60 protein-coding genes, 1 tRNA gene and 2 pseudogenes (2 of these 63 only partly in view) are annotated in these 54686 nt (G+C 61.3%); 31 read left to right on the plus strand and 32 right to left on the minus strand.

The features are described from left to right. Both R6G97_RS14730 and R6G97_RS14735 read left to right on the plus strand, forming a co-directional pair. Window positions 1–639: the 3' portion of a copper resistance protein B gene (locus R6G97_RS14730; protein WP_102081489.1), read on the plus strand. The gene continues 306 nt to the left of window position 1, outside the view; only the last 639 of its 945 coding nucleotides appear in the window; the start codon falls outside the window, past its left edge; its stop codon occupies window positions 637–639. Window positions 640–647: 8 nt separating this feature from the next. Continuing rightward, window positions 648–1379, plus strand: a complete 732-nt coding sequence (locus R6G97_RS14735) for a c-type cytochrome (RefSeq protein ID WP_090344651.1) — start codon at window positions 648–650, stop codon at window positions 1377–1379. A gap of 50 nt (window positions 1380–1429) precedes the next feature. Here the strand turns inward: R6G97_RS14735 and R6G97_RS14740 are convergent, their stop codons facing one another. Next, a complete protein-coding gene (locus tag R6G97_RS14740) occupies window positions 1430–2533 on the minus strand; it encodes a GlxA family transcriptional regulator (RefSeq protein ID WP_043208990.1) in 1104 nt (367 codons plus the stop codon). A 608-nt stretch (window positions 2534–3141) separates the two neighbouring features. Next, window positions 3142–3218, minus strand: a tRNA-Val gene (locus R6G97_RS14745). Window positions 3219–3476: 258 nt separating this feature from the next. Here R6G97_RS14745 and R6G97_RS14750 point away from each other — a divergent pair. The 3 genes from R6G97_RS14750 to R6G97_RS14760 all read left to right on the plus strand — a co-directional run bounded on the left by R6G97_RS14750 (window position 3477) and on the right by R6G97_RS14760 (window position 7415). Further along, on the plus strand, window positions 3477–4640 hold the full coding sequence (locus tag R6G97_RS14750) for an aromatic ring-hydroxylating oxygenase subunit alpha (protein ID WP_090344645.1): 1164 nt from the start codon (window positions 3477–3479) through the stop codon (window positions 4638–4640). Between the two features lie 18 nt (window positions 4641–4658). Next, window positions 4659–6320 carry a choline dehydrogenase gene (locus R6G97_RS14755; RefSeq protein WP_043208993.1) on the plus strand — a complete coding sequence of 554 codons (1662 nt, stop codon included), beginning with the start codon at window positions 4659–4661 and terminating at the stop codon, window positions 6318–6320. Between the two features lie 111 nt (window positions 6321–6431). Beyond that, complete coding sequence (locus R6G97_RS14760; protein WP_317847158.1) at window positions 6432–7415, plus strand: GlxA family transcriptional regulator; 984 nt, start codon at window positions 6432–6434, stop codon at window positions 7413–7415. Here the strand turns inward: R6G97_RS14760 and R6G97_RS14765 are convergent. Together R6G97_RS14765 and R6G97_RS14770 are read right to left on the minus strand one after the other, a co-directional pair. After that, window positions 7412–8359 (minus strand): choline ABC transporter substrate-binding protein, encoded by a 948-nt coding sequence (locus R6G97_RS14765; RefSeq protein WP_102081485.1) that lies wholly within the window; start codon window positions 8357–8359, stop codon window positions 7412–7414. The two genes, R6G97_RS14760 and R6G97_RS14765, sit on opposite strands and share 4 nt — an antisense overlap. A 51-nt stretch (window positions 8360–8410) precedes the next feature. Further along, window positions 8411–9160, minus strand: a complete 750-nt coding sequence (locus R6G97_RS14770) for a class II aldolase and adducin N-terminal domain-containing protein (protein ID WP_090344640.1) — start codon at window positions 9158–9160, stop codon at window positions 8411–8413. Window positions 9161–9363: 203 nt separating this feature from the next. Between R6G97_RS14770 and R6G97_RS14775 the strand changes: the two genes are divergently transcribed. Next, window positions 9364–10833 carry an aldehyde dehydrogenase family protein gene (locus tag R6G97_RS14775; RefSeq protein ID WP_043208998.1) on the plus strand — a complete coding sequence of 490 codons (1470 nt, stop codon included), beginning with the start codon at window positions 9364–9366 and terminating at the stop codon, window positions 10831–10833. 8 nt (window positions 10834–10841) lie between these two features. On the opposite strand, the gene R6G97_RS14780 is transcribed toward R6G97_RS14775, so the two are convergent. From R6G97_RS14780 to R6G97_RS14795, 4 genes are all read right to left on the minus strand, one after another. Next, the gene (locus R6G97_RS14780; RefSeq protein ID WP_043208999.1) at window positions 10842–11666 is read right to left on the minus strand and encodes a substrate-binding periplasmic protein; all 825 of its coding nucleotides are present in this window, start codon (window positions 11664–11666) and stop codon (window positions 10842–10844) included. A 135-nt stretch (window positions 11667–11801) separates the two neighbouring features. After that, window positions 11802–11954, minus strand: a complete 153-nt coding sequence (locus R6G97_RS14785; protein WP_167358083.1) for a hypothetical protein — start codon at window positions 11952–11954, stop codon at window positions 11802–11804. 6 nt (window positions 11955–11960) lie between these two features. Then, the gene (locus tag R6G97_RS14790) at window positions 11961–12194 is read right to left on the minus strand and encodes a PLD nuclease N-terminal domain-containing protein (protein ID WP_043209000.1); all 234 of its coding nucleotides are present in this window, start codon (window positions 12192–12194) and stop codon (window positions 11961–11963) included. A gap of 110 nt (window positions 12195–12304) precedes the next feature. Next, a complete protein-coding gene (locus tag R6G97_RS14795; RefSeq protein WP_317847159.1) occupies window positions 12305–12703 on the minus strand; it encodes an NUDIX domain-containing protein in 399 nt (132 codons plus the stop codon). Window positions 12704–13058: 355 nt separating this feature from the next. On the opposite strand from R6G97_RS14795, the gene R6G97_RS14800 reads away from it, so the two are divergent. Both R6G97_RS14800 and R6G97_RS14805 read left to right on the plus strand, forming a co-directional pair. Continuing rightward, entirely contained in the window at window positions 13059–13478 is a 420-nt protein-coding gene (locus tag R6G97_RS14800) for a general stress protein (RefSeq protein ID WP_043209003.1), read from the plus strand. A gap of 60 nt (window positions 13479–13538) precedes the next feature. After that, entirely contained in the window at window positions 13539–14414 is an 876-nt protein-coding gene (locus R6G97_RS14805; RefSeq protein ID WP_043209006.1) for a manganese catalase family protein, read from the plus strand. A gap of 45 nt (window positions 14415–14459) precedes the next feature. Here R6G97_RS14805 and R6G97_RS14810 read toward each other — a convergent pair whose 3' ends face one another. The 7 genes from R6G97_RS14810 to R6G97_RS14840 all read right to left on the minus strand — a co-directional run bounded on the left by R6G97_RS14810 (window position 14460) and on the right by R6G97_RS14840 (window position 18605). Beyond that, the gene (locus tag R6G97_RS14810) at window positions 14460–14969 is read right to left on the minus strand and encodes a ferritin-like domain-containing protein (protein ID WP_043209008.1); all 510 of its coding nucleotides are present in this window, start codon (window positions 14967–14969) and stop codon (window positions 14460–14462) included. A gap of 139 nt (window positions 14970–15108) precedes the next feature. Continuing rightward, window positions 15109–15633: a hypothetical protein gene (locus tag R6G97_RS14815; protein ID WP_090344633.1), complete on the minus strand. Its 525-nt coding sequence runs from the start codon at window positions 15631–15633 to the stop codon at window positions 15109–15111. Window positions 15634–15654: 21 nt separating this feature from the next. Next, a complete protein-coding gene (locus R6G97_RS14820) occupies window positions 15655–16731 on the minus strand; it encodes a M28 family peptidase (RefSeq protein WP_102081473.1) in 1077 nt (358 codons plus the stop codon). Window positions 16732–16748: 17 nt separating this feature from the next. Further along, window positions 16749–17030 carry a DUF6555 family protein gene (locus R6G97_RS14825; RefSeq protein WP_043209012.1) on the minus strand — a complete coding sequence of 94 codons (282 nt, stop codon included), beginning with the start codon at window positions 17028–17030 and terminating at the stop codon, window positions 16749–16751. Between the two features lie 423 nt (window positions 17031–17453). Beyond that, window positions 17454–17672 (minus strand): hypothetical protein, encoded by a 219-nt coding sequence (locus R6G97_RS14830; RefSeq protein WP_043209014.1) that lies wholly within the window; start codon window positions 17670–17672, stop codon window positions 17454–17456. A 58-nt stretch (window positions 17673–17730) separates the two neighbouring features. Then, window positions 17731–18195, minus strand: a complete 465-nt coding sequence (locus tag R6G97_RS14835) for a hemerythrin domain-containing protein (protein WP_043209016.1) — start codon at window positions 18193–18195, stop codon at window positions 17731–17733. Between the two features lie 119 nt (window positions 18196–18314). After that, window positions 18315–18605: a hypothetical protein gene (locus R6G97_RS14840; RefSeq protein ID WP_090344628.1), complete on the minus strand. Its 291-nt coding sequence runs from the start codon at window positions 18603–18605 to the stop codon at window positions 18315–18317. Between the two features lie 249 nt (window positions 18606–18854). On the opposite strand from R6G97_RS14840, the gene R6G97_RS14845 reads away from it, so the two are divergent. The 7 genes from R6G97_RS14845 (at window position 18855) to arsJ (ending at window position 26517) form a co-directional block, all read left to right on the plus strand. Beyond that, window positions 18855–19310 (plus strand): (2Fe-2S)-binding protein, encoded by a 456-nt coding sequence (locus R6G97_RS14845; RefSeq protein WP_317847160.1) that lies wholly within the window; start codon window positions 18855–18857, stop codon window positions 19308–19310. Continuing rightward, a complete protein-coding gene (locus R6G97_RS14850) occupies window positions 19310–21559 on the plus strand; it encodes a xanthine dehydrogenase family protein molybdopterin-binding subunit (protein WP_317847161.1) in 2250 nt (749 codons plus the stop codon). The genes R6G97_RS14845 and R6G97_RS14850 overlap by 1 nt, the downstream gene beginning before the upstream one ends. Before the next feature lie 16 nt (window positions 21560–21575). Beyond that, a complete protein-coding gene (locus tag R6G97_RS14855) occupies window positions 21576–22913 on the plus strand; it encodes a c-type cytochrome (protein ID WP_317847162.1) in 1338 nt (445 codons plus the stop codon). A 166-nt stretch (window positions 22914–23079) separates the two neighbouring features. After that, on the plus strand, window positions 23080–23436 hold the full coding sequence (locus tag R6G97_RS14860) for a metalloregulator ArsR/SmtB family transcription factor (RefSeq protein ID WP_043209026.1): 357 nt from the start codon (window positions 23080–23082) through the stop codon (window positions 23434–23436). A gap of 55 nt (window positions 23437–23491) precedes the next feature. Then, window positions 23492–24208, plus strand: a complete 717-nt coding sequence (arsH, locus tag R6G97_RS14865; RefSeq protein ID WP_102081469.1) for an arsenical resistance protein ArsH — start codon at window positions 23492–23494, stop codon at window positions 24206–24208. Between the two features lie 62 nt (window positions 24209–24270). Next, window positions 24271–25275 (plus strand): ArsJ-associated glyceraldehyde-3-phosphate dehydrogenase, encoded by a 1005-nt coding sequence (locus R6G97_RS14870; protein ID WP_182815457.1) that lies wholly within the window; start codon window positions 24271–24273, stop codon window positions 25273–25275. A 9-nt stretch (window positions 25276–25284) separates the two neighbouring features. Further along, window positions 25285–26517, plus strand: a complete 1233-nt coding sequence (arsJ, locus tag R6G97_RS14875; protein ID WP_317847163.1) for an organoarsenical effux MFS transporter ArsJ — start codon at window positions 25285–25287, stop codon at window positions 26515–26517. Window positions 26518–26646: 129 nt separating this feature from the next. Here the strand turns inward: arsJ and R6G97_RS14880 are convergent, their stop codons facing one another. Next, window positions 26647–26901, minus strand: coding sequence for a universal stress protein (locus R6G97_RS14880; protein WP_317847164.1), 255 nt, complete (start codon window positions 26899–26901; stop codon window positions 26647–26649). Further along, a complete protein-coding gene (locus tag R6G97_RS14885) occupies window positions 26902–27540 on the minus strand; it encodes a universal stress protein (RefSeq protein WP_317847165.1) in 639 nt (212 codons plus the stop codon). Window positions 27541–27702: 162 nt separating this feature from the next. Between R6G97_RS14885 and R6G97_RS14890 the strand changes: the two genes are divergently transcribed. Then, window positions 27703–28599: a universal stress protein gene (locus R6G97_RS14890; protein WP_070571233.1), complete on the plus strand. Its 897-nt coding sequence runs from the start codon at window positions 27703–27705 to the stop codon at window positions 28597–28599. Window positions 28600–28634: 35 nt separating this feature from the next. Further along, window positions 28635–28742 (plus strand): annotated as a pseudogene (locus R6G97_RS14895) (ribose-phosphate diphosphokinase); the annotation flags it as partial. A gap of 39 nt (window positions 28743–28781) precedes the next feature. On the opposite strand, the gene R6G97_RS14900 reads toward R6G97_RS14895, so the two are convergent. Together R6G97_RS14900 and R6G97_RS14905 are read right to left on the minus strand one after the other, a co-directional pair. Then, window positions 28782–31064: a heavy metal translocating P-type ATPase gene (locus R6G97_RS14900; RefSeq protein ID WP_317847166.1), complete on the minus strand. Its 2283-nt coding sequence runs from the start codon at window positions 31062–31064 to the stop codon at window positions 28782–28784. A 5-nt stretch (window positions 31065–31069) separates the two neighbouring features. Next, entirely contained in the window at window positions 31070–31321 is a 252-nt protein-coding gene (locus R6G97_RS14905; protein ID WP_043209082.1) for an Lpp/OprI family alanine-zipper lipoprotein, read from the minus strand. A gap of 292 nt (window positions 31322–31613) precedes the next feature. Between R6G97_RS14905 and ftsH the strand changes: the two genes are divergently transcribed. Genes ftsH through R6G97_RS14920 form a run of 3 tightly spaced genes read left to right on the plus strand, consistent with a single transcriptional unit; the run spans window position 31614 to window position 34758 of the window. Next, on the plus strand, window positions 31614–33455 hold the full coding sequence (gene ftsH / locus R6G97_RS14910) for an ATP-dependent zinc metalloprotease FtsH (protein ID WP_317847167.1): 1842 nt from the start codon (window positions 31614–31616) through the stop codon (window positions 33453–33455). A 28-nt stretch (window positions 33456–33483) separates the two neighbouring features. Beyond that, window positions 33484–33909 carry a potassium channel family protein gene (locus tag R6G97_RS14915; protein WP_043209039.1) on the plus strand — a complete coding sequence of 142 codons (426 nt, stop codon included), beginning with the start codon at window positions 33484–33486 and terminating at the stop codon, window positions 33907–33909. A 39-nt stretch (window positions 33910–33948) separates the two neighbouring features. Further along, on the plus strand, window positions 33949–34758 hold the full coding sequence (locus R6G97_RS14920) for a hypothetical protein (RefSeq protein ID WP_317847168.1): 810 nt from the start codon (window positions 33949–33951) through the stop codon (window positions 34756–34758). On the opposite strand, the gene fnr is transcribed toward R6G97_RS14920, so the two are convergent. Next, window positions 34733–35464, minus strand: coding sequence for a fumarate/nitrate reduction transcriptional regulator Fnr (fnr, locus tag R6G97_RS14925; protein WP_317847169.1), 732 nt, complete (start codon window positions 35462–35464; stop codon window positions 34733–34735). The genes R6G97_RS14920 and fnr overlap by 26 nt on opposite strands. 320 nt (window positions 35465–35784) lie before the next feature. On the opposite strand from fnr, the gene R6G97_RS14930 reads away from it, so the two are divergent. Then, window positions 35785–36354, plus strand: coding sequence for a GNAT family N-acetyltransferase (locus tag R6G97_RS14930; protein ID WP_253132316.1), 570 nt, complete (start codon window positions 35785–35787; stop codon window positions 36352–36354). Window positions 36355–36464: 110 nt separating this feature from the next. Here the strand turns inward: R6G97_RS14930 and R6G97_RS14935 are convergent, their stop codons facing one another. The 4 genes from R6G97_RS14935 to R6G97_RS14950 are packed head-to-tail and all read right to left on the minus strand — an operon-like array spanning window position 36465 to window position 40142. Then, on the minus strand, window positions 36465–37139 hold the full coding sequence (locus R6G97_RS14935) for a phosphoribosyltransferase (RefSeq protein ID WP_253132230.1): 675 nt from the start codon (window positions 37137–37139) through the stop codon (window positions 36465–36467). 54 nt (window positions 37140–37193) lie between these two features. Then, a complete protein-coding gene (locus R6G97_RS14940; protein ID WP_232095256.1) occupies window positions 37194–37802 on the minus strand; it encodes a hypothetical protein in 609 nt (202 codons plus the stop codon). A gap of 55 nt (window positions 37803–37857) precedes the next feature. Continuing rightward, window positions 37858–39225 carry an MBL fold metallo-hydrolase gene (locus R6G97_RS14945; protein WP_317847170.1) on the minus strand — a complete coding sequence of 456 codons (1368 nt, stop codon included), beginning with the start codon at window positions 39223–39225 and terminating at the stop codon, window positions 37858–37860. Next, window positions 39216–40142 carry a universal stress protein gene (locus tag R6G97_RS14950; RefSeq protein WP_317847171.1) on the minus strand — a complete coding sequence of 309 codons (927 nt, stop codon included), beginning with the start codon at window positions 40140–40142 and terminating at the stop codon, window positions 39216–39218. Before R6G97_RS14950 ends, R6G97_RS14945 begins: the two co-directional genes overlap by 10 nt. Before the next feature lie 184 nt (window positions 40143–40326). Between R6G97_RS14950 and R6G97_RS14955 the strand changes: the two genes are divergently transcribed. After that, the gene (locus R6G97_RS14955; protein WP_090344855.1) at window positions 40327–40875 is read left to right on the plus strand and encodes a GNAT family N-acetyltransferase; all 549 of its coding nucleotides are present in this window, start codon (window positions 40327–40329) and stop codon (window positions 40873–40875) included. A 26-nt stretch (window positions 40876–40901) separates the two neighbouring features. On the opposite strand, the gene R6G97_RS14960 is transcribed toward R6G97_RS14955, so the two are convergent. Further along, window positions 40902–41825, minus strand: a complete 924-nt coding sequence (locus R6G97_RS14960) for a universal stress protein (RefSeq protein ID WP_090344605.1) — start codon at window positions 41823–41825, stop codon at window positions 40902–40904. A 276-nt stretch (window positions 41826–42101) separates the two neighbouring features. On the opposite strand from R6G97_RS14960, the gene R6G97_RS14965 reads away from it, so the two are divergent. Together R6G97_RS14965 and R6G97_RS14970 are read left to right on the plus strand one after the other, a co-directional pair. Further along, entirely contained in the window at window positions 42102–42350 is a 249-nt protein-coding gene (locus tag R6G97_RS14965) for a hypothetical protein (RefSeq protein WP_070571247.1), read from the plus strand. A gap of 1 nt (window position 42351) precedes the next feature. After that, window positions 42352–43152, plus strand: a complete 801-nt coding sequence (locus R6G97_RS14970) for a helix-turn-helix domain-containing protein (protein WP_102081460.1) — start codon at window positions 42352–42354, stop codon at window positions 43150–43152. A gap of 103 nt (window positions 43153–43255) precedes the next feature. Here the strand turns inward: R6G97_RS14970 and R6G97_RS14975 are convergent, their stop codons facing one another. Both R6G97_RS14975 and R6G97_RS14980 read right to left on the minus strand, forming a co-directional pair. After that, window positions 43256–43675, minus strand: coding sequence for a DUF6691 family protein (locus tag R6G97_RS14975; protein ID WP_090344601.1), 420 nt, complete (start codon window positions 43673–43675; stop codon window positions 43256–43258). Between the two features lies 1 nt (window position 43676). After that, window positions 43677–44114 (minus strand): YeeE/YedE family protein, encoded by a 438-nt coding sequence (locus R6G97_RS14980; RefSeq protein ID WP_090344599.1) that lies wholly within the window; start codon window positions 44112–44114, stop codon window positions 43677–43679. Window positions 44115–44206: 92 nt separating this feature from the next. Here R6G97_RS14980 and R6G97_RS14985 point away from each other — a divergent pair, with 92 nt between their 5' ends. Continuing rightward, entirely contained in the window at window positions 44207–45037 is an 831-nt protein-coding gene (locus R6G97_RS14985; protein ID WP_090344597.1) for an alpha/beta fold hydrolase, read from the plus strand. Window positions 45038–45187: 150 nt separating this feature from the next. Here the strand turns inward: R6G97_RS14985 and R6G97_RS14990 are convergent, their stop codons facing one another. After that, complete coding sequence (locus R6G97_RS14990) at window positions 45188–45901, minus strand: DUF72 domain-containing protein (protein ID WP_317847172.1); 714 nt, start codon at window positions 45899–45901, stop codon at window positions 45188–45190. 2 nt (window positions 45902–45903) lie between these two features. Beyond that, window positions 45904–46224 carry a hypothetical protein gene (locus tag R6G97_RS14995; RefSeq protein ID WP_317847173.1) on the minus strand — a complete coding sequence of 107 codons (321 nt, stop codon included), beginning with the start codon at window positions 46222–46224 and terminating at the stop codon, window positions 45904–45906. A 174-nt stretch (window positions 46225–46398) separates the two neighbouring features. Here R6G97_RS14995 and hutC point away from each other — a divergent pair, with 174 nt between their 5' ends. From hutC to gmtX, 3 genes and pseudogenes are all read left to right on the plus strand, one after another. Continuing rightward, window positions 46399–47151: a histidine utilization repressor gene (gene hutC, locus R6G97_RS15000; protein ID WP_043209069.1), complete on the plus strand. Its 753-nt coding sequence runs from the start codon at window positions 46399–46401 to the stop codon at window positions 47149–47151. A 302-nt stretch (window positions 47152–47453) separates the two neighbouring features. Beyond that, window positions 47454–47606 (plus strand): annotated as a pseudogene (locus R6G97_RS15005) (hypothetical protein); the annotation flags it as partial. Window positions 47607–47736: 130 nt separating this feature from the next. Next, complete coding sequence (gmtX, locus tag R6G97_RS15010) at window positions 47737–48333, plus strand: gamma-mobile-trio protein GmtX (protein WP_317847174.1); 597 nt, start codon at window positions 47737–47739, stop codon at window positions 48331–48333. A 70-nt stretch (window positions 48334–48403) separates the two neighbouring features. On the opposite strand, the gene R6G97_RS15015 is transcribed toward gmtX, so the two are convergent. Further along, window positions 48404–48880 (minus strand): hypothetical protein, encoded by a 477-nt coding sequence (locus R6G97_RS15015; protein ID WP_232109049.1) that lies wholly within the window; start codon window positions 48878–48880, stop codon window positions 48404–48406. After that, window positions 48877–49149 (minus strand): ECs_2282 family putative zinc-binding protein, encoded by a 273-nt coding sequence (locus R6G97_RS15020; RefSeq protein WP_120125342.1) that lies wholly within the window; start codon window positions 49147–49149, stop codon window positions 48877–48879. Before R6G97_RS15020 ends, R6G97_RS15015 begins: the two co-directional genes overlap by 4 nt. A 933-nt stretch (window positions 49150–50082) precedes the next feature. Between R6G97_RS15020 and R6G97_RS15025 the strand changes: the two genes are divergently transcribed. Further along, window positions 50083–50463, plus strand: coding sequence for a hypothetical protein (locus tag R6G97_RS15025; protein ID WP_232109048.1), 381 nt, complete (start codon window positions 50083–50085; stop codon window positions 50461–50463). Between the two features lie 241 nt (window positions 50464–50704). On the opposite strand, the gene R6G97_RS15030 is transcribed toward R6G97_RS15025, so the two are convergent. Further along, window positions 50705–51595: a LysR family transcriptional regulator gene (locus R6G97_RS15030; RefSeq protein WP_182374841.1), complete on the minus strand. Its 891-nt coding sequence runs from the start codon at window positions 51593–51595 to the stop codon at window positions 50705–50707. A gap of 245 nt (window positions 51596–51840) precedes the next feature. On the opposite strand from R6G97_RS15030, the gene R6G97_RS15035 reads away from it, so the two are divergent. Both R6G97_RS15035 and R6G97_RS15040 read left to right on the plus strand, forming a co-directional pair. Beyond that, window positions 51841–52713 (plus strand): TauD/TfdA dioxygenase family protein, encoded by an 873-nt coding sequence (locus tag R6G97_RS15035; protein ID WP_317847175.1) that lies wholly within the window; start codon window positions 51841–51843, stop codon window positions 52711–52713. Window positions 52714–53426: 713 nt separating this feature from the next. Next, window positions 53427–54686 carry the 5' portion of an OprD family porin gene (locus R6G97_RS15040; RefSeq protein ID WP_317847176.1) on the plus strand. Its footprint extends 93 nt past the window's final position, so 1260 of the gene's 1353 nt are visible here — the first part of the coding sequence; it begins with the start codon at window positions 53427–53429; the stop codon falls past the right edge of the window.

The raw sequence follows: 54686 nt of genomic DNA on the forward strand, positions 1-54686 counted from the left end.
ATGCATGACAGCGCGATCAACAGCTTCTTCTTGCTCGATCAGCTGGAATATCAGGACGCGGACGAAGGCAGTGCGCTGGCCTGGGATGCCTCGGGATGGGTGGGGGGCGATATCAATCGGTTGTGGATCCGCTCCGAAGGCGAACGGACCAACGGGGTGACCGAGGATGCCGAGTTGCAATTGCTCTATGGCCGCGCCCTCGGCCCTTGGTGGGACGTGGTGGCCGGGGTTCGCCAGGACTTCAAGCCCGAATCACCGCAGACCTGGGCAGCGTTTGGTGTGCAGGGCATGGCGCTTTACGACTTCGAAGCCGAAGCCACTGCGTTCATTGGCGAGAATGGTCAGACAGCCGCGCGTCTTGAGGGCGAGTACGACATTCTGTTGACCAATCGCCTGATCCTACAGCCCATCGCCGAGGCCAACTTCTATGGCAAGAACGATCCTGCGCGCGGCGTCGGTTCGGGCCTTGCCAACACCGAAGTCGGCCTACGTCTTCGTTATGAAATCGTTCGTCAATTCGCGCCGTACATCGGCGTTACCTGGAGCCGCTCCTACGGCAAGACCGCTGACCTGATTCGCGACGAAGACGGGGATGTGGAAGAGGCGCGCTTCGTTGCCGGGATTCGGATGTGGTTCTGAGACCTTGAATGAAAAGAACAATGACAACGCTCGTGGTCGCAGGCGCGGTAGCGAGTGCCGCCGTGTTGGGCGCCGCCTACTCGGGCCTGGTCAACGTGGGCGCCGATGATCCCCACTTCCCCGCCGTGCATGCCTTCCTGGTCATGGCCCGGGAGCGCTCCATCGAAGTGCGCGCCAGGGATATCGAGGTGCCGAACCTCAAGGATGAAGCACTGATCCGCACGGGAGCGGGCAACTACAACGCCATGTGCGTCGGGTGCCACCTCGCCCCTGGGGTTGACCAGACCGAACTCAGCCAAGCGCTCTACCCCCCGCCTCCGAACCTGGCCAAGATCGGGACCGGTGATCATCCCGCCGTGGCGTTCTGGACCATCAAGCATGGCATCAAGGCCACAGGCATGCCGGCATGGGGCAAGAGCATGGGGGATCAGTACATCTGGGGGATCGTCGCCTTCCTCGATCGACTGCCCCAGATGGACGCTCAGCAGTATCAGGCGATGGTGGCGAGCAGTGGCGGCCACCAGCACAGCGGTGGTGAGAGTGCGATGCACAGCGCTGGAGGCCACCACGGTCAGGGTACGGAGCAATCGAAGGCGCATCATCCACCCTCCGACTCAGCACACAGCTCAGGTCACCACGATGGGCATGGCGGGGCCGAAACGGACGTCGCCCAGCCCGCCACACCTTCGCCAACGACGCATGTCCACCGAGATGGAAAAGAGCACACCCACGGAAACTGAAGGGTCACTGGCGGGAGGGGTCGCTGTGCCCCTACCCGTTTTGCGCAGGGTTAAAGTTTTAACTTCACGCTCGCGAAAGTCGACTCGCTTTGTGCTTGGTCGAGCGAACTTTTAGTGGTGTCGTCTGGCCCCTTTGTCTCGTCGTCATCCAGCAGCAGCTTTTGCGAAGTATTGGAGGTAGCTCTTTCGTTTTTCGGTGGCGCTCCGAAGTATTCCCGGTAGCACTTGGAAAAGTGCGGCGTGGAGACAAAGCCCACCACGGAAGCCACCTCGATGATCGACATGTGCGTTTGCTTGAGTAATTGACGCGCCCGGACAAGACGCAACCGCAGATAATAACGAGAGGGGGTGCAGTTCAGGTTTTTCTGAAACAATCGTTCAAGTTGGCGCCGTGAAATATTCACATATTTGGCCAGCTCATCCAGATCAATCAACTCCTCCAGATTGGCCTCCATCAGCGCGACGATTTCCTGCAACTTCGGCTGATTGGTGCCGAGCATATGCTTGAGCGGCACACGCTGATGGTCCTGCTCATTACGAATACGCTCATACACGAACATTTCTGAAATGGCCGCCGAGAGTTCTCGACCGTGCTCGCGACTGATCAGGTGCAGCATCATGTCCAAGGGGGCTGTGCCTCCCGAACTGGTGAAGCGGTTGCGATCCAGGCTGAACAAGCGGGTACTCATGTTGACCCGCGGAAAGGCTTCCTGCATCGCGCCCAGGCACTCCCAATGCACGCTGCAATCGAAACCGTCGAGCAACCCGGCGCAGGCAAGCGCCCAACTGCCGGTGCATACCCCGCCCAAGCGCCGCGACTTGCGCGCCTGGGCCTGTAGCCAAGTGATATGTTCACGGGTGACGGTGCGTTGAATGCCGACGCCACCGCAGACAATCACGGTATCCATCGGCGGCGCGTTGTGCATGGCGGCGTCGGGGACAATCTGCAAGCCATCGCTGGCCCAGACTTGGCCACCATCGACGGTCAGGGTGTGCCAACGGTAGAGCTCGCGTCCAGAAAGCTGGTTGGCCATGCGCAGCGGTTCGACGGCGGACGCCAGGGAGATCAGCGTGAAACTGTCCAGCAAAAGAAAGCCGATGGACTGGGGAGGAAAGCCGTTTTGAGCAGGCTTTCCGTCCTTTTGCGACGACATACAGATACCTCTTCGACATGCAGGCGAGCACCCATCAAGGGCTACTTTTAATAATTCTCGAAATAATCGATATATTAAAATTTGTTTTTTTAGTTATTTGAAAATTGCAACGTTAATCCTGCGGTCGCAAAGACGCCGTGTTTGTTTTTTTGAACCACCGTTCAATAATATCGCATAGCAAGCTCACTTAGCCTGAGCCCCAAAACAGTGCAGAGGTCAACTTGAAAGAAGCGTTCGCTGGCGATGGCACGATTTGGCCATCACTGTATACGATGTATTAGCCTGATGGCGGGGCGTTAAACAGCTAGTTACTCTTACTTTCTAGAGGGTCAATGTACGTGCTCGGTTTAAATGGCACGTGATCTGCTTACGCCATGTTTTTGCCCATGTGCGACCTGCCGCGTGTTGCCGGGCGGGAAAGGTTTCGGCTCTCTGCGCTGCGTAAAGAAGCAAATGTGGGGAACAAGCAGACGCTCAGCGTACGCGAGCGGATGACGGCAACTCCGAACAGGCTGCCTTCAGGCGGGATCTACAAAAAATCTGCAAACGAAAAAAGGGCGACCCTTTCGGATCGCCCTTTTCGTGCCCGGAAACCCGGGGCTTTTGTTTGGTAGGCACAATTGGACTCGAACCAACGACCCCCACCATGTCAAGGTGGTGCTCTAACCAACTGAGCTATGTGCCTGTCGTGTGGCGCGCATATTAAGGGGGCGCCCCCCAGCTGTAAAGCGCTTTTTTCAAAAAAATCAAAAACTTTGCCATCGGTGCCAGGCCAGGGGCGAAGACCGCGCCCCAAGGGCACGCTCCTATCGCCGTAGCACTCCCGCCAACACAGGCGAATGTTGTCGCTTTCCATCAAGAGCGCCTGTTGCCCCTCCCCTAGATTAACTTCCGAGCAAGCCCCTGACCGAACCCAAGGGGCAGTGTCTGGAGGAGACCAGCCATGCAATCCGTCGAACAGTTCAAGCACAGCACTTGCATTGCAGATTGGGCCGATCAGCGCCCGGAACAGGCGTTCACCCTGCCCTCGCGTTACTTCTTCGATGAGCAGATTTTCGCCGCCGAACGCGACCGCATCTTCATGAGCGCCTGGCACCTGGCCGGCCATCGCAACGAGTTCGCAGAGCCCGGGCAATTCGTGGTTTGCGACATCTTTGACCAGAGCGTGGTGGTGGCCTGTGGCAACGATGGCAAGATCAATGCCTTTCACAACGTCTGCCAGCACCGCGGCAATCGCTTGCTGGACGTGCGCCGGGGCAGCGACACCCGGGTGCTGCGCTGCGCCTATCACTCCTGGTGCTACGAAATGGACGGCAGCCTGCGCAGCGCACCACGTAGCGAACGGCTGATCGCCTTCGACAAGCAGCAGTTCAATATTCCCAAGGTCCGCGTCGAAGAGCTCGGTGGCTTCGTCTACTTCAACTTCGACGCCCAAGCCCCCTCGCTGGCCGAACTGTTCCCCGGCGCCGATGAAGAGATGCGAGCGGTGTTTCCCGAGCTGGGCAAGATGCGCCTGATCGAGGAGCAGGACGTGATCGTGCCGGCCAACTGGAAGGTGATCATGGACAACTCCATCGAGGGGTATCACTTCAAGCTGTCCGGCCCTTGCCATATCGACCTGGCCAAGCTGATCGACTTCAAAGGCTACCGCCTGACCAAGCGTGACAACTGGTGGACCTACATCGCCCCAGCCAACCTGCAGGCCGAGGAAGCCTACGGCGTGAAACTCAGCGGGCCGCGCAACCCCGACGAGCGCTTCTTCAACATTGGCCTATGGCCGAACAACACCTTTTATACCTTCCCGTTCTCCGAGTTCCTCGGCACTTTCATCATGATTCCGCTGGACGCCGAACGCTCGCTGCTGCGCTTTGGCTACTACAGCCCGCACGAACAGGTGCCGGCGGTTTCCCATGCCTGCATGAAATGGATGAACGAAGACCTGGGCCCGGAAGACATCGAACTCAACATCAGTGTGCAGAAAGGCCTGCACTCGCTGGGCTACGACCAAGGCCGCTACATGATCGATGCCGAACGCAGTAACGAAAGCGAGCACCTGGTGCATCACTTCCACAAGCTGGTGTTCGACGGAATCGGCGAAGGCCGCTGACCGTTGAGGGAGAGCCTTATGCTCGGGCATGAATACGACTACGTGATCATCGGCGCAGGCTCGGCCGGCTGCGTGCTGGCCAAGCGCCTGGGCGAGAACCCGGCGCTGCGCATCCTGGTGCTGGAGTCCGGCCCGCCGGACGCCAGCTGGACCATCGACATGCCCTCGGCCGTGGGCATCGTGGTGGGCGGCACGCGTTTCAACTGGCGCTACAGCAGCGAACCGGAGCCGGGCCTGGACGGCCGGCGTATCGGCACGCCACGCGGGCGCACCTTGGGCGGTTCCTCGTCGATCAACGGCATGGTCTACATCCGCGGCCATGCCCGCGACTATGACGGCTGGGCCGAGCACGGCTGCGAGGGCTGGAGCTACCGCGAGGTGCTGCCGTACTTCATCCGTGCGCAAAACCACCGGGACGGCGCCGACCGCTACCGGGGCGGGGCCGGGCTGCTCCACGTCACCCCAGGCGATACGTCGTCACCGCTGTGCCAGGCCTTCATCGAAGCCGGACAGCAAGCCGGCTACGGCGCGAGCGGCGACCTCAATGGCTACCGCCAGGAAGGCTTCGGCCCGGTCGACCGCACCACCCGCGACGGCAAACGTTGGAGCACTGCTCGCGGCTACTTGGCCGAAGCGCTCCAAGGCGGCAACGTCACGGTCGCCACCTCGGCGCTGAGCCGCCGGATTCTGTTCGACGGCGACCAGGCCTACGGGGTGGAATTGGAAATGGACGGTGCCGTGCACCAGGTGCGCGTGCGCCGCGAAGTGCTGCTCAGCGCAGGCGCCATCAACTCGCCCCAACTGCTGATGCTCTCCGGCGTCGGCCCTGCCGAGGACCTGCAGCGCCTGGGCATTCCCGTGGTGCGGGATCTGCCAGGGGTTGGCCAGCGGCTCAACGATCATCCCGACACCGTGGTGCAGTACCGCTGCAAGCAGCCGGTGTCGATCTATCCCTGGACGCGGGCGCCAGGCAAATGGCTGATCGGCGCGCGCTGGTTCGCCAGCCACGATGGCCTGGCGGCGAGCAATCATTTCGAGGCCGGCGCCTTCATCCGTTCGCGGGCGGGCGTGGAGTTTCCCGACCTGCAACTGACCTTCATGCCCCTGGCGGTGCAACCGGGCAGCGTCGATCTGGTGCCGGAGCACGCGTTCCAGGTGCACATCGACCTGATGCGTCCCACCAGCCTGGGCAGTGTCAGCCTGACCAGCGCCGACCCGCACCAGGCGCCACGCATCCTGTTCAACTACCTCACCAGCGAACGCGACCGGGCCGACATGCGCGCCGGTGCCCGACTGGTGCGCGAGATCCTCGCGCAACCGGCGATGCGTGCCTATGCGGGCGATGAGCTGGTACCCGGTGCCGACCAAGTGAGCGATGCGCAGCTCGACGCCTGGGCGCGGCGCGTCACCGAGACCGGCTACCACGCCAGCGGCACGTGCAAGATGGGCCCGGCCGGCGATCCGGAGGCGGTGGTCGACCCGCAGTTGCGCGTGCATGGCCTGCGTGGTTTACGGGTGGTCGACGCCTCGATCATGCCGCAGATCGTCAGTGGCAACACCAACGCGCCCACGGTGATGATCGCCGAGAAGGCCAGTGACTTGATCCGCGGCCATGACCCGTTGCCGGCCAACGATGCCCCGGTGTGGATTCACCCGCACTGGCGCCAATGCCAGCGCTGAAGCGCGCTTGCCAAAGCCGACCCGCTGCGCTTGGATAGGCGCAGCGGGCCTTTTCTATGAACGAGGCGCCGGCCCATGCAGCCGACGCCCATTGTCGAGCCTGGTGCAACCATGAACCGATCCGAAACCCTTGGCCTTCAATGGCAGGGCCCCGCCAGCCCTCCCCTGCGCATCGGCATCCTATTGTTGCCGTCGTTTTCCAATTTCGGCCTGGCCTCGCTGATCGAGCCATTCTCGATCGCCAACTGGCTGGCCCAACGCAGCCTGTTCCAGTGGACCCTGCTCTCGGTGGACGGCCAGCCCGTGCCCGCCAGCAACGGCCTGCTGGCCAGCGCCCAGGCAGGCATCGGCGAGCACACCGAGTTCGACGCCTGCGCGGTGATTGCCAGCTTCGACGTGCACCGCCATGCACGCAACCCGGCGCTGAAGGCCTGGATCAAGCGCCAGGCCGCATTCGGCGCAATCATGGTCGGCATCGAGACCGGCACCGAGCTACTCGCCGCCGCCGGCGTGCTCGATGGCCATCCGGCGGCGGTGCACTGGGACAACCTGCAAGGCTTCCAGGAAAGCTACCCCAAGGTCCAGGCGTGCGCGCAGCTCTACTCGCTTGGGCGCAAGCGTCTGACCTGCGCGGGCGCCACCGCCGTGCTGGATATGGTCCTCAACTGGCTGGATCACCTGGCCGGCGGCAATCTGGCGCGCGAGGTGGCCATGCACATGCTCATCGAGCAGGTGCGTGAGCCGCAGGTCCAGCAGGCTGAGGGTTATCGCCGCAGCCTGCACGCCCAAGCGGGCAAGATGGGGCGGGCCATCGAGCTGATGGAGCAGCACCTGGAAGAGCCGCTGAGTTGCGAGGCTATCGCCGAGCGGGTGGCGCTGTCGCGTCGGCAACTGGAGCGCCAGTTCATGCAGCACACCGGCCTGACGCCATTGAAGTACTACCTCAGCCTGCGCCTGGCGCGTGCGCACAACCTGTTGCAGCAGACCCGCATGAGCGTCGCCCAGGTAGCCGCCAGCGCTGGGTTCGGCTCGTTGGAGCACTTCTCCCGCGCCTACCTTTGGGGCCGCAACGCGGCCCCGGGGGCCTTGCGCTAGAGCCCCAGGTAACGGCGCACCGCCGACACGCCCGGCTGGCCATCGAAGGTCGTCACCCCCGCCAACCAGCTGTCCAGCACCTGCGGATTGCGCTTGAGCCATTCACGCGATGCCAGCGCAGGCTTTTGCTTGTCGTTGAGAATCGCGCCCATGATCTGACTCTCCATCCCAAGCTGGAACTCCATCCGCGATAACAGCGCCCCAACGTTCGGGCACTCCTGGCCAAAGCCTTTGCGGGTGTGGGTATCGACCACCGCAGCGCCATAGTTGGGCCCGAAGTCGTCATCGCCGCCACTGAGGTAGCGCATCGACAACTGGGTGTTCATCGGGTGCGGCTCCCAGCCCAGGAACACGATCGGTTTTTTCGAGCGCACGGCCCGGCGCACCTCCACCAGCATGCCGGCCTCGCTCGACTCGACCAGGCGAAAATCCTTGAGGCCGTAGCGATCCTTGTCGATCAGGCCTTGGATGATCTGGTTGCCGTCGTTGCCCGCCTCGATGCCATAGATGCGCCCCTGCAACTGGTCCTTGAGCCGGGCGATGTCCTTGAAATCCTTGAGCCCAGCCTCGTAGGCATAGTCCGGCACCGCCAGGGTGTACTTGGCGCCGGTCAGGTTGGTGCGCACCCGCTCGACGCTGCCTTTTTCCAGAAACGGCGTAGAGATCGCCGCCATCGAGGGCATCCATGCGCCGAGATAGACATCGATCGTCTTCATCTCCATGGCTTGGTAAGCCATCGGGATCGACAGCATCTGCGTCTTGGTCTTGTAGCCCAGGCCCTGCAGCACGGTGGTGGCAAGGCCTGTAGTGGCAGCGATGTCGGCCCAGCCGACCTCGGCGAAATGCACGGTCTGGCAGGCGACGGGTTCCCCCGCCTGGGCGGTGGCAAAGGCTGCGGCGAACAGCGATGCGGCGAGCACGGATACGGCTGTTTTCTTCGGCATGCGAGCGACTCCAGAACGGTTGAGGGTGGGCGTGGCAAAGGGTTGGGACGTTCAGGCGCGGTAGTCCGGCTCCTGTTCATCGAGGATTTCCTGCAGCGCGGCAAAATGGCGGGTGGCGAAGTCCGGGTAGTCCAACCACTGCCGGGCCGTCTTGCGCGCCACGGCGTCGCTGGCGATGCGCAGCGGGCGGCCGGTGGCCAGGGCGGTGAGGTAGAGCTCGCAGGCGCGCTCGAAGTAGTAGAGATCGTCGAAGGCCTGGGCCACGCTGGGCGCCGCCACCAGTACGCCGTGGTTGCCCATCAGCAGGATCGGCTTGTCGCCCAGCTGACGACTCACTCGCTCCGCTTCATCCCCCAGGCCCATGCCATCGAAACCCTCGTCGATGGCCACGCGCTCGAAGAAGCGCATGGCGTTCTGCTCGATCGGCGGCAGGCGTGAATCGGCCAGGCAGGCCAAGGCCGTGGCGTACTTGGAATGCACATGCAGGATGCAGCGCGCGTGCGGGTGCTGACGATGCAAGGCACCGTGCAAAGCCCAGGCGGTGATGTCCGGCGCCCCGGGGCGCTGCAGGGCCGAAGGATCATCGGCATCGAGCAGCAACAGGTCGCTGGCGCGCATCCTGGAAAAATGCCGCCCATAGGGGTTGATCAGAAAGCGCCTTCCGTCCTCGGACACGGCCAGGCTGAAATGGTTGGCGATGGCCTCGTGCATGCCCAGGCGGGCAGTCCAGCGAAACGCGCAAGCGAGCTCGACGCGGAGCTGGGCATGGGCGTCTAACACGGCGATGGATGGGTTGTGCATGGCAGTTCCTCGGGCTTCGAGCGCACCCCCCGGGTACGCATTCACATCCCCGAGTCTAGGGAGCACACAACCGAGGACTTGACGCGATGCGACCTGGCTTGTCGCGAATGCACGGGCGGTAATGGCTGTCGCATTCGGTCAAGATCGCGCCCAGGGGCCTGGCTATGGTGCGGTCATTTCCAATGCACACGAGGAAACGCAGCATGGCGCATCATCAGCTCTTCATTGCAGGACAGTGGCGTGAACCGCACAGCAAGCGCTATCGGGAAATCATCAACCCCGCCGACGAAACCCTGCTCGCCCTGGCGCCAGAGGCAAGCGCCGACGATATCGACGCCGCGATCGACGCCGCCCGCCACGCCTTCGACCACGGCCCCTGGCCCCAACTGCCGCCGAACGAGCGCAGCGCCGTGCTGCTGCGCATCGCGGCGGCCATCGAAACCGATGCCGCCCATCTGGCGCGCCTGGAAACCCTCAACACTGGCAAGACCCTCGGCGAAAGCGAGGCCGACCTGGCCTGCGTGGTAGCCACCTTCCGCTACTACGCGGGGCTGCTCGAAGCGCGCACCGACATCGCCCATCCCCAGGCGCCCGCCCATGTCATCAGCGTCACGCGCCATGAGCCGGTGGGCGTCTGCGCACTGATCGTGCCGTGGAACTACCCGCTGCTGCAGACCGCCTGGAAACTCGCGCCCGCCCTGGCCGCAGGGAACACGGTGATTCTCAAACCGAGCGAACTGACGCCGCTGAGCGCCTTGCACCTGACATCGCTGCTGGCCGCCCTCGCGCTGCCGCCCGGCGTGTTCAACTTGGTTTGCGGCGATGGCGCCGTGGGCCATCGCCTGGCGCTCAGCGCGCGGGTGGACATGCTGTCGTTCACCGGTGGCGCCAATGCCGGCGCCAAGGTCATGCAGGCCGCCAGTGGCAACTTCAAGCGCCTGGCCCTGGAACTTGGCGGCAAGAACCCGAACATCGTGTTCGCCGACGCCGACCTGGACGTGGCGCTGGACCAAGCGCTCAACGCAGTGTTCTTCAATGCCGGGCAAGTGTGCTCGGCCGGGTCGCGCCTGCTGCTGGAGGCGAGCATCCATGACCGCTTCGTCGAGCGCCTGGCCGAACGCATCGAAGCCATCGTCCTGGGCGATGGCTTCGACAGCCGTACGCGCATGGGCCCGCTGATCTCGGCGGCGCATCGGGACCGTGTGCTGGCACTGGTCCAGACGGCGCAAGGCGAAGGCGCCCGCCTGAGCGCAGGTGGCCATATCCCCAGGGACGCGCACTTGAGCAAGGGGTTCTGGCTGCGCCCTACCCTACTCACCGAGGTCCAGGCCGACATGGGCATCGCCCGTGAGGAAATCTTCGGGCCGGTGATCACCGTCGAGCGCTTCACCGACGAGAACCATGCCGTTCAGCTTGCCAACGATACGCCCTATGGCTTGGCGGCGGGCGTGTGGACCGCAGACCTAGGCCGGGCCCATCGTCTGGCGCGGCGGCTACGGGTGGGGACGCTTTGGGTGAACGACTACAACGTGGCCTTTCCCCAGGCGCCCTGGGGCGGCTTCAAGGCCAGCGGCATTGGCCGCGAGCTGTCGGCGGCAGGGCTAGAGGAATTCAGCGAACTCAAGCATGTGCTGCTCAACTGCGAACCCCGAGCGCTGAACTGGTTCAAGTGAGTCCGCCATCAAGGCTTGCCCGTCGTACCCGACCGAGCCTGCTGGTCCTGCCAGCGCTTGAGGTTTTGCTCCAGCAGTTGCCTGGGCACGGCACGGTCGAGCAGGTCGGTGAGTTTTTGTGCCAGTTGCGCCCGTAGCTCGGGCTGGTTGCAGGCCGAGTGATGGGAGAGGGTCAGGTACAGCCCTTCGCTGGAAACAGGCGGCGCCAGCGCCTGCACTTGCTGGGAGATGCCCAGAGTGCGGGCCAGCGCCAGTCCTGGGTAAAGCTCGTAGATGACGTAGTCGTTGCGTTTGAACAACAGCTTGCGAAACGCTTGGTCCGCGCTGGGGACCGCTTCGAGTTTCAGGTGAGCGTTGGCGTAGTCGTCAAATTGCTGGCCGTAGCTGTTGTTGACCAGGGTGCCACCGCTGCGCCCTTGCAGGTCGGCCCACCCTGTGTAGGAAAACGGGTCGTCGTGACGCACCCAGACCACGCTGGGCGTGTTCAGGAACGGCGGGGGTATGAAATCCATGGTGACTTCGCGCGATGCGGTACGAAAGGCGCCGGCAATCAAGTCGATCCGCCCGCTCTTGACCTGCTCCTGCGCACGCGACCACGGCCCGCCATAGACCACGTCGATCTCAAGCCCCAGTTCGCTGCCAAGGCGCTGGAGCAGATCGGCATTGGCGCCGATCAGGCGTTGCGGGTTCTGCGGGTCGCGCCACAGGTAAGGCGGGTACTCGGGATTGCCTGTTGCCACCAAGTGCTTGCACGGCGGCGCTGCCCCGGCAGCCGCCGGGGCAAGCAGGAAACACATCAGTGACAAGAGCATCGGTCGATAAAGCTTGCGCATGGGCGCCCTCGGTTCGGTCGTACCCGCCTATCTCGACGATGCAAGTGTAGCGTCGATGCAGGCTGCGAGCACGACGCCCCGAAAGCCTCGCGCCAAGCGTGGGTAGACCTTTAACCATGCCCAACTTGGGCAGGCTCAGTGGCGTTTGCCTTTGTCCCGCGCGGCCTTTTGCGCCGTCGAGTCGTGCGCAGTACCGGTCGAGCCATCAGGGCGATGGGCGTCGTTGTCGCGTTCGGCCTCACCCTTGGGCGGGCGCTTGGCAGGTTCGTGGGCAGCTTGGGTCATCATCACCTCCTATCCTTTGCTGTGCTCAGGCGAAGTCGGTCCGGTGCCACGCTTGATGCCGCGCGGCCCGGCAACGCCCCAGATGGCCAGCCCGATCACTGGGAACAGCACCAGCAGCAACGACCACAGCACTTTGGTGCCGTCGGACTTGTCGCTGCGGAACACGCTGACGATGGCCCAGAGATCGACCAGCAGAATGATCGCCACCAGGGCGATCCAGAAATACGTGACAGGATCACTCATATCCGCCTCCTCTTGCGATTCGAAAAAACCACAGGTGTGAACAGAGGAAGGCGCACGGCGGCGTAAAGTTCAGACAGCTTCGTTGAGCGCGGATGAATGGGCCGGCGCTGTCACACCGGTGCCGACAACACCGGCAGCTCCTTGGCCAACAAGGCAGCGGCGGTGCTGCTCAATTGCATACGGCCCAGCACGCTGCGCAGCACCCATTTGCAGGCCACGATTTCGTTGCTGGGAACCGGCCGTGTCCGCTCGCCGAGGTTGATGGTGAAGATGTGATGAAGCACATTGCCAACCGGCAATGTACACAACGCATGCAAGCCCTGGCAGTGCAAAGAGGCTTCCTCGCGCAACTCTCTAATGGCGGCCTCTTCCGGCGTCTCGCCCGGTTCGATGACGCCGCCTGGCAGGTTCCACCTCGCGCGTTTCTTGCGTACGAGCAGGACCTTTCCGTTGCGTAGACAGACGATCGTGGCGCGGGCTTTGGCTGTGCGGTTTTTCTTTGCAGGCATACCGGGTGTTCTGGGCAAAGGTTCGGGTATCGGCAGCGCCGACTGACGCTTCTTCCCTGAAGACCTGCACACCTGACGCCCCGTTCAAGCGAAGGGACACATACCAATCGATCTCACCACAGTGCCAGCGCCTTGCGAATACTTGCGCGAAGGTCATCCGTAAAGCAACAACCTGCGCACCCGAAAGCAGTGCGAGACAAGCCAGGGTTATTGGCTTTGGCACCTCAAACGCCGGTCCGTCAATCCTTAAAGCAACCCGTCAGCAAATTCCAATTCCTTTTGCGAGGCGCAATGCCTCGCCCTTGTCACTACTAGACACAGACCTTCCTGTGTAGATGACATGAGGTGAAAGATCATGGCTGACAACCAAGACAAACAAAGCAACCAAGGCGGCAGCGCCAACACCAACCCAGGCAACTTCGCCAACGACCGGGAGAAAGCTTCTGAAGCTGGGCATAAAGGTGGCCAGGCGTCCGGTGGCAATTTCAAGAACGATCCTGAACGCGCCTCCGAGGCCGGCCACAAAGGCGGCCAGATGTCCGGGGGTAACTTCAAGAACGATCCTGAGCGCGCCGCCGAAGCCGGTCACAAAGGCGGCCAAATGTCCGGGGGCAATTTCAAGAACGACCCTGAACGTGCCTCTGAGGCCGGCAAGAAAGGCGGCCAGGCGTCCGGCGGCAATTTCGCCAACGACCGTGAAAAGGCCTCCGAAGCCGGTCGCGTAGGCGGCCAGCACAGCCATGGGGGCGGCCGTAAAAGCGACGACGACCGCTAACTTCCCACCGATTGCCGGGGCGGTTCTGCCGCCCCGGCGCTGTTGATGAGGCACATTCCAATGTTCATGCACAACAAACGTCTGCAGTACACCGTGCGGGTGGCGCAGCCCAATCCTGGGCTGGCCAATCTGCTGCTCGAACAGTTCGGCGGCCCCCAAGGGGAACTGGCCGCCGCCATGCGCTATTTCACCCAGGCCGTGAGCGAGGATGACCCAGGGCGCAAGGACCTGCTATTCGATATCGCCACGGAGGAACTGAGCCACCTGGAAATCATCGGCTCGATCGTGGTGATGCTCAACAAGGGCGCCAAAGGCCAGCTGGCCGAGGGCATCGAGGCCGAAGGCGAGCTCTACCGCTCGCTGACCGGTGCCGGTAACGACTCGCATATCACCAGCCTGCTCTATGGCGCCGGCGCACCCTTGGTCAATTCCGGCGGTGTGCCCTGGTCGGCGGCCTACATCGATACCATTGGCGAACCCACTGCAGATCTTCGCTCCAACATCGCCGCCGAAGCCCGTGCCAAGATCGTCTACGAGCGGCTGATCAATGTCACGGACGATCCCGGCATCAAGGATGCCCTGGGCTTTCTCATGAGTCGGGAAATCGCTCACCAACTGTCTTTCGAAAAAGCCCTGCATGCCATTCAGCCCAACTTCCCCCAAGGCAAGCTGCCAGGAGATCCTGAGTTCAACAACACGTACTTCAACCTTTCCAAAGGTGGCGAAATGCGCGGGGCCTGGAATGAAGGACAAGACTGGGTCTATGTGGAACAGCCTCAACCGGCTGTGGATGGCGGCGATGGCGAGGCCTCGGTACAGCTCGACGCGCAGTCGCAAACCGCATTGGACGCGATGAAAACCAGGACGATGTCCAACCCCCAGGCCCAGCCTCTGACCGGGGCGGAGCTTGGCAAGGTCAACAACGGTCAGGAGTAGGATGGGGACCCGCACCGGGCAAAACGCCGGTGCGGGTGATTGGCTTCAGCGTTTGGCTTCGGCATCCGGATCGGCGGACCGGGCCAGGAAGGCACGGGTCACTTCCGGCAGGTGGTCCTTCAGCCATTCGGCCATGGCCACTTCTTCCTTGAGAATCGACCTACAGGCCTGTGCGGTGGCGCTGTCGCCGGCCGCCTCCGCCGCCTCGATCAACACGGTATACGAGGCGATCTCCATGTTTTCGAAGACATAGCCGGCCATGGCCCCTTTGACCACCTCGTCGCTCATGGCCATGCCGCCCACTGCCTGCCCGAAGGCCATGAGTTTGGCTGCCATGTCCTTGAACACCGAAGTGCTTCCGCCCAGGCGCTCGATGCACTCGACCAGCACGCGCTGCTGCCCTTGGGTTTCTTCGATGTGCTGGACGATCCGTGCCTTGAGGGTGGGGTAATGCTCGAGGCGTTCAGCCTGCCCTTTGAGCATGCTCTCGGCTTGCTGTTCCATGGCATGGGCATCTCGCAGCCAGTCGAGCAGATTGTCGGTAATGGATGTCATGTTGCGTTGCCTCTTTGGAATGATGGGTACTGCTTGTGAAAGCCAGTTCCCCGCCTCGACTCTGTCGAACCGACAGGTGGGCATGCGGCTACGCTAAAGGCGCCACGCGGCCTCGCTTCGACTGCCAGGCCCGGGCACATCACAACACCTGGATTGCCACCGCATAACCCCCTAGGGCCAGCCAGAACACCAGGAATACCCAAGGAGTGCGCAACGAAAACAGCAATGACTTGCGATACCCAGGTCGCGAGATTTCCGTCTCGCAAAACAGGGGTGACTCGTCATAAGCCAACCCCATCAAGGGCTCGCTGCGCAGCAGGTGGCTCTGCTTGAACTGCCAATGGTCGATGATCTTGTAGGCCGCGCGGATGCCCGGCCAGGCACTCAACGAACTCAACGCCCCCAACAGGGCGAGAAACGGCGGCACGATCAAGGTGAACGCCGCCCCCCAGTCCGGATTGAGATTGCCCATGGAGGAAACGAACGCGATGACCAGAAACGACTGGGCCGCAAGAAAGGCATCGGTGCGGTTGGCCAGGATGCTCGTCTCGTACTGGATTTCCCGGCGGTAGAAATCCAGACGCTCCTTGGGAGAACCGAACAGCTTGGCATTGCGCTCGCTGATTTCGTGCTCAGGGGTTGCGGGGGTGATGATGCGCGGCACCGGTCGCTCCTGGGAGAGGGTTCAACGTGGATTGTGGGGGGCTGATGGGGCTTGCGGCGCCAGCGCGTATTCCACCAACGTCGCTGCACAGGCCGTGATGCCATCGCCATGGATCATCTCGAAGCCATGGGTGTTCTCCGTGGGAATGGCCAGGCAGCCTGCCTGCGCCGCGACACCCGCGCTCATGACCGCGCTCGCGTCACTGGCGAAATCCACCAGCAAGGCGGCTTGCGGCCTGTACCCGGCGCGTTGCGCCGCCGCCGTCAGCCCATGGACGACACTACGGCTGTAGAGACCTTTTTGATCCCCGGTATTGATGATCGGGTCGGCGCTCAACCGGGTACCGTACTCGTCCAGCACCGGGCCCACTTCGACTGCCACGGTAGTATCGCCCGGCAGGCGCGCCGCGGCGTACATGGCTCCGGCGTTGGACTCTTCCTCCAGGGTGGTGAAGACGAACCAGACATCCTGGCGCAGCCCGGCGCGGCGTGCCTTAAGATCACGGGCACAGCCCAGCAGCGCTGCAACCGGCGCGCGATCATCGAGAAAATGCGCCGCGATGCAGTCGTTGACCGCGTAGGGTTGACGCCAGTGCCGGCTGAGCACGACCCGCGTGCCAGGCCTGATCCCGGCGCGTTCCAGTGCAGCGGTATCCTGGCGTGTGACCACGTGCACGTCCTGCCAGTGCACGTCACCAGATAGGACTTCGCGACCATTGGTGGAGCGCCCGCTGTTGTGCATCGAGCCATAGGAGAGCACGCCCGGCAGGCACTGCTGGTCGCCGAGCAGCTCCACCGGGCACACGCCAAAACTGATCGGTTGCGCGCCTCCCAGTGCCAGTACTTCGAGCGTGCCGTCGGTCTTCACGCGCTTCACGATCATGGCGATCTCATCCATGTGAGCCATCAATCGGATGCTCTGTTCAGGCTCGCAAGGCTGGGTTGCGCGCAGCACGCCGAGCACGTTGCCGGCGCGATCGATGCGGGTTTCGTCGCAGTGACGAGCCAGTTCACGCTGGCAGATGTGCCGGACTTCATCCTCCTGCCCGCCGGGTCCGCGGGCCAGCAGCAGTGCGTGGAGTAGCGGATCGATTTCCATGATGACGTGCCCCGGGCTCATGAGCCGTTGAACTTCTTCACATCGATGGGCGGGGCGACGAATTCGGGCCCCTGCCCCGCTGGACGCCAACGCACGTTGGCCAGGCCGTAGCGCTCGGCCATGGGTCGGCTGACCTTCTTAATCGTGTGCTGGCCGAACCGTGGGATGATGCCCACGCCCGCATCGCAACAGGCCCAATGCCAGGCCTCGGCATTGTCCATGCGCCCCAGGCGGATGATGAACGTGCGGTACTCGCCATGGAGTTCGTACTCGATCACAAACAATTGCTGCCCTGCCATCACAAGCCTCCTCAGTGGTTCCAAGCCTATGGAGCAGGGGCAGGGAAAGAAAATTCATTCGAGATTCACACGCTTGGTACAGTCGCCCCAAACGACCGCCGGAACGCTCGCAATGAACCTTGGCCCCGCTCTCGGGCTCGATTGCCAAAGCGCGCAGGAAAACGGCCATGAATGCATTCAACGAGCCTTTGGAGCGGGAGCGACGCAAGCGCCTGGCGATCGATTGCTGGTTCGCCCTGTTCGACGATCACACGCTACGCCAGGACTGCCCCAGCACCTACCACGAGACGCTGTTGCGCCAAGCGGATGAAATGGACCGACTCGGGTTGGTGGAGTGGACCGAATGGCGCGACCTGCGCCGGCTGGCCGACCGGGCGTTCCTCAGGGCGGTCGCCGGTGCGGACTACCATCCGGCCACACCGCTCAGGGTTGTTGGTAGTGGGCCGGGGATGTGCCCGGCTCATGTTCATGCTCGATGCGCTGCACCTGTACATCGGTGAACGACGATGACTCGCCGCGATGCAGCCCCTGCAGATAGCTGCGCGCGCATTCCACGCTGATGTCCTGTTCGTCGCTGCGCATTTCGCAGGTGCCTGGTTGGTTATCGAGGATGTAGCTGATCAGAAACAGATGACTGGCCATGGACGGCGCTCCTGTCGAGAAAATGAAACGCGACCGGCTACCCGGTCGCGTATGGGCGTCAGGCGGCGCTCTGGTCGGCCTTTAGCATTTTCTTGTGGGCCTGCATGGCGACGCCCATCTCCTCGAGCGCCTGCTTGCCCAGCAGCTTCTTGGCAGTCGGAAAGAGCTCGCCTTCCTCCTCCTCGATATGGTGCTCCAGCAGCTCCTTCATCACCTTGACCCTGCCTGCGAACTCCACGGTGCCAGTGTCGGTCTGCAGCAAGTCGGGCAAGACCAGCGAGTCGACGGTGCGGTGTTCCTCCTTGGCCTCGTAGTACATTTTCTCCTCTTCCTTGCCCCCGGCCTGCTTGATGGCCGGGTAGAGGATCTGCTCTTCGAGCGCGGTATGGATCTGCAGCTCCTGTTCGATGCGGGCGAGCAACTCACTGCGCTTTTTCACGGCGCGCTCGGTGGTGCTGGACAGTTCCTCGAGCAGTTTCTTGACGGTTTCATGATCCTGGATTAGCAGTTCGATGGCATTCATTGTCGGGCCTCATCAGTCGATGGAATACAAAGACTTGCCCTGTGTGGAGTCATCGCCCGCTACGTCGGTTCGTGGTGGCCGATAAATGGCAGCGCACCGGCCGCGCCGCGGGGTGTCGGTCACTTGGCGCAGGCGGGGACCGCGACGCGCTCGCCGGCTATCCACCTGGCGCGGCCCACCCCCCAGGCCAGCGCCCGGGTCATGGTCTCGCCTGGGCGAGCATCGAACGCTTCTTCGTGCAAGGCCTTGCCGCCACGTGCATACACACCGATGAACAACTGCGTGGCCCCGGTGCGCGACAGCCTTACCTGCACATCGATACAGGTGCCATCGTCGAGCGCCTCCTGATGCGTTCGATGATGAAGGGTCGCATCAGCCCAGTTCCAAAACACATTACCCCTGATACGCATGTCGGCCTCCTGCGACTCCTGTCCAGAGCGCCACCCTATCGAAACCGCCCTGGCATGCAACCTCCATGGGCAGGAATGAGAACTGAATCAGACAACCGGTGGGCTACCCTGCAATCAGGCTAATGATCGTCCAGCATCGGCCTTATGCTGCCGCCCTCGAGCTGCGCCTGTGCTAGCGTTTCCTGATTGGGTGCCCTGCCCTCCTGCCGACGAGAATCGACACATCAACCGACTGATTACAGGTGAGCCATGGAGCTGAAAATCAACCAAAAGACCTACCAGGTCGATGCCGAAGCCGACACGCCGCTGCTGTGGGTGATCCGCGACGACCTGAGGCTGACCGGCACCAAGTACGGCTGCGGCCTGGCCCAGTGCGGCGCCTGTTCGGTGCTGGTCGACGGCAACGTGGTGCGCGCCTGCGTCACGCCGGTGGCCGGTGTGGTCGGGCGGGAGGTGACCACCATCGAGGCGATCGAGGCCGATGAGGTCGGCAAGCGCGTGGTGGCGGCGTGGGTCGAACACCAGGTGGCTCAGTGCGGCTATTGCCAGTCCGGCCAGGTGATGGCGGCCACCGCACTGCTCAAGCACACACCCACGCCCAGCGGCGAGCAGATCAACGCGGCGATGGTCAACCTGTGCCGCTGCGGCACCTACAACGCCATCCACGCCGCCATGCACGACCTGGCCCAAGGGGGTAAAGCCTGATGAAAACGCCCCTGGAGCTCCCCGAAGACCTGCTGAGCCTGACGCCCGGTGCAACCGTCAACCTGTCGCGCCGGCGTTTTCTCGCCGGTACCGCCGTCGGTGCACTGGTGCTGGGCTTCGGCCTGCCCCTGGGTTCACCCCGGGTGCAGGCGGCCACAGCCACCGGCACTGAACGCGGCACCCAGGTGCCGGCCTTCCTGGAGATTCGCCCGGACAACACCGTGCGCCTGCTCAGCCCGTTCATGGAAGGCGGCCAAGGCACCTACACCGCCATGGCGCAGATCGTCGGCGAGGAACTGGATGCCGACCCGGCCACGTTCGTGGTCGACAGCGCCCCACCTGGCGAAGCCTACGTGGTGATGGAAAACGGCATGCGCATCACCGGCGGCAGCATGTCGGTGCGCATGAGCTACCCGACCATGCGCCGTCTCGGCGCCATGGCCCGCGCCATGCTGCTGCAGGCCGGCGCCGAGCACTTCGACGTGCCGGTGGGCGAACTCTCCACCGAGCCTGGCAAGGTCGTCCATGGCGCCTCTGGGCGCAGCATCACCTATGGCGAGCTGGCCGGACGCGCCATGGACCTGCCCGTGCCGGACCCGGCCAGTGTCCCGCTGCGCGACCCCAGCCAGTTCCGCTGGATCGGCAAGCCGGTCAAGCGCGTCGATGCCTACGACAAGTCCACCGGCAAGGCCCAGTACAGCATCGACATCCACCTCGACGGCATGCTCCAGGCCGCCGTGCAGCATGCGCCACGTCTGGGCATGACCCCTGGCGGCATCCGCAACGAAGCCCAGGTCAAGGCCATGAAAGGCGTACATTCCGTGCACCTACTGCCCGGTGCGGTCGCAGTGGTCGCCGAGCGTTGGTGGTACGCCAAGCGTGCAGCCGAGGCGCTTCAGGTCGACTGGCAGGAGCCGGGGCCCGACGCGACGGTACGGCCCATGCCCAAGGATTTTTCCAGCGATGCCTGGCGCGAGCACCTGGCAGCCCAACCAGGTCCAGGTCGCGATGACGAAAAACATGGTGATGTAGCTGCGGCCCTGGCCAGCGCCAAGACCACCGTCGAGGCCACCTACCACAATCAGTACCTCAACCATGCCCAGCTGGAGCCGCCCTCGGCGACCGCGCGCTTCAACCCGGACGGTTCGCTGGAGGTGTGGCTGCCCAACCAGGCGCCAGACATGTTCCGCGACGACATCGCCAAACGCACCGGGCTCGACCCTGCGCGGATCACCCTGCACTCGCCTCTGCTCGGCGGCTTTTTCGGTCGGCATTTTCTCTATGACTCGGCCAACCCCTACCCTCAGGCCATCGCGCTGGCCAAAGCAGTCGGGCGCCCGGTCAAGGTGATCTGGACGCGCGAGGAAGAATTCCTGCGCGATGTGCTGCGCCCCGTCGCCGTGGTCAAGTTCCGCGCCGGGCTCGATGACAAAGGGCTGCCGGTGGCGCTTGAAGCGGTGAGCGCCACCGAGGGTCCTACCGAAGCCATCGTCGGCAAACAGGGCGAGCAACTGGACCCTACAGCGCTCGAGGGGCTGTCGGGCAAGGCCTACGCCATCGCCAACACGCGCATCGCCCAGATCTACGTCAAAGGGCCGGCCATGCTCGGCTACTGGCGTTCGGTGGGTAATTCGCTCAACGACTTCTTCTACGAAGCCTTTCTCGACGAACTGGCCGACAAGGGCGGCCAGGACCCCTACGCGTTGCGTCTGCACCTGCTGCAGGGCAACGCGCGCTTGACCACATTACTGCAGGCGGTCGGCGAGTTGTCCGGCGGTTGGAAGCGCGGTCCGTTCACGGCCGAGGATGGCAGCACGCGCGCCCGTGGCGTGGCCATGGCCTCGCCATTCGGCTCCGAGGCGGCGGTGATCGCCGAGGTGTCGATCGAGAACGGCCAGGTCAAGGTGCACGACATTTGGCAGGCGATCGACCCGGGCAGCATCGTCAACCCGGCGATCATCGAAGCCCAGGTCAACGGCGCGGTGGCCCTGGGGCTGTCCCAGGTGCTGCTGGAGGAAGCGGTATGGCAAAACGGCATGCCGCGGGCGCGCAACTACGACCTGTATCCGGTGCTGCCGCCTTCGCGCATGGCGAGGGTGCATGTGCGCATCATCGAGAGCGGCGCGAAGATGGGCGGGATCGGCGAGCCCCCGCTACCAGCGGTGGCGCCTGCCGTGGCCAACGCGGTGGCACGGCTGACCGGTCAGCGCATTCGCAGCATGCCGCTCAGTCGCTATACCTTCAGCTGACGCCCAGGGGCCACCCATGCACAACCGTCGACTCGCAACCGCCGCCCGTTGGCTGGCCCTGCCGTGCCTGGCTGCGGCAGGCCTGTTGGCCTGGTATGTCACCCGTGAGCCAGCCTCGCCCCTGGCCGGCGAGGCGCCACCGGACGCTGCGCTGGTCAGTCGTGGCGAGTACGTCGCTCGCCTGAGCGACTGTGTCGCCTGCCACAGCCTGCCGGCGGGCAAGCCATTCGCTGGCGGTCTGGAAATGGCCACGCCGCTGGGCTCGATCCATGCCACCAACATCACCCCCGACCGGCAGACCGGCATTGGCACCTACAGCCTGGCTGACTTCGACCGCGCCGTGCGCCAGGGCGTCGCGCCAGGAGGCCGACGGCTGTACCCGGCCATGCCCTACCCCTCTTACGCCAAGCTCAGCGACGATGACGTCAGGGCGCTGTATGCCTTCTTCATGCACGGCGTACCGCCCGTCAACCAGGCCAACATCCAGAGCGACATTCCCTGGCCGCTCAACCTGCGCTGGCCCATCGCCCTGTGGAACGGCCTGTTCTCGCCCGCCACACCCTATGCGGTCAAACCCGCACAGGATGCACTGTGGAACCGCGGCGCCTATATCGTCCAGGGCCCCGGTCATTGCGGCAGTTGCCATACCCCTCGGGGCCTGGCCTTCAACGAGAAGGCCCTGGATGAGCGAGGTGCGCCGTTCCTGGCCGGTGCCCTGCTCGATGGCTGGTATGCCCCGAGCCTGCGCGGCGACCACAACACCGGCCTTGGGCGCTGGAGCGAGGCGGACATCGTGCACTTCCTCAAGACCGGGCGAAACCAGCATGCCGTGGTATTCGGCTCGATGACCGAAGCCTTCAACAACTCCACCCAGTTCATGAACGACGAGGACCTGACGGCGATCGCGCGCTATCTCAAGTCATTGCCGGGCGACCGTGAGCGCGACGGTGCGCCCTGGCAATACCAGGCCTTGCCTGCCACGCACTTGGACACCCCAGGCGCCCAGACCTACCTGACCCACTGCGCCTCCTGCCACGGCCTCGATGGCAAGGGCCAGCCCGAATGGATGCCGCCCCTGGCCGGGGCCACCTCGGCGCTGGCCAAGGAAGACGCCTCGGCCATCAACATCACCCTCAACGGCTCGCAACGGGTCGTCGCCCAAGGCCAACCGGACGCTTACCGCATGCCGGCGTTTCGCGAGCAGCTGTCGGACCGGCAGATTGCCGATGTCCTGACTTTCATGCGCAGCGCCTGGGGTAATCGGGGCGGTGCAGTGCAGGCCCAGGCGGTCGCCAAGCTGCGCGAACACACCGACCCGGCCAGCAGCAGCCCGATCATCCTTCACATGCGCTGAGCGGTCGCCGGCCAATGCCGGACGAGGTGGCCAGGCCCTTGGCGCCTGACCGCCCCGCTGAGCTCTGCCTCTGATCAGCGGGGGCTTGAGATATATTCGATAAGGCGTATATTCACAAAATCATATATCCCTCGAAACTCGTGCTCGTCAGCCCATGAGAACCGCCATGATTGACCCTTTGTCGCCCACCCAGGTTTTCAAGTGCCTCGCCGACGAGAACCGTGTGCGCATGATGCTGCTGATTGCCCGCGAGGAAGAACTCTGCGTGTGCGAACTGATCTGCGCCCTGGATGAAAGCCAACCCAAGGTCTCCCGCCACCTGGCGCAACTTCGCACCTGTGGCCTGCTGGAAGACCGCCGCCAAGGCCAATGGGTGTATTACCGGTTACATCCCGCATTGCCCGCCTGGGTACGCGAAGTGCTGGCAACCACGCTGGAGGCCAACCGCGAATGGCTCAGCACCAGCACTCGACGCCTGGATGTCATGGGCGAGCGGCCCCAGCGCCTCGCCTCCTGCTGCTGATTGCCCCCATTGGCGTGCGAGCAAAGAACGCCGTCTCTCTGCCAAGAGTGAAATCATGAACGAACACCCTATTCCCAACCTGGACAACGCACTCGTTGACCTGCCGACCGTGGACAAACTGGCACGCGCGCAGACCTCCACGCACAAACCACGGATCCTGCTGCTCTACGGATCGACCCGCGAGCGCTCCTTCAGCCGGCTGTTGACCGAAGAAGCGGCCCGCCTGCTGGAACACTTCGGTGCCCAGACGCGCATCTTCAACCCCTCGGGCCTGCCGCTGGCCGATGACGCCCCGGACGATCATCCCAAGGTCAAGGAACTGCGCGAACTGGTGCTCTGGTCCGAAGGCATGGTCTGGTGCTCGCCTGAGCGCCACGGCGCAATGACCGGCGTGTTCAAGTCGCAGATCGACTGGATCCCTTTGAGCATGGGCGCGGTACGTCCGACCCAGGGCAAGACCCTTGCACTGATGCAGGTCTGCGGTGGATCGCAGTCGTTCAACGTGGTGAACCAGTTGCGTGTGCTCGGCCGCTGGATGCGCATGTTCACCATCCCTAACCAGTCGTCAGTGCCCAAGGCCTACCTGGAGTTCGACGAAGCCGGGCGCATGAAGCCGTCTGCGTACTACGACCGCGTCGTCGATGTCATGGAGGAACTGGTGAAATTCACCCTGCTGTTGCGCGACCGCGCCGATTACCTGGTCGACCGTTACTCCGAGCGCAAGGAGTCGGCCGAGGAACTGTCCAAGCGCGTCAATCAACGTTCTATCTGACCCCCTCATGACCTTCCTCACTTCCGTCGGAGGTGGGTTTACCGCACTACGAGCACAAGAACATGACAATCAAAGTAGGCATCAATGGTTTTGGACGTATTGGTCGTCTGGCGCTGCGTGCGTCCTGGGAGTGGCCAGAATTCGAGTTCGTGCAGATCAATGACCCGGCCGGCGACGCTGAAACCCACGCCCACCTGATCAACTTCGACTCGGTCCACGGACGCTGGCACCGTCAAGCCAATGCCGAAGGCGACTCGGTGGTGATCGAGGGCAAGCGCATCAAAGTCACCGCCAACAAGACGATCTCCGACACCGATTGGTCGGGCTGCGACCTGGTGATCGAGGCCAGCGGCAAGATGAAATCGGTGGCCGTGCTCCAGGCCTACCTCGACCAAGGCGTCAAACGCGTGGTGGTCTGTGCCCCGGTGAAGGAAAGCGGCGCGTTGAACGTGGTGATGGGCGTCAACCAGCACTTGTTCGATCCGGCGCAGCACCGCATCGTCACCGCCGCCTCCTGCACCACCAACTGCCTGGCGCCGGTGGTCAAGGTGATTCACCAGCACCTGGGCATCCGCCACGGCTCGATCACCACCATCCACGACTTGACCAACACCCAGAGCATTCTCGACACGCCGCACAAGGACCTGCGTCGTGCCCGCGCCTCGGGCATGAGCCTGATTCCCACCACCACTGGCTCGGCCACTGCGATCGCCGAGATTTTCCCCGAACTGCGCGGCAAGCTGAGCGGCCATGCCGTGCGCGTCCCGCTGGCCAACGCCTCGCTGACCGACTGCGTGTTCGAAGTGGAGCGTGCGACCACGGCCGAAGAAGTCAATGCGCTGCTCAAGGCAGCCGCCGAAGGCCCGCTCAAGGACATCCTGGGTTATGAAGAACGCCCCCTAGTGTCCATCGACTACCGCACCGACCCACGCTCCTCGATCATCGATGCCTTGTCGACACTGGTGGTCAACGGTACCCAGGTGAAGGTCTACGCCTGGTACGACAATGAATGGGGCTATGCCAACCGCGCAGCGGAGCTGGCCCGGCTGGTCGGCACGGCGGAGTAAGCAGCGATCATGAAGGCGTTGTCTGCCCTGTCTTCGCAAGTCCGTCAGTACCTGCTGGTGACCGGCGATTACTGGGCTTTCACCCTCACCGACGGCGCCTTGCGCATGCTGGTGGTGCTGCACTTCCATGCACTGGGCTACACGCCGCTGCAGATTGCGGCGCTGTTCCTGTTCTACGAAGTGTTCGGGGTGATCACCAACCTGGTGGGCGGCTACCTGGGCGCCCGTCTGGGGCTCAACCGCACCATGAACATCGGCCTGGGCCTGCAGGTGCTGGCCTTGCTGATGCTCACGGTGCCGGCCGCCTGGCTGACGGTGCCTTGGGTGATGGCCGCCCAGGCGCTGTCCGGCATCGCCAAGGACCTCAACAAGATGAGTGCCAAAAGCACTATCAAGCTGCTGGTTCCGGGCAGCCAGCAAGGCACTCTCTACCAATGGGTTGCCCTACTCACGGGCTCGAAAAACGCGCTCAAGGGCGTGGGGTTCTTCCTTGGCGGCGCACTGCTTGCCCTGCTCGGCTTCACCCAGGCGGTGCTGGCCATGGCGACAGTCCTGGCCTTGATCTGGCTCGCCAGCCTGATCTTGCTGAAAAAGGATCTGGGCAAAGCCAAGGCCAAACCGAAATTCCGCGACCTGCTGTCCAAGAGCCGGGCGATCAACCTGCTCTCGGGCGCACGACTGTTTCTCTTCGGCGCCCGCGATGTGTGGTTCATCGTGGCACTGCCGGTGTACCTGAGCACCGCCTTTGGCTGGGATTTCTGGCAGGTCGGTGGCTTCCTGGCCAGCTGGATCATCGGCTACGGCATCGTCCAATCGCTTGCCCCTCGTCTTACCGGCAAGGCGCGCGGTCATGTCCCCGACGGCCGGGCGGCCTTCGCCTGGGCCACCGCCCTCGCTGGCGTGCCCGCGCTGATCGCCGTGGGCCTGACTGCCGGGGCGCCAGCCCAGGTCGTGCTGCTCGGCGGGCTGATGCTGTTCGGCGTGCTGTTTGCGGTGAATTCGTCGCTGCACAGCTATCTGATCGTTAGCTATGCCAAGGAAGACGGCGTATCGCTGGATGTGGGCTTCTACTACATGTCCAACGCCCTGGGGCGGCTGATCGGCACACTGCTTTCGGGGTGGGTGTTCCAGGTGTATGGCCTGCAGGCGTGCCTGTGGATCTCCTGCGCCTTCGTGCTGCTGGCGGCCTTGATTTCGGTCGCGTTGCCAAGGCATGCCAAGGGGGTTGTCGGTGCGCATTAGCCCCCCCGGGCGGCCGTGCGACCGGCCACCAGGGTGACCGCACAGGACATCATCGAGTGCCACGTTCCTCCCTATGAAGTCGACTTTTGTATTGAGCTGGTGCGCCATGGCCGTGCACATAGCACCGTGTCAGACCGCAGGTGTCGGCTTGACCGCCAGAATGCTGCAGGGGGCACTGCCGATGAGTCTTTCGGTGGTGTCCCCAATCAGTTTGGCCCAACGCTTGGGCTGCACCACGCCCACCACGACCACATCGATCATCAGCGAGCTGATATGCGCCTTGATGATGCGAAGTGGCGCCCCCTCGACGAAGTACCGATGCGAATAGGCAATACCGTGCGCATCGGCCAAGGTATCGAACGGTACCCGCAGTGACGCTCGCACCTACTGTGCCCATGGCTCGGCGAGCTCTGCATTGGCCAGCATGGCCATGGGCAGGTCGTAGGCCGACAACAGGTGCGCGTGCCCATTGCACTGGAGCGCCAGTTGCTGACCGGCCTCTATCAACCGGTGGTTGAGCACGTGCTGAGCAGGCTCGGGACTGGCCACATCCACGGCAATCAACACCTGGGCCGGCATGGCCGGCGCATTGACCGGCACGAACTGGAACAGCCCTTGGCAGGCATGCAACAACGCATAGTCGAGCGAGGCCTGCGCGATCTGCCCAAACATCGAGCTGGCGGGGCAATCCTTGATCACCAGGTCAGGTGCGAACTTCGCAATGTAGGCGGGGAGGAAATCACGCGGGTTGAGGGTCTGCACAGTCTCGAACGATGGATGGGGCCGGTGGGCGCACTGCTCGTCGAGCAACGCATTGAGCTCGGCATTGAAATGCACGAACGATGCTGTCGCTGCCGGGGGTTGCTGCAGTTCGTGGTGCAATCGCAGCTCCGTGGGCTCATAGACACCCAGCACATGCAACGCAGCGCCCGAAGCATCCGCCAACGCCAGCGCACGAAGCAAGGCGGCCGGACATGACTCGGGCTGGGTCATGATCAAGAGAATCCGGCGGTACGGGCTCATAGGCCACCTCCCGAGACGAGGGTCGACACTCGCAGCCCCGTCATTATCAGAGCAGGTGCTGGCGCAAGCTTGATAAAAATCAAGGCTTGAAAGGCCCGATACGTCACCCTTGGCCTGTACCGATGCGCCTTGCTCAAGGCTGCCATCGCCGAGGAGGCCATCATGACTACCTATTCGCGACTCCTGTTGATCTGCCATCCAGACCTGCACCCCTCGCCCGCCATGGCCCGCGCGCAAGCGCTGGCCAGTGGCACGGGGGCTACTCTGCACCTTGTGGTGTTGAGCCAACTGCCAAGCCGCTTGGCGACGCTGGACCAGGTACTGCGCAGCAATGCCCGCAAGCAGGACGCCGAGCATCGCAAGGCCTGGCTGGCTGAACAGGTCGCGGCGCTGGGGGCGCTCGGCATCACCGCCTACGCCGAAACCGTGGACGAAGACGATCCGCTGAAGGACTTGATTCACCTGGCCCAACTGCATCGTGTGGAAATGGTGATCAAGGACATCAAGCACGAAACCGCCCTGAGCCGCGCCCTGCTCACGCCACTAGATTGGCAGTTGCTGCGTCGTTGCCCGATCCCTCTACACCTGGTGGCCCATGCCGAGCCCACGCTGCCAACACGTGTCATTGCCGCTGTGGAACTGGCCGAGAACGGCCCAACGATCCAGAAACTCAACGATCGCATCTTGCAAGCGGCACACACCCTTGCGCAGCGCTGTAAAGCGCAACTGCACCTGCTTCAGGCATACGAACCCAGCCCCAGCTTCGTTGCCTATGCAGCCGCCCCTGTGGCCTGGACCGAGGCGCTGGTCGAGGAAATGACCGGCCGCGCACGCGAGCGTCTGGCAAAGCTGGGTGCCGACCAAAGCATTCGGCAGGATCACCTGCATCTGGTGCGCGGACCCGCCAGCAAAGTCGTCAGCGAGTTCGCCAATCAACAGGGTTTCGACGTGGTGGTGATGGGAACGCTCTACCATGAAGGGCGCACCAAGGTTGTCGGCAGCACCACCGAGCAGGCCCTGTACAAGGTCCAGTCCAGCATTCTGGCCATTCACGGTTGAATGCGGTGGCGCACCGTTTAGGCTTGATGCTGGCCAAGGCAGGGCTGAGGGGCGAGCATCTGATAGGTGACGTGGCCGGCAGAACCGTCATCGTTTTCGACGACCTGATCAGCACCGGTCAGACACTGCTGCGTGCCGAGCAATTGCAGGACACCTGATACAGCAACCGCTCACACCCAAGCTCAGCGTCGATCCAAGGAGCGATACAGCGCGTCCTCCTGGTCGAAGTGAAGCTTGGCCAGGGTGTCCAGACGAACAAGCTGTTGCTGTATCTCTTCAGCACTTGGAGCTCGCGTTGCCTGGCTGAAATCTTCGCTCATACGCGACAGCAGATGAATCAGGCGAAAGATTTCGCGATGGGTATGGCTCATGGTCGACAGTGGATCATCACCTGGCATGAAGCGGCTAAGCAGCGGGTAGAGCCGGCGTTCGTCATCGCGTTCGTGACGCTCCAGCAGGTTGTGCAGAGCAGCGACCAAGTTGCTCAAGTCGGCCTGTGCCTTGTCGAAAGGACGACTGGAAAAGTCGCGAGCCATCTGGCTCAGGTCCGTTAGCACCCCCTCCAGTTGCCGGTGCTCATCCTGGAGCCGATCGATCGCGGCGACGTCGATGCCGGCGCGCCGCCTACCGGGCCAGGGTCCCAATGCGCGCAGGGCATTGCCGATGATCAGCAGATCGATCCCTTCCTGCAGGATGGCGCCGAGCAAGGCCGGCAGATAGCCTGCCGCGGCGATGAGCATGGCCAGCAACGACAGGCTCATCCCGGCCCACACGCCTTGCCGCGCGATGTGCACGGCATGCCGGGCAATATCCAGTGCTTCGACCAGCCGGTCGAATCGGTCCACCAGCAGCACCACACCCGCCGCCTGTGCCGAAGCGGTGACGCCAGACGCCCCCATGGCCACGCCGACATCGGCAGCGGCCAGGGCTGGAGCATCATTGATGCCATCGCCGACCATCAGCGTTGGCTCGCGGCGGCAGCCTTCCTGCACCAGGCGCACCTTGTCCTCGGGCGTCAGGCCAGAATGCAGTTCGTCGATGCCCGCAGTCAGTGCGATTGCCTGTGCCGTTTCCAGACGATCCCCCGTCAGCATGACGATCTTTTCGATACCTCGGCTACGGAGCAAGCGCAGGCTCTGGGGTGCTTCCAGGCGCAGGTTGTCGGCCAGCCTGATCATCCCTTTGAGTTGACCGTCGATCGCGACAAAACTGCCACTGCTGGCCAGGTAATCCAGCTGCTGCAAGCGCGCCTGCGCCCAGGCATCGCTTTGCGCTTCGCCTTGCACATAGCCCACCGCTCCCAAGCGCACGGCATGCCCCTGTACGGTGCCGGCAAGCCCCTGCCCGGGAGTCTCCTGCACATCCTGAGGAGGTGTCAGCGACAAACCGCGCACGCGAGCGGCCTGGACAATGGCCTGGGCGATCGGGTGCGAAGAGGCCTGTGCCAGCGAGGCGGCCCACTGCAGAAGCTGCAGCGGCAGCCCTTCACCCTGGAGCTCGATCGATTGCATCTGGGCATGACCACCGGTCAAGGTACCGGTCTTGTCCAGAAAGACCTGCCGGATCCCGGCAAGCGCTTCCAGAACCTGGCCATCCCGCACGAGGATGTTGCGTCGCGCGGCCCTGGAAATACCGGAGATGATGGCGATGGGCACGGCCAATATGAGCGGACAGGGGGTGGCGACCACCAACACTGCGAGCACGCGATACACATCGCCACTGAGCCACCAGGCGGCCCCCGCGACCAGCAACGTCAGCGCAATGAAGCCCAAGGCGTAACGATCGGCCAAGCGAACGAAAGGCGCGCGAGATCGACGCGCCGTTTCGGCCAGACGTACGATGCCAGCATAGGTGCTCTGCGCTGCCGTGCGCGTGGCCAGTAACAGCACTGGCGCGCCGGTGTTGGTCACGCCACTGGCCAGAAGCTCACCGCAATAGCGTGTGACCGGCAAGGACTCGCCCGTGAGCGCAGCCTCATCCAGTATCACCTGATCGCTCAGCAGACGACCATCGACCGGCACCACCTCGCCCAGGCGCACCCATACGATTTGACCGGGCTGAACTTCGTCCACGGGTACTTCACGCAGCCCGTCGTTTTCTTGAATCCAGGCACGCTGGGGAGCCCGCTCGATCAAGGCCCGCAGTTCGCGCTCGGCGTGTTGCAGGCTGAGCGCCTCCAATGCACGCCCGGTCGCCAGCATCAGCGCGACCACCGCACCGACCAGCATCTGCTCCAGCCACAGCGCCGCCAGGATCGACACCAGGGCGATGAGATCGATGCCAGCTTCGCGCCTGGCCAGGCGCCTGGCGATCTCCACGGCCAGCACCAGGGCCATCACACTGCTGCCTCCCGCCCAGATCAGCGCCGCCCAGGCAGGCTGCTGCGCGGCATAGGCGACCCCGCCAAACAGCAAGGCCACTGCACTCACGAGCAACAGGCCCGGGTCCAGCCAACGACGTGACATGGCGGTTACTTCTGTTTGGCCTGCCGCTGCAACCGTTGGACCTCTTGCTGGGTCTGGGTCGCGATGCGCAGCGCCTGGTTGGCAGTCTGCTCGACCAGATCGATCCGGTAGCAGACCTCGTCAGCGCGCAGCCTTGCGGTGGCGGCGTTGTTCTCCGCCGACTCCAGGCGCGCATCGATTTCCTCGGCGCGCCAAGGACTGCAGCCTGAAACGGATACCAGCACGATCGACAACCCGATAAGCAGATAGCGTCGCATGTCCATGCCCTCGCAGGTGCCTAAGATGACTTGAGTATCCGTAGCGCATCGGGCAGCGGCCTGACATTTATCAAGCTCCTGCGGCGTGGGCAGCACGTCGATCTTGACCTTTGTCAATCGCGCCAGGCCATCGACGGGTAAAAACAAGGACTAAAGGCAATGGCGTCGTCACGCTTTCAGGGGGCGGTGCCCGGCGTGAGGAAGGTCGACGATTGTCTGCTGATCGCCTGAAGCGCTTCATAGAATGCGTGGCACGAGGCCCGTCCAGTGATCGTCTCGAGGAACTGCGGCCATGAATAAAGATCAGCCATCGAAACTGTATTACCTGGCGATCGCGATCGCGCTGCTCACCGCCCTGCTGTTCAGTCTGTTCGACCGCTCGGCTGTCGCAACCCTCCCTTACAGCCAGTTCCTGCAACTGCTCGAACAGCAAAAAGTCAGTGATCTGCAAATCAAGCGCAATCGTATCCAGGGCAGGCTGCAGGAACCCATCGATGGGCGCGAACGGTTTTCCACCGTCCGCGTCGATCCGGCGCTGTCGGCGCAGCTCAGCCAGTCCGGGGTCGCCTTCACCGGTCTGGCAGAAGACAACACGGTCGCGGACTTGGCGGGCTGGTTACTGCCGTTGATGGTCATGCTCGGCGCCTGGTTCTTCATCTTCCGTGGGTTTGGGGAAAAGCAGGGGCTGGGGGGCTTGATGAGTGTCGGCAAGTCCCGTGCGCGGGTCTATGCCCAGCGGGACATCAAGGTCACCTTCGCCGATGTTGCCGGGATCGATGACGTCAAGGATGAACTGATCGAAATCGTCTCGTTCCTGAAAAACCAGGCCTGGTACGCACGCCTGGGGGCCCACGTCCCCAAAGGCACCTTGCTGGTCGGTCCCCCCGGAACCGGCAAGACCTTGGTGGCCAAGGCAATCGCCGGAGAGGCGGGAGTCCCCTTCTTCTCGATCTCCGGATCGGAGTTCGTGGAAATGTTCGTGGGCGTGGGCACCGCCCGAGTGCGCGACCTGTTCGACCAGGCTCGACACGCGGCACCGTGCATCATTTTCATCGATGAGCTGGACGCCCTGGGCAAGATGCGCGGTATCGGCAACCTGGGTGGCAATGACGAGAAGGAGCAGACGCTGAACCAACTGCTGGCCGAACTGGACGGCTTCGATCCGCGCGAAGGCGTCGTGCTGCTGGCAGCCACCAATCGCCCCGAGGTGTTGGACCCGGCGTTGCTGCGCGCGGGACGATTCGACCGGCAGATCTTGATAGACCGGCCCGATCGCAAGGGCCGCCTGGCGATCCTGAAAGTGCACCTGCACAAGATCGTCTACAAGAACGACCTGGATTGCGAACGCATCGCCGATATCACGCCTGGCCTGACCGGCGCCGACCTGGCCAACCTGGTCAACGAGGCGGCCATCGTCGCCACCCGGCGCGCCAGTCAGTGGGTCGAACTGGAGGACTTCACCGAGGCGGTCGAGCGCCTGGTCGCTGGGGTAGAGCGCAAGAGCACCGTGCTGCGTGAAGACGAGCGCCAGGTCGTGGCGTATCACGAAATGGGCCATGCCCTGGCCGCCAGCAGCCTGCCGGCGATGGACCCGGTCCACAAGGTGTCGATCATCCCACGGGCCGCGGGCTCGCTGGGCTATACCCTGCAAAGGCCGACGGACGACCGCTTCCTGATCAGCGGGCAGATGCTCAGAGACCGTATCGTGGTGCTGATGGCAGGCCGTGCGGCCGAAAGCCTGGCATTCGGCCAGGTGTCCACCGGGGCCGCCGATGACCTGGGCCGCGCCACCGATATTGCCCGACAGCTGATCACCCGGTTCGGCATGAGCCCTGAATTGGGCCAGGCAGTGCTGGAGCGCCAGCAGGCCAGTTACCTTGGAGACGCCCTGTTGCGTCAGGAGCACAAGGATTACTCCGAGCAAACGGCGCGGGAAATCGACCTTGGCATTCGTGAGCTGCTCGAGCAGGCCTACAAGCGAGCCCAGGCATTGCTTGAGCAACGCCGTGCCGATCTGGACGCAGGCGCGCGCTTGCTGCTGGCCAAAGAAACCATCACGCCCGAGGAGTTTCCCGCCCTGCAGCCGCAGCTCAAGGAGCCTGTGGCATACCCATTGATCGGCACTGCAAAATAATCACCCGATTTCGGCCAGGGTGCCTGCCATGTTCACCGTCACGCTGATCAACACACTGGTCGTGATTCTTGTGGTGATCATTCACTACGAATGCCTTCTGCGCCTGAACGACTGGCTGCCACGGCTGAAGCTATGGAGCCGCTTCCGGATCGTGGTCGGTGTGTTCGGGGCGCTGCTAGCCCACGCATTGGAGGTGTGGTGCTTCGCCCTGGCCTACTACCTGATGGCCAATGCCGAAGGCTGGGGCTCGTTCAGTGGCAATTTCGACGGCACGTTCATGGACTGCGTGTACTTCTCCTTCACCACCTACACCACCATCGGCTTCGGCGACATCGCCCCCACGGGCAATCTCAAGTACCTCACAGGCCTGCAAGCGCTGACAGGCCTGGTGTTGATCACCTGGACGGCATCGTTCCTGTTCCTGGAGATGCAGAAGTACTGGAAGGCCAAGTAGCGATGCGTCATCGGCTGAAGGAAGCCCGAGGATGCCGGTTTGACCCTGATCAAAGTGCGCCTGTGGCAGAGGCCTAGCCTGAAGCAAGCACGTAACGCTTGCACGTTCGAGGCGCGTATGAGGCGGGAAGACAGCGGAGGTGTCCGGTTACTGGAAGTGTTACCGGGCCCAGGCATCCAGCAATGCTTGCGCCTGGAGCTGTGCGGCTCGCAGCTCACGGAAGCGATGCCGGGCCAGTACTGCCTGCTGGGCAGCCAAGGCGTTGACCTGTCATGCAGCTACGTCAGCCTGCCAGGCATGGCCAGGCGCTTCACCGTGACCACGCATCGCACCCAAGCATTGGGGCAGGCAGGTGATGTTCTCGATTACTCAGGGCCGCTGGGCAGCGCTTGGCCGATTCCGTTGCACAGTACGCGGCTGCTGGCGATCACCCGAGGAGAAGGGATCCTGGCGCTTTTTGGCTGCCTGGATGAAATCCTCTGCTGGCTGCCCTGGGTGCAGGTGCAACTGTCACACGAAGGCTTCCCCCACGATCAGCTACCCGATGATTGTCTCCACAGGCTCTCGACGCTGTCTCCCCTGCCCCGCAACAGCTGCAGCGGATGGGCGCAACTTGCAGATCAACTGACGCATTTCAAGCCCGACACCGTCTACTGCTGCGCGCCGGCGCACATCGCCCGCCAAGCCGCCCGCCTGTGCTGGCAACACGGCGTACCTGCACAGCGTATCTGGCTACGTACGGATCAAGTGGCGCCCCAAGCAGAGCGCTGGCGATCTGCGCTGGAAGGCCCGGTGCAACGCTATGACCGGGTGCTCGCGATGCTCAACCGGCCTCCTCCACCCGGGTGAGATTGACCAGGCTTTGCTGGTCGACAAGCCGGACTTCCCGACCGACGCATTCAATGAACCCTGCCTGGGTGAATCGGCTGAACAGCCGGCTGACGGTTTCAAGCGTCAGATCCAGGTAATTGGCAATGTCGCCTCGGGACATGGGCAGTCTGAACAGGTCGGTACGTAGGCCTCGCTGGTGATACCGAGCCGACATGCCCAGCAGGAATATCGCAAGGCGCTGGTCGGCACGCCCATGGCAGCAGCGCAGGTGTTCATCCTTGCCCTGGATCCCCAGGCTGAGCATGTGCAACAGCTGGTAGCGCAAGCCTGGAATCTGCCCCGACAGGTCAACCAGTTGATCGAGCTTGATCGAGCAGACCAGCGATATGTCCAGCGCCAGGGCGTAGCTTCGGTAATGACTGGCACCGATGGCATCCAGGCCCAGCATTTCCCCCGGCAGGATGAATCCGCTGACCCGCTCGTTGCCTTCGGCGTCGAGCAGGAAATTCTTGATGGCCCCTGAGCGCAGGGCAAACACGTGATCCATGGACTCATCGGCCTTGAACAGGTACTCGCCCTTCTTTAGCGGGCGATTCCGGCGCACGATGTGCTCGAGCTTGTCCACTTCGTCAGCACTGAGGCTGGCGGGCAGGCAAAGCCGGCTCAACGAGCACGCAAGGCACTTCACCTGGGGCCTTGCCCCCAAATCTTCAGAGCCTGACATGACGATGCCTCCGCTTTCTCATGCAGGGCATATATAAAAACTAGCTGCTTCGTCTGAGCCATGCGCCATGGCCGACCAAGGGTCATCTGCCTCCCTGCCTGAACCTGAGCAAGATCAAGACAAGCCCGCGAGCCCTCGTCATGCTCATGCGCCAGGCAATCGTTTCCGGTGACCCCAACGGTTACCTGAGCCGAGGATAGACCTCGACGCGAGCGGCTGCGATGACCGGCAACCGGGCACTTGATAACGATCAAGTCGATCAACGCCTGAACGTTGAAACTGAATCTCCATCGTCCTTTTTTGCAAACGAGGAAATTGCCATGGCTACCGCCGATATGACCCCTAAGCACACCGCACCCTCGTTCCCCGTGCCCTCCGGCGAGCACTGGATCGAAGCACTCGACAATGACACCCATGTGCTGATCAGGCCCTTGCAACCCAAGGACCGCCAGCGCGAAAAGGCCTTTATCGAACGGCTATCCCCAGAATCGCGTCATTTCCGCTTCCTGTGCCAGCTCAAAGAGCCTGGCGAGGCAATGCTCAACCAACTGATGGATGTCGACCAGGACCGGCACGCCGCCTATGTCGCGCTTGCCCACGTCGATGGCGAACTGCAGGAAGTGGGCATTTCCCGCTATGCCGCCTGCGAGAAGGACGACGAGTGCGAATGCGCGGTAACGGTCCTCGACAGCTGGCAGCATCACGGTCTGGGCCGTCTGCTGCTCAAACATCTGATCGACCATGCCCGCAGCAGAGGCCTGCGAGCGATGTATTCGATCGATGCCGCCTCTAACGTAGCGATGCGTGATCTTGCTAAAGCGGCGGGGTTCACCACGACCCGTGATCCGGATGACGCCAGCCAAGTCATCCATCGCCTCTCGCTGGTCTGAAACGGTGTCGCGGCGGCCCTTCAGGGCCGCCCTCAGCTATCCATCTGGGGGATGACGTTGATGAACGCACCTTCGAACAGCTTGCAGGAGAAACTCTACGACCGGCAGTCTCACGTTGACTCACGCAAGCTTGCCTTGTGCATGAGCGCCAGGACTTCTTCGTCGGTGGTCTGGGGAAAATCCAGGTACCAATAGCCGACTGAGACCATCCGCTCCGGCACCAGCGGGCAAATGACCTGATCCACCTTTGTGCACAGGGCGTCGAGCGTATCCGGGGGCGAGACCGGCACCGCAACCACGATGCGCGAAGGCGCCTGTGCCCGCACCGCTTGAACGGCGGCCATCATCGAGGCGCCTGTGGCCAGGCCGTCGTCGATAAGGATTACCACTTGGTCCTTGAGCTGCAGCGGTGGGCGATTGCCCCGGTATTTCTTTTCCCGTCGCAGCAGTTCCTGGGTTTCCTGGTCCAGCACAGTTTGGAAACGGGTGCGGTCGATGGGATACGCCCAGAGCGCATCGTCATTGAGAATGCGGATGCCCCCGCTGGCAATGGCGCCCATGGCGTACTCCGGATGCGAAGGCAGGCCGAGCTTGCGCACCACCAGCAGGTCCAGGCGAAGCCCGAGGGCCGTGGCAACTTCATACGCCACTGGCACACCACCACGGGGCAATGCGAGCACGATCGCATCAGGCCTGTTGGTGTATTCACGCAGCGGCTCCACCAGGGCTCGACCGGCTTCGGTGCGGTTCGCAAAGGTAGTCTGCCGTGCAAGATCCTGAGTCATGGGAGCCTCCTGCGTCGCGACGGACGCCTGTTGATTCGATCGCCTATCGCGCCTCTAGGGCATCGCCTCGGCGGCCTCTTCGGGCAGCAAGTCGAACTGCGCCAGACAGCGCCGCTCATCCGCCGGCGTCAAGGCTTTGAGGGTGCTCGCTTGCTGCAACGGTGTCTCGAACAACGCCAGTCGGATCACGCCATTGCGGTCCAGAAAGGTCTGCGCCAGGCATGAGCACACCGGCCTGCCCACCAGAGTGGCGAGAGGCTCGTCCTCGGGCGCCTGCACCTGGGCCTGCAAGTTGGCCTGGCATCTATCCACGATACGCTCCACGGAGCGGCCTGCCAGCCAGAGCGTGCTGGCGCCGAGCACAGCCAAGAGCACCAGCACGCCCAGCAGCACATTCGACTCCCGGGCTACCGCCCGGATGAAGGCGAGCCTGGCCTGCCAGCCGGTGGTCTGCCCTTCGAAAATGGCTTTGCCCACCGTGCGCCTCACGCCGCGCTGCACGGCCCATCCCAACGCGATACTCAAGACCAGTAATGCCAACAAGACCGCGGGATCACGCATCGGCAGACGCCAGGACGGGCCCAACGCCTGGTACGCAGAGGCGGCCACCACCCAGGTGACGATGGCCATGACCCAACCCAGACTACCCCTTGGCCGCTGCATCCATGCTTTGAGTTTTGCCCTTGCTTGTGTATCCATGACAGCCTCCCGCGCCTGGCTAGCGCACAGGGTCTATGGCAACGGTTTCCTGATGTTCGGGTACGCAGACCTGCCATCCGAGTTCGAGGCTGATACGCCGGCGCAAGGTGTCGGCCGCGTGCGGCTCGCCATGGATGACATAGGTCTGGCGAGGCGGTCGGGCGAACCCGCGCAACCACTCCATGATTTCGTCAGCATCGGCATGCGCCGAAAGATTCTCCATCGCGTACACCTGCGCCCTGATGGACACATCTTCGCCATGCACGCGCACGCTGTGCGCGCCGGCGACGATATCGGCGCCGCGTGTACCACCGGCCTGGAAGCCCGAAAACAGGATGCTGTTGCGGGGATTGGGCGCCAGCGCCTTGAGGTGATGCAGTACCCGCCCGCCGGTCGCCATGCCGCTGGCGGCAATGATCACCGCCGGCTCGCGCAGCTGGTCCAGGCGCCGAGACTCATCGACGGTGCGGATGATGTGTGTGCCCCTGCACATCGCAGCGCACTCCGCCGGTGACAGGCGGTGCTCGCCCCTGAACTGCTGGTACAGGACGGTGGCATCGGTCGCCATCGGGCTGTTGAGATAGACCGGAATGTTCGGTATCAGCCCGTCGCGTTTGAGCTTGTACAGGTAGTACATCAGTAGCTGGGCTCGGCCCACGGCGAAGGATGGCACCAAGGTGATGCCATGGCGCAGGAGCGTCTGGTTGATGACCTGGGCCAGGTACTGCTCGGTGGATTCGTCAGGATGCTTGCGATCCCCGTAGGTGGACTCCACCAGCAGTACATCTGCCGTCCTGACCAGTTCGGGCGCGTGCATGATCGGGTCCTGCGGGCGCCCCAGGTCGCCGGAAAACAGCAATCGCTGGCCGTCGGCGGTGATCTGCACGGTCGCAGCGCCCAAGATATGCCCGGCCGTACGCAACAGAAGCTCCATGCCCTCGGCAACCACGGTACTGTGGTGCAACTCTACCGGGCGAAACAGCGCCAGTGCGCGCTTGGCATCCTGCTCGGTATAGAGCGGGCGCGCCGGTGAATGCTTGGAATAGCCATGCCGGTTGGCGTGCTCGGCCTGCTCTTCCTGCAACCGGGCGCTGTCGAGCAAAAGAATCTCGGCCAAAGCGCAGGTGGCCGGCGTCGCATAGATCGGCCCGCAATACCCTTCGCGTGCCAACACCGGGAGGTACCCGCTGTGATCGAGGTGAGCGTGGGTCAGCACCACGGCATCGAGCGCACGCAGGGGGGCGGGCAAAGGCTCCCAGTTGCGCAGGCGCAACTGCTTGTAGCCCTGGAACAGCCCGCAGTCGATCAGCACGCGGGTGCTGTCGCGGGTCAACAGGAATTTGCTGCCGGTCACGGTGCCGGTACCGCCTAGGAAGGTCAGTTGCATGGCTGCGGCTCCCAGGTCTGGATCACATGGGGATGAACCGCCAGCACACTGCAAGGCGGTCGGCTGACGATGCGTTCAGTGGTATCGCCCAGCAGCTTGTCCAATCCCTTGGGCTGCACGACGCCGATGACCACCACGTCCGTATCCAGCACGGCCACCTGCTCGCGAATGACCTGCACAGGCCCACCTTCCTTGAAAAGCCGACGATCCTGGGGGACGCCTTCGGCATCGGCCAGGGTGTCGAAAGGCTCTTGGAGGGCGCTGCGCATTTCGTCGATCCACGCCTGGGTCACATTCATGTCCGAGGCAAACACCCCCGCCAGGTTGTACGCCGACAGCAGGTGCAGCTGCGCATCGCACTGCAGGGCCAGCGCTTGCGCGGCCTGGACCAGCCCGTGATTGAACAGCGCCTGGGCCTCAGGGGTATCGCTGAAGGCGGTGTCCACGGCAACCATGATGCGTTTGGGCAGCGACACCGCCGCCGTTGGCACGAATAGCACCATTCCCTTGAACCCACGCATCAGCGCGCAGTCCAGCGGCGTGCCGAACAGCCGCGCCAGGGCCGGCAACGCTTCGCTGTCCTTGATGACCATGTCAGGTTGCATTTCGCACAGGTAATCGATGGCCTGGCTGCGAATGTCTTCGGCATGAAGGCTGTCGACCGTCAACGCGACACCGCTGGCCCGGTGCCGGTCGACCAGCTGCGCGAGGCGCTCGCGGTAGTGGATGAACTGGCGCTTGATATCCACCTCGTTCAGTCGCTCCTCCCGCAGCAGGTGCTCTTCAGTGGGTTCGAACAGCCCCAGTACATGCACGCTGGCACCGCTGACATGGGCCAAGGCAAGCGCCCTGCGCAGGGCTGAGGAATGCGGATCGATGTCGGTAAGCAGCACCAGCAGTTGTCGATACTGACCCATGGCGGACCTCCGGGCTTGCACGGCAGGAGTAGGGATGCAATTGATCTTCGGTAATCAGCCCCCTCGCCGCTTGATGCAGATCAGAAAACCGCTTGTCCCGCATGAACTTGACGATTGTCAGAACCGGACCGGCCCACCGCGGTACAACGGTTCGCAGGGTATCGACCGGATCATCGGAGGCGACATGAACAAGCAACCCGTCAAGCAGCTGGACGTGGAGGAACATTGGGTGGAGCATCTTGCGGATGACGCTGTCGTACTGATCCGCCCACTGCGCGATGAAGATCATGAACGGGACAAGCGCTTTCTCAGCACGATCACTTATGAGTCACGGCGCTTTCGCTTCATCGCCGGGCTCAGCAGCGGCTTGCCCAACCTGGATGCACGGCTGATGCCGGTGGACTACCACCGGTGCATGGCATACGTGGCACTTGCGCATGAGGACGGCCAACTCAGACAGGTCGGCGTGAGCCGCTATGCAGGGATTCCCGGCAGCCACAATTGCGAATGCGCAGTCGCAGTCAGCGAACCATGGCAACGCAAGGGCCTGGGCAGGTTGCTGCTCAAGCACCTGATCGACGCGGCCCGGCGCAATGGCTATCACTGCATGGTGTCCAGGGATCTGGCAAACAACTATGCCATGCACCGACTGACCAAGGCGCTGGGCTTCACCTCACGTTACCTGGGGGGCGATGTCAGCGAGATCCTCCACGAGCTGGATCTCAGAACCTGAAACAAGGCCCTTGCGGGCCTTGGATGTCAGCCTCGGGAGCGCTCCGGCGAGATCACCAGCACGCTGCTATCGAGCCGGTGCAGCACCCGCTCTGCCGTACTGCCAATGAACCAGCCAATACCATGATGGTGATAGCTGCCCATCACCAGCACGTCGGTGTCGTTGTTCTGCATGTACAACGCCAGGCCCTTGGCCGGATCGCCGACGCGCATGTGACGGTGCTCGGCGGCGATACCATTGCGCTCGGCCAGCGCCTGGAACGCCTCGCTCTGGGCTTCGTGAAGGGTCTTGAGCTGGCTCGAGTCGAAGAGGAACGAGTGCTCGCGGCCACCACCGGCGTCAACATACATCGAGCCCAGGTCATAGACGTACAGCAGGTCGATCTGGGCGTTGCATTGCAATGCCAGCTTGAGCGCTTCACTGATGATCTGGTCGTTGAGTCCCTCGACCTGATCTTCGGGCCGGGACAGGTCCACCGCCGCCAGTATCTTGCGTGGCAGCGCATGACTGGCCTTGTTCACCAGATGCAGGGGAATGCTGGTTTCGCGCAGCAGCTGGATGTCCAGCGAGGTGAACATCGCGCGTACCCACCACGGCTCGTGCTCGAGCGCCTTGATGAGCATGGCGAATTTCTGCTCGCGCAGATGCACCAGGATCTCGTCCAGCGGATTCTGGACCCACACCACCTCGGTGGTGACCGTCACGCCATTGCGTCGCATCGACAGTGCCTGGGTTTCCAGCCACTCACGGTGTTGGCGCACATACCCATCGCGCATGACGGCAAGGGCCTGGTCGTTGACCATCCCCGCGGTGGCAAGCCCTTCGAGATAGTCGAAGGCCACGATGTGCAGGGGCATGCCCTTGGCCTTGGCCAGCGCGGCGGCTCGGTCATAGACCGGCGTGCGACGCATCAAGGGCGACACGATGAGCAAGAGTCGTTGATTGTCCATGACACACCTCTGCGGTTGGGGAAGCGTGCCTCGATCATCTGCTACCGGCGCCTGCCCGACTTGATGTTTATCAACTCGAACGGCTCAGACAAACGGCTGCCACGGCGAACCAAGAACTTGACACGGATCAAAGCTCCAAAGCATTTACGGCGCACGCTAACCCCACAGCCACAGCAATCGTGCAATGCCCCCCTGGTCTTCAGGGCCGTCGGCAGGACGCCATCGCACTACGAATCGATACGCAAGTCCTTGCTCACGCGCGCTCTGGAGGTTCCGATGAACGTCTATATCGAGGTAAACGCCGATCAGCACCGCTGGTGTGTCCACATGGACCAATGGCACGTTGGCTTCAGAACGCCGGATGAGGCCGAACAGTTCGTCGAACGACTCACCGCCCGGCTCAACGCCCCCCATTCGCTGGACATGCTCGCCGACAGCCCAATCTGGAACCAGATGGCGGGCAGGCATGCGCAGCTGTCCGCCAAGGCAATGCCATCGCTCGGGCGATGCGTGAAGGAGGCCTGAAATGACCAGTCAGATCAGGGTCCGGATGCTTGACCAGCCCATCCCCTCAGCCAAGGCGACCCCCATCCACCTCAAGCCGCTAGCGTCCCCGTGCCAGGAATGCCGGGTCAGCGGGCTGTGCCTGCCAACCGGCCTGCCGGTAAGCGACAGTAGTTGCCTGGGCAGCTTGGTGGGCCCACGCATACGCATCAAGAAAGGCGCTGCGCTGTTCAATGCCAATGCACCGTTGGATACCCTCTACGCCGTGCGCTGCGGCAGTTTCAAGACAAGCCTGAACAATGCCGAAGGCTTGGGTGTGGTGATCAATTTCTGGATGCCAGGCGATGTGCTAGGGCTCGACGCCATTGCCACTGAATTTCATGTGTGTGACGCCATCGCCCTTGAAGACAGCGAAGTCTGCCCTATTCCCTACCGGCGGTTGCAATCGCTGGCTCGAAACTTTCCCGTCCTGCAGCAAAGCCTGAATCGCTTGATGAGCCGGGAAATCGTACGCGAGCACGAACGTGTGCTGATGCTGTGCAACCTCAGTGCCGAGGAGCGGCTTGCCAGTTTCCTGCTGGGCTTGTCCAAGCGCTTCGTCAGCCGGGGCTATTCCGCTCATGGCTTCATGCTACGCATGTCGCGGGAAGACATGGCCTCCTACCTGGGACTGCGCCTGGAAACGATCTGCCGGTCGGTCGCCCGCTTGCGTGCCCTGGGTATCGCCGACTTGCACGGCCGCCTCGTGGAGATTCTGGACATGCCAGCACTGATGGCCCTGGAACAGGGCTGCAGCGATGCCCAGCGTCCTGCCATCACCTAGGACGTTCGCCATTACGTCTTGGACTACCTGAACATGGCTCTGGCCGTTGTCGCTCGACACGATATGGGTAGGCCTGCGGCAAGGTACAGGTTTAATCCGCCCATCAATGACGACGATGCGTTTCGATCCATTGGAACAGCGCCATACCGGCGAGCATCGCGACAACGAACAACCAAGCCTGCCAATACCCGGCCGGTAGCAGGACCAGCGCCGGCCCAGGGCAGACACCCGCCAGCCCCCATCCGACGCCAAACAGCAGACTGCCCCCGACCAGCCGGCGGTCCACATCACGCCGGTCTGGCAGTTGCATCTTGCCGCCCAGCACCGCCACGCCATGCCGGCGTGCCCAGGCCATGGGCAGCAGCGCCACACCGATAGCGCCCACCATCACCAATCCCAGGGAGGGATCCCACTGCCCGGCAAGGTCGAGAAACCCAAGCACCTTGGCAGGATTGGCCATACCCGCCAGTAACAACCCCATGCCGAACAGAACCCCTGCGATAAAGCCACTGATACGGGACATGTCAGCTTCCTTGTAGAAGATGTCGAACGACAAAGACCGTGAGGAAGCCCGTTGCCATGAAGCACAGCGTTGCCACCAGTGAACGGGGTGACAGTCGAGAAATACCGCAAACACCATGGCCACTGGTGCAGCCACTGCCATAGCGCGTGCCCAAGCCGACCAGCAGGCCGGCCGTTGCCAGTACCCACGGGGCCGAAGCGAAGTGCGCGGGTGGCAGCGTCGAGAACAGCATCCATAACAGCGGCGCCGCCAGCAGGCCCAGGAGAAACGCGAATTTCTCGCCACGCCCCTCAGCCCGACGCTGAAACACCGAGCTGAGCAAACCGCTGATTCCCGCAATGCGTCCGTTGGCGACCACGAACAGGCCGGCCCCCAGCCCAATCAGTGCGCCGCCGGCCAAGGCCGACCAGGGTGTGAAGGCCATCCAATCAATTGTCATCGCATCCTCCGCGAGCGAGTCGAGCCCAATCTCAATTTTAATCCTACAGTTGATGGGCAGTGCCGAACTTCACCTACACAGGAGATGCAAGCATGGGATACGTCACAACCAAAGACGGCGTTGAGATCTTCTACAAGGACTGGGGCCCCCGCGATGCGCAGGTCATCCATTTCCACCATGGCTGGCCGCTCAGTGCCGATGACTGGGATGCCCAGATGCTGTTCTTCCTGGCCCAAGGGTTTCGTGTGGTGGCGCACGACCGCCGCGGCCATGGTCGCTCGAGCCAGGTATGGGATGGCCATGACATGGACCACTATGCCGATGATGTGGCTGCGGTGGTCGATCACCTTGGTACCCATGGCGCCGTTCATATCGGCCACTCCACAGGTGGCGGCGAGGTCGTGCACTATATTGCCCGCCATGGGCAGGATCGCGTGTCCAAGGCGGTCATCATCAGCGCGGTGCCGCCGTTGATGGTCAAGACCGACGCCAACCCAGGCGGCCTGCCCAAATCGGTCTTCGACGACCTGCAGGCCCAACTTGCCGCCAACCGCGCGCAGTTCTACCACGACGTCCCCGCAGGCCCGTTCTACGGCTACAACCGCCCGGGCGCGAAGCCTTCGCAAGGCATCATCCTCAACTGGTGGCGCCAGGGCATGATGGGCGGCGCCAAAGCTCACTACGATGGCATCGTTGCGTTCTCGCAAACCGATTTCACCGAAGACCTCAAGCGCATCACCCTTCCCGTTCTGGTGATGCACGGTGACGATGACCAGATCGTGCCCTATGAGAACGCCGGCGTGCTCTCGGCCAAGCTGCTGCAGAACAGTACGCTGAAGCTCTATGCCGGCTACCCTCATGGGATGCCGACCACCCACGCCGAGACGATCAACGCTGACCTGCTGGCCTTCATACGCGGCTAGGCTGGTGCATGTTCCGTTGCGCCCTGTGGGAGCGACTCCACCCGCGAACTTCGGCAACACCGGTGCCAGCGACCGAGTCGCATGCTTCGCGGGTGGATTTCCATCGACAGGTACGGGGTGGCCCGAAGCCCGGCCATGCACCTTGATGCCTCAGCACAGAAAGCCCTGAAGCGTCAGCGCATTGCTCAATGCCGCACCCGACGCGGTGTTGTCGAATATGCACCAGGTAGGTATCCCGGCTGCACGGCTACGCTGCAACTGTTCGGCCAAGCTTTGCAGGTAGGCCGTGGGATATTCGCTGTGGTAGATCCGCGGCTCACCATGAAGGCGCCAATAGACCAGCCCTGGCCAACCACCAGGGCGGGCATCGGTCTCAAAGCGTGAGGGATTGGCGGCTACTTGCGCGATCTGCAGGTCGATCAACAGCGGCTGTGCCAACTGCCAGCTAACGTGCCTGGGCTCGAGCGCTATCGATCCGCTGTACCGCTCACGCAAGGCTTCGAAGAAACGTCCGGCACTGCCAACGTCGTACCTCAGCGAGGGCGGCAATTGCACCAACAAGCAACCCAAGCGGCTGCCTAATTGCCCGCATTGCCCCAGGAACTCATCGAGGACCTCAGTGCATCCTTGCAGGCGCTGGTCATGAGTGATGATCTTGGGAAGTTTCACCGCGAAGCGAAAGTCTTCCGGCACGGACGATGCCCAGCGTGCGTATGTGCCAGGCCGGTGGGGGCGATAGAACGAGCTGTTGATTTCCACTGCGTTCAATCGCGCGGCGTATCGCTGCAGGTGGCTGCCAGACTGCACGAACTCATCGGCGTACTCGCGTGGCAAGCTCCAACCCGCACACCCCAGATGAATCATTCCTACCTTCCTGTATTAGACCTCGCTGCAAGGCCGGACCGCCCCACTTGCGCCTCCTCGCCTTGGACGGCCAACTGCCTGGCATGGCCCACCCCCCACATCAAGGCCCGAGTCATGGTCTCGCCGGGGCGCTGGTCGTATATCTGTTCACACACCACATTGCCGTCCGCGTCGTAGACACCGATGAACAGCTGTGTCGCCCCGGTGCGCGACAAGCGCGTCTGCACGTCGAGGCAGGTGCCATCGTCGAGGGTCTGCTCATGGGTTTGATGATGCAGGATCGGATCGCACCATTGTCGGTACGTCTCGCCTCTCTTTTTCATGGGATGCCCCTTGCTGTGTTGTCTTACATAGAGCACCGGGTTTGCCCAACTGATCGAAATCAATTCGCGGCACCGGACAGCCGGCTTGGCCGATCCTGTCGTTCATAGCAAGCGCCTTGAAGTAAAGGGTAAACTGGTGCCCGTTCGCCCCCACTTATCACCCAGGAAAAGACAGTGCCCCACTCTTCTGACGATCGTGCATCTTTGGCCGCTTTCGCTCTGGAAAGCCCTGCCCCGCTCTATGCAAGAGTCAAAGACATCATCCTTCAGCAGATCCGTACCGGCGTCTGGGGACCGAACTTCAAGCTGCCCTCCGAGAGCGAGCTGTTCAATCAACTCGGCGTCAGCCGGATGACCATCAATCGGGCGTTGCGCGAACTCACCATCGAAGGCGTGCTGGTGCGCCTGCAAGGCGTAGGTACTTTCGTGGCGGAACTCAAAGGCCATGCCGCGCTTTTCCAGATACACGACATCGCCGAAGAGATCACCAAGCGTGGTCATCAGCATCGCAGCGACGTGGTGCTGCTTGAGGCACTTGCAGGTAAAACGCCGGCCTCGCTGCCCTTCTCTCTGGATGAGGTCCAGGACCTGTTCCACTCCGTGCTGGTGCATTACGAAAACGATATTCCGGTGCAAATCGAAGAACGTTTCGTCAATGCCGACATCGCACCCGATTATCTCCAGCAGGACTTCACCCGGATCACGCCCTTCGCCTATCTGATGCAGCTCGCGCCACTGACCGAGGCCGAGCACATGGTGGAGGCCATCCATGCAACACCAGCTGAGTGCAAGCTGCTGCACATCAAACGCACCGATCCTTGTCTTCTCATCCGGCGTCGTAGCTGGTCTGGCAAACGGCAAGTGGGCTGCGCTCGGCTGATCTATCCAGGCTCCCGTTATCGCCTGGAAGGCCGTTTCGGCCAGTAATTTCGTTCAAGGATGACCATCGACTGGAACCGGTCGATGGTATTTCGCTTTGAGTTTGATCAAAAATTTTTGACCTTTCGTCGCCGCTTCGCGCCCCGCCCCGTCATATAGACAGCATTTCCTGAAACGCAACCAACTGAAAAATATAGCTATTTTTCTTTCGCTTGGCGGCTGAATCCATTCTGCCGGGTGTACGAGGATCGGTACGCCCCACGTTGTATATACAGGTTGATATATGGTTGTATGTATATGAGCGCATACGACACTCCCGACACCACAATCACAAAAAAAAGGAAACCGCCATGACAGCTTCCCGATTCCGCGACACTGAAATCCGCGCCCCGCGTGGCAACAAGCTGACCGCCAAGAGCTGGCTGACCGAAGCGCCGCTGCGCATGTTGATGAACAACCTCGACCCTCAGGTCGCCGAGAATCCGAAGGAGCTGGTGGTCTACGCTTTCTCGGTCACTTGCTTGACCGCTTCGATCTTGAATTCTTCGGGGTAACGCTGACGACTCATGGCACCTCCTATTTGGGCCTCATTATGAGGCTTGGAGGTGTCTACGAAACCAGGGGCGATTCAAAATGACACCTGAGGAAATGCTCGCCTTGCTGTGCGAGAAGAACCCGAGGCAGCGAGCTTCGCTTGAAGCGATCTATGAGGTTTGCCAGGAAATCGTGACGGACAAAAGTACTGATTTCTCCTACGCCAATGTTGCAAGGCTCGGGGAGTCGAGAAAGGTGCCGAGGGCGCAGAGCATCTCCAACAGCACTGGTGATAACTACAAGGCGCTCATTAGATGCTTCGCCAATTCTTCAGCCAGTCGCAAAAGGCCCAAGCGACCACGTCGCGGGGATGCATGGGCCGACGAGATTCAGGATCCGCAATTGCGGTTGATGGTTCAGCAGACCCTCGTCGAGCTAGCTGAGACTCAGGCTGCTCTTAAAAAAATTCACCCCCCTGGAAAGGTGATCCGGATTGACGACCGCGCGGGCAATGCACCAGACTTTAAGCTCAATTCCTTAGAGCGGCGTGCGCTTGAGTACTTACGCTCAAAAGACTTCTTGAATGATTTCAAGCTACAGCAGGGCGACTTGGGGGATGTGATCGACCAGAGGGGTAGGGCCGTTTTCAAGCCTGGCACTCTGGATGCGCTTGAGAAGGTGCTGAAGCTTCTCTGAAGCCACTTATGCGATCACCTCCATCAGCGCAATCACTCGATTGAGAGTGATTGCCTACAGCTGCAATTATTCACAAGGTAGCCCACAATTCCTTCGCCGCCCTGCCAGCCCGCCCATCCTCCCACTCAAGCTTTACCAGGTGCTTTGACCTTGTACCCATATGAACGGCTGCGATTAGCTCAACCGACTGGTGCACGTCGAGCAGTTGAAGCGGAAATTTGCTTTCAATGTCGCTCTCAAGGATGACCTCATTGCCTTCAGGGAAGTCAATCGTTACGTGGTGTGCAGGGGCTTTTCCTTTGTTGAAGACCTTTAGCCGGTATTTGCTATTGCCCAGCTTCAGGAAGGTCGCCCCTAGGTCGGCCTGCTTGTCCAGCTCTACACCAGCGGTCTCTTTGTTCAGGAGCAGCTCATTCAGCTGCGCTTGGCTCTTGATGACCTCTTGCTGACGGTTGTTGAACTGAACGGTTTTGAATGTGGCGTACACGGAAAAAAGCAGAGCCAGGGTGGCGATGATGTCTCCGGATTCGAAGGTGACATTGATCATTTGAGCTTGAATCCTTTGCTGCCCTTGAACGCTTTCTGAAGACGCTTACGCAGATCGTCGGCTACTGCCTTCGAGATCTCTTTCTTGATCTCTCCAAGATGCGCCTGGATGTTCTCCTCGTTCTCGCGGTGCAAGTCTTCCCTTGTGATCACGCGCTCACAACCAGTGCACGTCACGCTGTAACTTTCGGGCGATTCGCTTTCGAACTTCGTGCCGGCGCAGGTAGGGCAGTGGAGGGGGATCGTGCGGGAGTGCTTGTCCAGATTCATGCCATAGCCTCTGTGAAGTCGTTTCGCTTAGATTAGCCCATCATGGAAGAGCTTTCTGTGACTGAGAATTGTTCGGGATACAGGCTTGCTGCCTGAATTTGGATGGTAGGCGGGAGGGGGCAGCAGGCCGACGCACTATGGCCCGTGGCCGCTTGTCCATCCTGGCAAACCTCTCCATCATCATGGGCTCTCGATCAAGGGGCTCATCACATGGAAATGACTTCGCTGAGGCTGCTCCACCGCAGCATGATTTCGATTGGCAGCGACATGCAGCAATTTTTGGTGAGAACTGGAGCGGCGAGTTTCGACTGCCTTTTCTCCACGCGGGACACGCCCTTTGTACTTACGCTTACTGCCCGAGGGAAAGCGCGAGGGTTTTTCCGGTTCGATGTCCTGGCAGGCTATCGGATTCGTGATTTCTTGGGCGATATGTACGGGACCTGTTGGAGGTTCTCAAGGAAGACGGTACTAGCGGGCAACGTCTGATCTCCAAGGAGTTCCTGGCTCAACTCAACGATGCCATACCCACCAAGGCCACGGAGAAAGCGCATCCAGCCCCTCCGGACATCGTGCGCTTGCGACCGGACATCATCGAGGACAGGGAAAAGCCTTTCTTCAACTGCTGGTCATACTGGACGCAGGGCCAGAAACCTTGTGCTGAGAATCAGCACAAAACCCTGCTTCTCCTGGGCCCTGATGCCTTGCGCCACAGCCAGGAGCGCAGCGCGTCCTCTCGTTGGAGCTCTACCGATACGGGCGGATCTTGGACTAAAGATCTTTCGAAATAGCCAGTCAAGCTGCCGGGCGTTGGGCTGGTACCTATTGGTGATGGAAAGAACTTCCAATAGGTACCGAGCGCTCTCGCTTGAGGCGATAGCCTATGAGCACTTCTTTCAATCAGGTATAGGCGTCAGCGCGGATGGGGAAACCCATATGAACAAGGCCCTGAAGGCGGCATGGGATGACACGGGGGATCTTGGCCATTGGGAGGCTAATCGCCGATTCGCAGTCACGTTCGTAGTGCCTACCATCCCGTTGAGCGAGGTACGGATTGGAACGGGCAAGCGAGTTTTGATTTGTCCCGATAAGGTCAAGGCCTCGCTGAGTCGCTGGCTTACAGATGATCCGTATTTCCCAGGTTGGTCATTGAAACCCACCCAGTTCGCATACATTTTCCCGAAGCTGGGAAGCCCAGACTACGTTGATGACCAACGTTACTTCCCCGGCATCGTTGTGATCTTTGATGAGCGACTCAGGGCAAATCAAATCCGCAGGCCAACTGAGGCCTCTGCTGTGACGGTCGCGCTGGCTTGATGCAGGCGCGAAGGTTCGCTCCAGAGCTGGTTGCCTGCCTTCGTGCATTATTTTATTACGATGAAGATCTACATAATTGGCAATGCGTCAACTTTGAATGTTATAATGGATGTATAAATTGCTATCTCTACTAAGTTGTCGTGGCATTGCCGGCTCGTCATGGGATTGAGTTGGGAAGGCGGATTGTCGCTTGGAACTTATCCAGCTGGTAAGTTTGTCGCCTCAATGCCAGAGGCGCCAGTCAAGTGTCGCCGTCGATGAGCGATCGACATATCTCAATGATGCTGTCCCGGTTGACCGTTGGATCATCCACACTCCACGCCAGGCCTAGTCCGATATGTCGTTCTAGGCCCTCAACCTCGCGCAGCTCAAAATTTTGACCGGGAATGGATTTAACCCACTCTGGAACAAACCCCACCCCAATCCCAGCCGTTATCATCGCCAGCATTGCTTGAGTGTCATTACAGCTATAAATCACTTGCTGGTTCAGGTCGTATTTCTCGAACTCTTCGGGGAAATTGTCATCCGTCTGAGATTTATATGCTCTAGAGAACGCGATTATTTTCTGCTTTCGCAAATCCTCAGGTGTGACGAAACTCTTGCTGCTCAAAGGGTTTTCGCGCGCGATCGCTAGAAGATATTTTTCGCGATGAATGGACTGCCATCGAAGAGAGCCGATATTTTCAACGGGACGAATGAAACCGAGATTGATGTTGCCGCGCTCAATTTCCCTCACGATACCTACTGTGTTCCCGTTATGAATATGGATCCGAGCCTCAGGGAAGCGTTGATTGATTCTCGCGACGAAGTTGGGGAGCACACCGAACGTCGCAGGGTAAATGGTACCGATAGTGATCTGATGGAGGTCTTGACCCGCGACCGCCTGGGTAGCAAGGCACGTGCGGTCGATGTCCCGAAGGATGTTGATACACCGTGAATTGAAGATCATCCCGGCGTCTGTGAGCTGCACACGGCGGGTTGACCGTATCAGTAGCGAAACGCCGAGCTGCCTCTCAAGCGCTTGAATCTGGGCCGTTACTGCAGGTTGGGCTATCTGCAGTCGGGCAGCGGCACGGCCAAAATGCAGTTCTTCTGCAACGACTACGAATGTCTTGATCTGACGTAGATCCATCGGATGCTCCCGTTTAGCTGCCTTGATTTATAGGGGTGAGCCATGGATGTCAAATAGATTGATCAGATTAATGGATGAGTGGGCGCTATCTCTGCCCGCGTTAGCTCAAAAGCTTTGCGTAGGGGGCGACTGACTGATTGATAAGCCAAGGCTATTAATGCTCGCTGATTATTATTGGAAATCAAGTTGAACGCGGCTGTAGCTTAGGCACAGATCGTAACCTTCAGCTGGTGAGGAACAAGAACATGCTGACCAAAAACAAGATCACGGCAGTCTCGAATGGCAGTGACGTCTGCGCGGACATCGTGGGCTTTGACTTCGACGACTACGATGCTCAGGATGTGGCCGAAGTACGAAAAATCTGGCTCCAGTACGGTGTTGTGCGTTTCCGCGATATCGACATTACCGACGAGCAGCACATCAAGTTCTCTCACCACTTCGGGGAAGCTGTTATTCACCCGAAACAGCTGCAAGAGGGCGCTCATCCAACGCAAAAAGAAATTTTGGTTATTGCTAACACTACCAAAGACGGTAAGCCATCGGGTGCTCTGGGTAACAGCGAAGCGACCTGGCACACCGATACTTGGTTCTACGAGCGTCCACCAGCTGGAGCACTGCTGCGCTCCATTGCACTTCCGCCCACTGGCGGCGACACCTATTGGGTATCGATGTATCAGGCTTACGAGACCCTGCCGTCCTATCTACTGGACGCAGTCAAAGGCCGGCAGATCTTCTTCCAGAGCGTTTATGACGCGGCGGGAGGTCTGCGACTGAACAAGCAGGTGCCTAAGTCCGATGACATCCGTGAGTGGCCAGGGATCGTGCATCCGCTCGTTCGGGTACATGGTGACAGTGGTCGACAAGCTCTGTATCTGGGTGCAAAGGGTGTACGTGAGCAGGATTCCTGGATCGTAGGGCTGCCTATGGATGAAAGCAACGATCTCGTAGCTCAACTGTGGGAGCACACGCTGAAAGGAGAGATATTCGTTCAGCAGTGGCGTCTTGGCGATATGGTTATGTGGGATAACCGCTGCACCATGCACCGTCGCGACTCTTTTAGTCCTGAGCATATCCGTGTTATGCATCGCACTACCACTGCAGGCGAGCGCCCGGTGTAACTGATAAAGCAACCCTCAAGGAAGCGCCTTGAAGGTGAGTGAATTGGCTAGCCAGAATTTGGCTAGCCAATCATCGATGCCAAAAATTAAGTCGGCAATATCGCTTCATACCGTTAAGCAAGACAAAATCCCCATCTCGAATATTCCATTCAGTGACAGATCGCCTAAACCATGCGGCTGCTGTTGCTCGCTAGAGACGTCTGCGCTCCTGGTAGATGTCATTTCCTCTCGCTCTACATCTTATTCCAAATCTTAATTGCCCTGTACCGGTGTTCGGCTTGTGCTAATTCAGTGCATAGTACGAATTCATACATCATGGGTTAGGTAAAACCCTTAGATGTCTCTCCACGAGAATGGCTGTGAGTCGCCAGATGTCGGCTGAGAGTAACATTCCTACTCACCACAACGGCACACGGTGCATCGAAAAAGTACGCATTGATACGGCTGGCTACGTTAGCTGATCTCATGGTATAGCTTTAAAACATTGTGTCATGCCCATTGGTAATAGCTTGGCGCAAGTTGACGCCATAGAGTCCAGTAAATAAAGGTGCTGTCCGTTTGCTGGCATTGTTCTTGCTCCAGTATTGCGTGCGGATCAGAGTATTAATAGGGAAATTAAAATCCACGATGGATTGGTGGGTGAGTGCGTTCGTGCATCAAGCGAATCATATAAATAAAGCCAATTCACAATAAGTAATATTTATAGGTATGGAGTGGCGGTAGTGACAAAAGTAAAAAGAATACTGGCTGCTTTGGCATGCGGCACCTTGGCACAACAAGCCTACGCGGTGGGTTTCGTTGCGGACAGTAAGGCATCCATCAGTTCTCGCACCTTGTACTACGATGGGGATCAACGGAGCTCGGGTGGGGCGGATCAGCGGCAGACCTTGACCGGTTTAAGGCTCGACTTTCAGTCGGGCTACACCGAAGGGGTAGTGGGCATGGGACTTGATCTTCAAGCGCTAGCAGGATTTACCTTAAGCGGTGGTACCTCTCCTCATAACGCATCCACGGTGAATACTGTTTCTCCGGTCACGACTGACGGATCACCTGTCGACAACTGGTCTAGGATCGGAGGGAATGCTCGCTTCAAATACTCGAAGACCGAGTTAAAAGCTGGCAACGCGCTGACTTTCAATCTACCAGTGCTCATCTCAAATGACGGACGCCTGTTGCCTGCGAGCTTTCAGGGGGCTGCTTTGACATCTAATGAGTTTGAGAATCTGACCTTGAACGGCGGTTTTTTAAATCGTGCTATTGGACGAGCATCCAGTAATTGGGCGGGGATTTCTGGCGGGGGTGCCAAGGGCAGTGATGGATTTGCTTTTGCCGGTGGTGACTGGAATGTCAGAAAAAATCTAAAGCTTCAATACTACTATGCAAACTTAGAAGACTACTATAGCCAAAACTTCCTCGGGCTTATTCACTCGTTCGATATGGGGGTTGGTCAAACGCTGACAACTGATTTGCGTTATTTTAAAAGTGATTCTGATGGTAAAAATGGTACGGACAGTCGCTATGCCTTGCGTAACGGCTACAACGAAAATGGAAAAATAGATAATACCACCTGGTCTTTGGCTTTCACCTATAAAACGGGTGGTCATGCGCTAACTTTAGGGCATCAACAAGTCAGTGATAAGTCCGGCTTTGCAACCGTCAATAGTAGCAATGTGGTTGATGGTCGAGGTCGACCAGAAGGTGAAGGGGGAGTCCAGTCCCTTTATCTTTATACCGACGTTATGATGAATAGCTTCACCCGTGCGGGCGAAAACTCTACTTTTGGCCTTTATAGCTACGATTTTGCTGCCCTAGGTGTTCCAGGCCTAAAGGCGGGGTGGACGTATGTGAGTGGTAAGGATATTCGGGGCACGGGTAATGCGACGACCGGAAGGTACAATGAATGGGAAAGTGATTACCGTCTAGATTATGTTTTGCAGTCTGGGACATTCAAAGGGCTTGGTTTCACTCTCCGG

Origin of the sequence: Pseudomonas sp. HTZ2 (assembly GCF_033173945.1) — a bacterium.
Lineage (GTDB): Bacteria > Pseudomonadota > Gammaproteobacteria > Pseudomonadales > Pseudomonadaceae > Aquipseudomonas > Aquipseudomonas guariconensis.

Excerpts from the sequence above, each read along its gene's own strand:
- R6G97_RS14735 (WP_090344651.1), top strand. The coding sequence starts at position 648 with ATGAAAAGAACAATGACAACGCTCGTGGTCGCAGGCGCGGTAGCGAGT.
- R6G97_RS14740 (WP_043208990.1), bottom strand. The coding sequence starts at position 2,533 with ATGTCGTCGCAAAAGGACGGAAAGCCTGCTCAAAACGGCTTTCCTCCC.
- R6G97_RS14750 (WP_090344645.1), top strand. The coding sequence starts at position 3,477 with ATGCAATCCGTCGAACAGTTCAAGCACAGCACTTGCATTGCAGATTGG.
- R6G97_RS14755 (WP_043208993.1), top strand. The coding sequence starts at position 4,659 with ATGCTCGGGCATGAATACGACTACGTGATCATCGGCGCAGGCTCGGCC.
- R6G97_RS14760 (WP_317847158.1), top strand. The coding sequence starts at position 6,432 with ATGAACCGATCCGAAACCCTTGGCCTTCAATGGCAGGGCCCCGCCAGC.
- R6G97_RS14765 (WP_102081485.1), bottom strand. The coding sequence starts at position 8,359 with ATGCCGAAGAAAACAGCCGTATCCGTGCTCGCCGCATCGCTGTTCGCC.
- R6G97_RS14770 (WP_090344640.1), bottom strand. The coding sequence starts at position 9,160 with ATGCACAACCCATCCATCGCCGTGTTAGACGCCCATGCCCAGCTCCGC.
- R6G97_RS14775 (WP_043208998.1), top strand. The coding sequence starts at position 9,364 with ATGGCGCATCATCAGCTCTTCATTGCAGGACAGTGGCGTGAACCGCAC.
- R6G97_RS14780 (WP_043208999.1), bottom strand. The coding sequence starts at position 11,666 with ATGCGCAAGCTTTATCGACCGATGCTCTTGTCACTGATGTGTTTCCTG.
- R6G97_RS14785 (WP_167358083.1), bottom strand. The coding sequence starts at position 11,954 with ATGATGACCCAAGCTGCCCACGAACCTGCCAAGCGCCCGCCCAAGGGT.
- R6G97_RS14790 (WP_043209000.1), bottom strand. The coding sequence starts at position 12,194 with ATGAGTGATCCTGTCACGTATTTCTGGATCGCCCTGGTGGCGATCATT.
- R6G97_RS14795 (WP_317847159.1), bottom strand. The coding sequence starts at position 12,703 with ATGCCTGCAAAGAAAAACCGCACAGCCAAAGCCCGCGCCACGATCGTC.
- R6G97_RS14800 (WP_043209003.1), top strand. The coding sequence starts at position 13,059 with ATGGCTGACAACCAAGACAAACAAAGCAACCAAGGCGGCAGCGCCAAC.
- R6G97_RS14805 (WP_043209006.1), top strand. The coding sequence starts at position 13,539 with ATGTTCATGCACAACAAACGTCTGCAGTACACCGTGCGGGTGGCGCAG.
- R6G97_RS14810 (WP_043209008.1), bottom strand. The coding sequence starts at position 14,969 with ATGACATCCATTACCGACAATCTGCTCGACTGGCTGCGAGATGCCCAT.
- R6G97_RS14820 (WP_102081473.1), bottom strand. The coding sequence starts at position 16,731 with ATGGAAATCGATCCGCTACTCCACGCACTGCTGCTGGCCCGCGGACCC.
- R6G97_RS14825 (WP_043209012.1), bottom strand. The coding sequence starts at position 17,030 with ATGGCAGGGCAGCAATTGTTTGTGATCGAGTACGAACTCCATGGCGAG.
- R6G97_RS14830 (WP_043209014.1), bottom strand. The coding sequence starts at position 17,672 with ATGGCCAGTCATCTGTTTCTGATCAGCTACATCCTCGATAACCAACCA.
- R6G97_RS14835 (WP_043209016.1), bottom strand. The coding sequence starts at position 18,195 with ATGAATGCCATCGAACTGCTAATCCAGGATCATGAAACCGTCAAGAAA.
- R6G97_RS14840 (WP_090344628.1), bottom strand. The coding sequence starts at position 18,605 with ATGCGTATCAGGGGTAATGTGTTTTGGAACTGGGCTGATGCGACCCTT.
- R6G97_RS14845 (WP_317847160.1), top strand. The coding sequence starts at position 18,855 with ATGGAGCTGAAAATCAACCAAAAGACCTACCAGGTCGATGCCGAAGCC.
- R6G97_RS14850 (WP_317847161.1), top strand. The coding sequence starts at position 19,310 with ATGAAAACGCCCCTGGAGCTCCCCGAAGACCTGCTGAGCCTGACGCCC.
- R6G97_RS14855 (WP_317847162.1), top strand. The coding sequence starts at position 21,576 with ATGCACAACCGTCGACTCGCAACCGCCGCCCGTTGGCTGGCCCTGCCG.
- R6G97_RS14860 (WP_043209026.1), top strand. The coding sequence starts at position 23,080 with ATGATTGACCCTTTGTCGCCCACCCAGGTTTTCAAGTGCCTCGCCGAC.
- arsH (WP_102081469.1), top strand. The coding sequence starts at position 23,492 with ATGAACGAACACCCTATTCCCAACCTGGACAACGCACTCGTTGACCTG.
- R6G97_RS14870 (WP_182815457.1), top strand. The coding sequence starts at position 24,271 with ATGACAATCAAAGTAGGCATCAATGGTTTTGGACGTATTGGTCGTCTG.
- arsJ (WP_317847163.1), top strand. The coding sequence starts at position 25,285 with ATGAAGGCGTTGTCTGCCCTGTCTTCGCAAGTCCGTCAGTACCTGCTG.
- R6G97_RS14885 (WP_317847165.1), bottom strand. The coding sequence starts at position 27,540 with ATGAGCCCGTACCGCCGGATTCTCTTGATCATGACCCAGCCCGAGTCA.
- R6G97_RS14890 (WP_070571233.1), top strand. The coding sequence starts at position 27,703 with ATGACTACCTATTCGCGACTCCTGTTGATCTGCCATCCAGACCTGCAC.
- R6G97_RS14900 (WP_317847166.1), bottom strand. The coding sequence starts at position 31,064 with ATGTCACGTCGTTGGCTGGACCCGGGCCTGTTGCTCGTGAGTGCAGTG.
- R6G97_RS14905 (WP_043209082.1), bottom strand. The coding sequence starts at position 31,321 with ATGCGACGCTATCTGCTTATCGGGTTGTCGATCGTGCTGGTATCCGTT.
- ftsH (WP_317847167.1), top strand. The coding sequence starts at position 31,614 with ATGAATAAAGATCAGCCATCGAAACTGTATTACCTGGCGATCGCGATC.
- R6G97_RS14915 (WP_043209039.1), top strand. The coding sequence starts at position 33,484 with ATGTTCACCGTCACGCTGATCAACACACTGGTCGTGATTCTTGTGGTG.
- fnr (WP_317847169.1), bottom strand. The coding sequence starts at position 35,464 with ATGTCAGGCTCTGAAGATTTGGGGGCAAGGCCCCAGGTGAAGTGCCTT.
- R6G97_RS14930 (WP_253132316.1), top strand. The coding sequence starts at position 35,785 with ATGGCTACCGCCGATATGACCCCTAAGCACACCGCACCCTCGTTCCCC.
- R6G97_RS14935 (WP_253132230.1), bottom strand. The coding sequence starts at position 37,139 with ATGACTCAGGATCTTGCACGGCAGACTACCTTTGCGAACCGCACCGAA.
- R6G97_RS14940 (WP_232095256.1), bottom strand. The coding sequence starts at position 37,802 with ATGCAGCGGCCAAGGGGTAGTCTGGGTTGGGTCATGGCCATCGTCACC.
- R6G97_RS14945 (WP_317847170.1), bottom strand. The coding sequence starts at position 39,225 with ATGCAACTGACCTTCCTAGGCGGTACCGGCACCGTGACCGGCAGCAAA.
- R6G97_RS14950 (WP_317847171.1), bottom strand. The coding sequence starts at position 40,142 with ATGGGTCAGTATCGACAACTGCTGGTGCTGCTTACCGACATCGATCCG.
- R6G97_RS14955 (WP_090344855.1), top strand. The coding sequence starts at position 40,327 with ATGAACAAGCAACCCGTCAAGCAGCTGGACGTGGAGGAACATTGGGTG.
- R6G97_RS14960 (WP_090344605.1), bottom strand. The coding sequence starts at position 41,825 with ATGGACAATCAACGACTCTTGCTCATCGTGTCGCCCTTGATGCGTCGC.
- R6G97_RS14965 (WP_070571247.1), top strand. The coding sequence starts at position 42,102 with ATGAACGTCTATATCGAGGTAAACGCCGATCAGCACCGCTGGTGTGTC.
- R6G97_RS14970 (WP_102081460.1), top strand. The coding sequence starts at position 42,352 with ATGACCAGTCAGATCAGGGTCCGGATGCTTGACCAGCCCATCCCCTCA.
- R6G97_RS14975 (WP_090344601.1), bottom strand. The coding sequence starts at position 43,675 with ATGTCCCGTATCAGTGGCTTTATCGCAGGGGTTCTGTTCGGCATGGGG.
- R6G97_RS14980 (WP_090344599.1), bottom strand. The coding sequence starts at position 44,114 with ATGACAATTGATTGGATGGCCTTCACACCCTGGTCGGCCTTGGCCGGC.
- R6G97_RS14985 (WP_090344597.1), top strand. The coding sequence starts at position 44,207 with ATGGGATACGTCACAACCAAAGACGGCGTTGAGATCTTCTACAAGGAC.
- R6G97_RS14990 (WP_317847172.1), bottom strand. The coding sequence starts at position 45,901 with ATGATTCATCTGGGGTGTGCGGGTTGGAGCTTGCCACGCGAGTACGCC.
- R6G97_RS14995 (WP_317847173.1), bottom strand. The coding sequence starts at position 46,224 with ATGAAAAAGAGAGGCGAGACGTACCGACAATGGTGCGATCCGATCCTG.
- gmtX (WP_317847174.1), top strand. The coding sequence starts at position 47,737 with ATGACACCTGAGGAAATGCTCGCCTTGCTGTGCGAGAAGAACCCGAGG.
- R6G97_RS15015 (WP_232109049.1), bottom strand. The coding sequence starts at position 48,880 with ATGATCAATGTCACCTTCGAATCCGGAGACATCATCGCCACCCTGGCT.
- R6G97_RS15020 (WP_120125342.1), bottom strand. The coding sequence starts at position 49,149 with ATGAATCTGGACAAGCACTCCCGCACGATCCCCCTCCACTGCCCTACC.
- R6G97_RS15025 (WP_232109048.1), top strand. The coding sequence starts at position 50,083 with ATGAACAAGGCCCTGAAGGCGGCATGGGATGACACGGGGGATCTTGGC.
- R6G97_RS15030 (WP_182374841.1), bottom strand. The coding sequence starts at position 51,595 with ATGGATCTACGTCAGATCAAGACATTCGTAGTCGTTGCAGAAGAACTG.
- R6G97_RS15035 (WP_317847175.1), top strand. The coding sequence starts at position 51,841 with ATGCTGACCAAAAACAAGATCACGGCAGTCTCGAATGGCAGTGACGTC.